This window comes from Streptomyces sp. NRRL WC-3605, assembly GCF_001509795.1.
GTDB classification, from domain to species: domain Bacteria; phylum Actinomycetota; class Actinomycetes; order Streptomycetales; family Streptomycetaceae; genus Streptomyces; species Streptomyces viridochromogenes.
In genome coordinates this window covers 56084-112542 of record NZ_LLZN01000048.1, presented here as the reverse complement: position 1 = coordinate 112542, position 56459 = coordinate 56084, and the positions used below count along the sequence as shown (strand labels likewise).

General features: G+C 71.4%; 48 protein-coding genes and 1 pseudogene (1 of these 49 cut by a window edge). 20 read left to right on the top strand and 29 right to left on the bottom strand.

Features of this window, described 5'->3' with window-relative positions:
* From ADL34_RS13140 to glgB, 3 genes and pseudogenes are all read left to right on the top strand, one after another.
* Positions 1-751, top strand: a 751-nt coding sequence (locus ADL34_RS13140; protein WP_199835564.1) for an alpha-glucosidase C-terminal domain-containing protein, incomplete at its 5' end; no start/stop codon positions are given.
* Positions 752-834: 83 nt separating this feature from the next.
* A complete protein-coding gene (locus ADL34_RS13135; protein WP_062667802.1) occupies positions 835-2283 on the top strand; it encodes a maltokinase N-terminal cap-like domain-containing protein in 1449 nt (482 codons plus the stop codon).
* 185 nt (positions 2284-2468) lie between these two features.
* Positions 2469-5341: pseudogene (gene glgB, locus ADL34_RS13130) on the top strand (1,4-alpha-glucan branching enzyme).
* 160 nt (positions 5342-5501) lie between these two features.
* Here glgB and ADL34_RS13125 read toward each other — a convergent pair.
* From ADL34_RS13125 to ADL34_RS13105, 5 genes are all read right to left on the bottom strand, one after another.
* Positions 5502-7697, bottom strand: a complete 2196-nt coding sequence (locus ADL34_RS13125) for a HelD family protein (RefSeq protein WP_234375004.1) — start codon at positions 7695-7697, stop codon at positions 5502-5504.
* Between the two features lie 202 nt (positions 7698-7899).
* Entirely contained in the window at positions 7900-8214 is a 315-nt protein-coding gene (locus tag ADL34_RS13120; protein WP_062667810.1) for a thioredoxin family protein, read from the bottom strand.
* A gap of 14 nt (positions 8215-8228) precedes the next feature.
* Entirely contained in the window at positions 8229-8615 is a 387-nt protein-coding gene (locus ADL34_RS13115; RefSeq protein WP_062667800.1) for a MerR family transcriptional regulator, read from the bottom strand.
* A gap of 29 nt (positions 8616-8644) precedes the next feature.
* Entirely contained in the window at positions 8645-11797 is a 3153-nt protein-coding gene (locus tag ADL34_RS13110; RefSeq protein WP_159038919.1) for a tetratricopeptide repeat protein, read from the bottom strand.
* A gap of 111 nt (positions 11798-11908) precedes the next feature.
* Positions 11909-13306, bottom strand: coding sequence for a cation:dicarboxylate symporter family transporter (locus ADL34_RS13105; protein ID WP_062667797.1), 1398 nt, complete (start codon positions 13304-13306; stop codon positions 11909-11911).
* Positions 13307-13502: 196 nt separating this feature from the next.
* Here ADL34_RS13105 and ADL34_RS13100 point away from each other — a divergent pair, with 196 nt between their 5' ends.
* The 6 genes from ADL34_RS13100 (at position 13503) to ADL34_RS13075 (ending at position 20253) form a co-directional block, all read left to right on the top strand.
* Entirely contained in the window at positions 13503-15176 is a 1674-nt protein-coding gene (locus ADL34_RS13100) for a sensor histidine kinase (protein ID WP_062667796.1), read from the top strand.
* Positions 15173-15874 carry a response regulator gene (locus ADL34_RS13095; protein ID WP_062667795.1) on the top strand — a complete coding sequence of 234 codons (702 nt, stop codon included), beginning with the start codon at positions 15173-15175 and terminating at the stop codon, positions 15872-15874. Before ADL34_RS13100 ends, ADL34_RS13095 begins: the two co-directional genes overlap by 4 nt.
* Before the next feature lie 124 nt (positions 15875-15998).
* Positions 15999-17372, top strand: coding sequence for an extracellular solute-binding protein (locus ADL34_RS13090; RefSeq protein WP_107115615.1), 1374 nt, complete (start codon positions 15999-16001; stop codon positions 17370-17372).
* A gap of 10 nt (positions 17373-17382) precedes the next feature.
* Entirely contained in the window at positions 17383-18318 is a 936-nt protein-coding gene (locus tag ADL34_RS13085; protein ID WP_199835563.1) for a carbohydrate ABC transporter permease, read from the top strand.
* A gap of 3 nt (positions 18319-18321) precedes the next feature.
* Positions 18322-19161, top strand: coding sequence for a carbohydrate ABC transporter permease (locus tag ADL34_RS13080; RefSeq protein ID WP_062667793.1), 840 nt, complete (start codon positions 18322-18324; stop codon positions 19159-19161).
* Between the two features lie 354 nt (positions 19162-19515).
* Entirely contained in the window at positions 19516-20253 is a 738-nt protein-coding gene (locus ADL34_RS13075; protein WP_062667806.1) for a helix-turn-helix domain-containing protein, read from the top strand.
* A 16-nt stretch (positions 20254-20269) separates the two neighbouring features.
* On the opposite strand, the gene ADL34_RS13070 is transcribed toward ADL34_RS13075, so the two are convergent.
* Entirely contained in the window at positions 20270-21295 is a 1026-nt protein-coding gene (locus tag ADL34_RS13070) for an ATP-dependent 6-phosphofructokinase (RefSeq protein ID WP_062667791.1), read from the bottom strand.
* Positions 21296-21594: 299 nt separating this feature from the next.
* On the opposite strand from ADL34_RS13070, the gene pta reads away from it, so the two are divergent.
* The 3 genes from pta (at position 21595) to pyk (ending at position 26469) form a co-directional block, all read left to right on the top strand.
* The gene (gene pta, locus ADL34_RS13065) at positions 21595-23697 is read left to right on the top strand and encodes a phosphate acetyltransferase (protein WP_062667789.1); all 2103 of its coding nucleotides are present in this window, start codon (positions 21595-21597) and stop codon (positions 23695-23697) included.
* The gene (locus tag ADL34_RS13060) at positions 23694-24908 is read left to right on the top strand and encodes an acetate kinase (RefSeq protein ID WP_062667787.1); all 1215 of its coding nucleotides are present in this window, start codon (positions 23694-23696) and stop codon (positions 24906-24908) included. Before pta ends, ADL34_RS13060 begins: the two co-directional genes overlap by 4 nt.
* A 130-nt stretch (positions 24909-25038) precedes the next feature.
* Positions 25039-26469, top strand: a complete 1431-nt coding sequence (gene pyk / locus ADL34_RS13055; protein WP_062667785.1) for a pyruvate kinase — start codon at positions 25039-25041, stop codon at positions 26467-26469.
* Between the two features lie 60 nt (positions 26470-26529).
* Here pyk and ADL34_RS13050 read toward each other — a convergent pair whose 3' ends face one another.
* From ADL34_RS13050 to ADL34_RS13020, 7 genes are all read right to left on the bottom strand, one after another.
* Positions 26530-26919, bottom strand: a complete 390-nt coding sequence (locus ADL34_RS13050; RefSeq protein WP_159038918.1) for a hypothetical protein — start codon at positions 26917-26919, stop codon at positions 26530-26532.
* Between the two features lie 287 nt (positions 26920-27206).
* Positions 27207-27614, bottom strand: a complete 408-nt coding sequence (locus ADL34_RS13045; protein ID WP_062667781.1) for a hypothetical protein — start codon at positions 27612-27614, stop codon at positions 27207-27209.
* Complete coding sequence (locus ADL34_RS13040; protein ID WP_079034125.1) at positions 27611-32227, bottom strand: ricin-type beta-trefoil lectin domain protein; 4617 nt, start codon at positions 32225-32227, stop codon at positions 27611-27613. The genes ADL34_RS13045 and ADL34_RS13040 overlap by 4 nt, the downstream gene beginning before the upstream one ends.
* 402 nt (positions 32228-32629) lie before the next feature.
* Entirely contained in the window at positions 32630-34000 is a 1371-nt protein-coding gene (locus tag ADL34_RS13035) for a hypothetical protein (RefSeq protein WP_062667779.1), read from the bottom strand.
* On the bottom strand, positions 33990-34562 hold the full coding sequence (locus tag ADL34_RS13030) for a DUF6114 domain-containing protein (RefSeq protein WP_062667777.1): 573 nt from the start codon (positions 34560-34562) through the stop codon (positions 33990-33992). Before ADL34_RS13030 ends, ADL34_RS13035 begins: the two co-directional genes overlap by 11 nt.
* Positions 34563-34698: 136 nt before the next feature.
* On the bottom strand, positions 34699-35337 hold the full coding sequence (locus ADL34_RS13025; protein ID WP_062667775.1) for a DUF6230 family protein: 639 nt from the start codon (positions 35335-35337) through the stop codon (positions 34699-34701).
* Positions 35338-36004: 667 nt separating this feature from the next.
* Positions 36005-36979 carry a tetratricopeptide repeat protein gene (locus tag ADL34_RS13020; RefSeq protein WP_062667773.1) on the bottom strand — a complete coding sequence of 325 codons (975 nt, stop codon included), beginning with the start codon at positions 36977-36979 and terminating at the stop codon, positions 36005-36007.
* A gap of 224 nt (positions 36980-37203) precedes the next feature.
* Here ADL34_RS13020 and ADL34_RS13015 point away from each other — a divergent pair, with 224 nt between their 5' ends.
* Positions 37204-37836 carry a TetR/AcrR family transcriptional regulator gene (locus ADL34_RS13015; protein ID WP_062667771.1) on the top strand — a complete coding sequence of 211 codons (633 nt, stop codon included), beginning with the start codon at positions 37204-37206 and terminating at the stop codon, positions 37834-37836.
* Positions 37837-37913: 77 nt separating this feature from the next.
* On the opposite strand, the gene ADL34_RS13010 is transcribed toward ADL34_RS13015, so the two are convergent.
* From ADL34_RS13010 to ADL34_RS12990, 5 genes are all read right to left on the bottom strand, one after another.
* Positions 37914-39614 carry an acyl-CoA mutase large subunit family protein gene (locus tag ADL34_RS13010; RefSeq protein ID WP_062667769.1) on the bottom strand — a complete coding sequence of 567 codons (1701 nt, stop codon included), beginning with the start codon at positions 39612-39614 and terminating at the stop codon, positions 37914-37916.
* A 73-nt stretch (positions 39615-39687) separates the two neighbouring features.
* Positions 39688-40020, bottom strand: a complete 333-nt coding sequence (locus ADL34_RS13005) for a DUF3817 domain-containing protein (protein WP_055624985.1) — start codon at positions 40018-40020, stop codon at positions 39688-39690.
* A 43-nt stretch (positions 40021-40063) separates the two neighbouring features.
* On the bottom strand, positions 40064-40573 hold the full coding sequence (locus ADL34_RS13000) for a MarR family winged helix-turn-helix transcriptional regulator (RefSeq protein WP_062667767.1): 510 nt from the start codon (positions 40571-40573) through the stop codon (positions 40064-40066).
* 83 nt (positions 40574-40656) lie between these two features.
* On the bottom strand, positions 40657-40977 hold the full coding sequence (locus ADL34_RS12995) for an antibiotic biosynthesis monooxygenase family protein (protein WP_062667765.1): 321 nt from the start codon (positions 40975-40977) through the stop codon (positions 40657-40659).
* Complete coding sequence (locus ADL34_RS12990) at positions 40974-42242, bottom strand: cytochrome P450 family protein (protein ID WP_062667762.1); 1269 nt, start codon at positions 42240-42242, stop codon at positions 40974-40976. Before ADL34_RS12990 ends, ADL34_RS12995 begins: the two co-directional genes overlap by 4 nt.
* Before the next feature lie 146 nt (positions 42243-42388).
* On the opposite strand from ADL34_RS12990, the gene ADL34_RS12985 reads away from it, so the two are divergent.
* Both ADL34_RS12985 and ADL34_RS12980 read left to right on the top strand, forming a co-directional pair.
* Positions 42389-44020 carry an FAD-dependent oxidoreductase gene (locus ADL34_RS12985; RefSeq protein ID WP_062667760.1) on the top strand — a complete coding sequence of 544 codons (1632 nt, stop codon included), beginning with the start codon at positions 42389-42391 and terminating at the stop codon, positions 44018-44020.
* Positions 44021-44062: 42 nt separating this feature from the next.
* On the top strand, positions 44063-45031 hold the full coding sequence (locus tag ADL34_RS12980) for an amidohydrolase family protein (RefSeq protein WP_062667759.1): 969 nt from the start codon (positions 44063-44065) through the stop codon (positions 45029-45031).
* Positions 45032-45110: 79 nt separating this feature from the next.
* Here ADL34_RS12980 and ADL34_RS12975 read toward each other — a convergent pair whose 3' ends face one another.
* From ADL34_RS12975 to ADL34_RS12935, 9 genes are all read right to left on the bottom strand, one after another.
* Positions 45111-45434 (bottom strand): TcmI family type II polyketide cyclase, encoded by a 324-nt coding sequence (locus tag ADL34_RS12975; protein ID WP_055624991.1) that lies wholly within the window; start codon positions 45432-45434, stop codon positions 45111-45113.
* Positions 45419-45874, bottom strand: a complete 456-nt coding sequence (locus ADL34_RS12970; RefSeq protein WP_062667756.1) for an SRPBCC family protein — start codon at positions 45872-45874, stop codon at positions 45419-45421. Before ADL34_RS12970 ends, ADL34_RS12975 begins: the two co-directional genes overlap by 16 nt.
* Position 45875: 1 nt before the next feature.
* On the bottom strand, positions 45876-46142 hold the full coding sequence (locus ADL34_RS12965; protein WP_062667754.1) for an acyl carrier protein: 267 nt from the start codon (positions 46140-46142) through the stop codon (positions 45876-45878).
* A gap of 19 nt (positions 46143-46161) precedes the next feature.
* Entirely contained in the window at positions 46162-47412 is a 1251-nt protein-coding gene (locus ADL34_RS12960) for a beta-ketoacyl synthase N-terminal-like domain-containing protein (protein ID WP_062667752.1), read from the bottom strand.
* Positions 47409-48680, bottom strand: coding sequence for a beta-ketoacyl-[acyl-carrier-protein] synthase family protein (locus tag ADL34_RS12955; protein WP_062667750.1), 1272 nt, complete (start codon positions 48678-48680; stop codon positions 47409-47411). The genes ADL34_RS12960 and ADL34_RS12955 overlap by 4 nt, the downstream gene beginning before the upstream one ends.
* Complete coding sequence (locus ADL34_RS12950) at positions 48677-49141, bottom strand: cupin domain-containing protein (protein WP_062667748.1); 465 nt, start codon at positions 49139-49141, stop codon at positions 48677-48679. Before ADL34_RS12950 ends, ADL34_RS12955 begins: the two co-directional genes overlap by 4 nt.
* 44 nt (positions 49142-49185) lie before the next feature.
* On the bottom strand, positions 49186-50295 hold the full coding sequence (locus tag ADL34_RS12945) for a SchA/CurD-like domain-containing protein (protein ID WP_062667747.1): 1110 nt from the start codon (positions 50293-50295) through the stop codon (positions 49186-49188).
* A gap of 242 nt (positions 50296-50537) precedes the next feature.
* Positions 50538-50834, bottom strand: a complete 297-nt coding sequence (locus tag ADL34_RS12940; protein WP_062667745.1) for an MTH1187 family thiamine-binding protein — start codon at positions 50832-50834, stop codon at positions 50538-50540.
* The gene (locus ADL34_RS12935) at positions 50831-51175 is read right to left on the bottom strand and encodes a DUF3817 domain-containing protein (protein WP_062667743.1); all 345 of its coding nucleotides are present in this window, start codon (positions 51173-51175) and stop codon (positions 50831-50833) included. Before ADL34_RS12935 ends, ADL34_RS12940 begins: the two co-directional genes overlap by 4 nt.
* Before the next feature lie 237 nt (positions 51176-51412).
* Between ADL34_RS12935 and ADL34_RS12930 the strand changes: the two genes are divergently transcribed.
* The 4 genes from ADL34_RS12930 (at position 51413) to ADL34_RS12915 (ending at position 54073) form a co-directional block, all read left to right on the top strand.
* Complete coding sequence (locus ADL34_RS12930) at positions 51413-52045, top strand: AIM24 family protein (RefSeq protein ID WP_062667805.1); 633 nt, start codon at positions 51413-51415, stop codon at positions 52043-52045.
* A 1-nt stretch (position 52046) separates the two neighbouring features.
* The gene (locus ADL34_RS12925; RefSeq protein ID WP_062667741.1) at positions 52047-52697 is read left to right on the top strand and encodes an AIM24 family protein; all 651 of its coding nucleotides are present in this window, start codon (positions 52047-52049) and stop codon (positions 52695-52697) included.
* Entirely contained in the window at positions 52694-53491 is a 798-nt protein-coding gene (locus ADL34_RS12920) for an AIM24 family protein (protein WP_062667740.1), read from the top strand. Before ADL34_RS12925 ends, ADL34_RS12920 begins: the two co-directional genes overlap by 4 nt.
* 105 nt (positions 53492-53596) lie before the next feature.
* Positions 53597-54073 (top strand): MarR family winged helix-turn-helix transcriptional regulator, encoded by a 477-nt coding sequence (locus ADL34_RS12915; RefSeq protein ID WP_055625003.1) that lies wholly within the window; start codon positions 53597-53599, stop codon positions 54071-54073.
* A 40-nt stretch (positions 54074-54113) separates the two neighbouring features.
* On the opposite strand, the gene ADL34_RS12910 is transcribed toward ADL34_RS12915, so the two are convergent.
* Both ADL34_RS12910 and ADL34_RS12905 read right to left on the bottom strand, forming a co-directional pair.
* Positions 54114-55598, bottom strand: a complete 1485-nt coding sequence (locus ADL34_RS12910) for a sensor histidine kinase (protein WP_062667738.1) — start codon at positions 55596-55598, stop codon at positions 54114-54116.
* Positions 55595-56272: a response regulator transcription factor gene (locus ADL34_RS12905; protein WP_062667736.1), complete on the bottom strand. Its 678-nt coding sequence runs from the start codon at positions 56270-56272 to the stop codon at positions 55595-55597. Before ADL34_RS12905 ends, ADL34_RS12910 begins: the two co-directional genes overlap by 4 nt.
* A 132-nt stretch (positions 56273-56404) precedes the next feature.
* Between ADL34_RS12905 and ADL34_RS12900 the strand changes: the two genes are divergently transcribed.
* Positions 56405-56459, top strand: the beginning of a protein-coding gene (locus ADL34_RS12900; protein WP_062667734.1) for a PepSY domain-containing protein. It continues 644 nt past the right edge of the window; 55 of the gene's 699 nt are visible here — the first part of the coding sequence; the start codon lies at positions 56405-56407; its stop codon lies off the right edge, out of view.

The window sequence follows — 56459 nt, the reverse complement described above, 5'->3', positions numbered from 1 at the left end:
GTCGGGCTGCCAGTGGGGCATCTTCCTGCGCAACCACGACGAGCTGACCCTGGAGATGGTCACCGACGAGGAACGCGACTACATGTGGGCCGAGTACGCGAAGGACCCGCGTATGCGCGCCAACATCGGCATCCGTCGCAGGCTGGCGCCCCTGCTGGACAACGACCGCAACCAGATCGAGCTGTTCACGGCTCTGCTGCTGTCCCTTCCGGGCTCGCCGATCCTCTACTACGGCGACGAGATCGGCATGGGCGACAACATCTGGCTCGGTGACCGGGACGCCGTGCGCACGCCGATGCAGTGGACGCCGGACCGCAACGCGGGCTTCTCGTCGAGCGACCCGGGACGGCTGTTCCTGCCGACGATCATGGACCCGGTCTACGGCTACCAGGTCACCAATGTCGAGGCGTCGATGTCCTCGCCGTCGTCGCTGCTGCACTGGACCCGGCGCATGATCGAGATCCGCAAGCAGAACCTCGCCTTCGGACTCGGCTCGTACACCGAACTCCAGTCGTCGAACCCGGCGGTGATCGCCTTCCTGCGCGAGTACGAGGACGACCTCGTGCTCTGCGTGAACAACTTCTCGCGGTTCGCGCAGCCCACGGAACTCGATCTCAGCCCGTTCACCGGCCGCCATCCGGTCGAGCTGTTCGGCGGGGTGCGATTCCCGGCCATCGGTGATCTGCCGTACTTGCTGACGCTCGGGGGCCACGGCTTCTACTGGTTCCGGCTGCGCAAGGACGCGGCCTGAGAGACCGGCGGGGCGGTTTCCACCGCCCCGCCCGGGGCACGCAGAAGTATCACCCCGACCGTCCGGGGAAAGGACGCGACGTCATGTCGGAAGCCGTCACCCGAAGCACCCTCAGCACTCCGCCCGGCCTCCTCGCGTCACTGGACCCCCTGCTCCGGGACTGGCTGCCACGGCAGCGCTGGTTCGCCGGCAAGGGGCGTCCAGTCACGGGCTTCTCGCTGGTCGCGGCGACGGAACTGCTGCCGCCCGGAGGCAAGCGCGGCCTGTACCACCTGCTGGTCCGCGCCCATCAGCCGCTCACACCGGCACCGGGCGCACCCGAACAGCCCGCCGACTGCTACCAGTTGCTCGTCGGGGACCGCGAGGCGCTGCCGCCGCGGCTGGCACCCGCCCTGATCGGGCATGTCACCGAGGGCCCCCTCGCGGGGCGCACCGTGTACGACGCGCTGTACGACCCGCGCCCCTGCGAACTGCTGCTGGAGGCCCTGCGCACCGGGGCACGCGTCGGCGCCCTGCGCTTCGAACGGGACGCCGGCACCGAGATCCGCTCGGGCCTGGTGCCCCGCCTGGTCACCTCGGAGCAGTCCAACTCTTCCGTCGTGTACGGCGATACGTTCATCCTGAAGCTGCTGCGCCGGGTCGTGCCGGGCGTCAACCCCGACCTGGAGCTGCCGCTGGCGCTGGCCCGCGAGGGCTGCGACCGGGTGCCCGCGCCCTCGGCGTGGATGCGGGCGGAGCTGTCGGGCGAGCCGTATGTTCTGGGGGTGCTCCAGCCGTTCGTGCAGGGCGCGGCGGACGGCTGGGACCTGGCGCTGCGCGGGCTCGCCAAGGGCGAGGAGTTCGCCTCGGCGGCCCGGGCGCTCGGGCGCGCGACCGCCGAGGTGCACATGGCGCTGGCACGGGCCCTGCCGACGGTCACGCTCGGGCACACCCAGGTGCGGCAGCAGGTCGAGGGCATGGCCGCACGGCTCGACGCGGCCGCCCAGGCGGTGCCCGCGTTACGGCCGTACGCGCCCGCCCTGCGATCGGCCTTCGACGCGCTGGCCGATCTCGCAGCCGAGGGGCGCACCTGGACGGCCCAGCGCGTCCACGGCGACCTGCACCTCGGGCAGTGCCTGCGCTCGCCCTCCGGGCAGTGGTGGCTGATCGACTTCGAGGGCGAGCCGTCGAAACCGCTCGCCGAACGGCGGATGCCGCAGCCGCCGGCGCGGGACGTGGCGGGCATGCTGCGCTCCTTCGACTACGCCGCCCACTCCGCCGAGCACCCGGCGCCCGGCTGGGCGAACGCCTGCCGGGCCGCCTACTGCTCCGGGTACGCCGAGGCCGGCGGCGCCGACCCGCGGACCGATCCGGTGCTGCTGCGGGCGTACGAGACCGACAAGGCGATCTACGAGGTCGTCTACGAGGCACGGCACCGGCCCGACTGGCTGCCGGTGCCGATGACGGCGATACGCCGCCTTGCCGCCGACGCCCCGCCCGCACCGCCCTCCACCCCCGTTTCACCCCCTTCGCCGAGGAGGCCCCGCCCGTGACCCCCCGCACCACTCCCTCCAGCGACCCGGACCCGCAGACACCGGCCGGGACGACGGCCGAGCCCACGCCGGCGGATTCCACGCCGGCGGCGAAGAAGGCGACGGCGAAGAGGACGGCGGCGAAGAAGGCCGCACCGGCCGGGAAGGCCAAGCCCGCGAACGCCGTCGAGAAGGCCGTGGAGTCGATGCGGAGGGGGGCGGCCAGGAAGGCCGCACCGGCTGCGGCGGCGGTGAAGAAGACGGCGGCGAAGAAGACCCCGGCCCAGAAGGCGGTGGCGAAGAAGGCCCCCGCCACCAAGACCGCCGCGAAGAAGACCCCGGCCGAGAAGGCCGTCGCGAAGAGGACCGTCACCAAGGAGGCCGCAGCCAAGAAGGCCCCCGCCAAGGCTGCCGCGAGGAAGGTCCCGGCCGCGAAGAGCGTGACCGCCGAGACCCCCGCCAGGAGGGCCCCCGCCACCAAGACCGCCGCGAAGAAGACCTCGGCCGAGAAGGCCGTCGCGAAGAAGGCCGTCGCGAAGAAGGCCGTCGCGAAGAAGGCCGTCGCGAAGAAGGCCGCGGTCAAGAAGACGGCCGGCACCGAGGCCGCGGCCAAGGAGACCGTCGCGAAGAAGACCGTGGCCCGGCAGGCCGGTGCGCGGACGCCCGCCAAGGCCGCCGCGGGCAAGGGCTCCGCCGGACCGGTCCCGTCGGCCGGGGGCGCCACCGGGAAGGCCGGGAGCCGGAAGATCCCCGCCCAGCAGGCCGCGCAGAAGAAGATCCCGGCCCAGCAGGCGGCCGAGGGCAAGCCCGGTCCCGGCACCCCCGCCGGGCCCCCGGCCCAGGTGGCGGTCGCGGGCTCCGCCGCGCTGGACCCCGCCGACCGCGACCGGCTGCTCTCCGGGACGCACCACGACCCGCACTCCGTGCTCGGGGCCCATCCCGTCCCCGGCGGGGTCGCCTTCCGCGCCTTCCGGCCGTTCGCCCTGTCGGTGACGGTCGTCGCCGGCGCCGTGCGGGCCGAACTCCACGACGACGGCGACGGGTTCTTCACGGGACTCCTGCCCCTGCGGGACGCACCGCCGGACTACCGGCTCCACGTGGCGTACGAGGAGACGGTGCACGAGACCGAGGACGCCTACCGCTTCCTGCCCGCGCTCGGCGAGCTCGACCTGCATCTGATCGGTGAGGGCCGGCACGAGGAGCTGTGGAAGGCGCTCGGCGCCCAGCCGATGACCCACCAGGGCGTGACCGGCACCCGCTTCACCGTGTGGGCGCCGAACGCGCGCGGCGTCGCGCTCGCCGGCACCTTCAACTACTGGGACGGCACCGGCTTCCCGCTGCGCTCGCTCGGCGGCACCGGCGTGTGGGAGCTGTTCGTGCCCGGCATCGGCGAGGGCGAGCTGTACAAGTTCGAGATCACCCGGGCCGACGGTTCGAAGACGCTGCGCGCGGACCCGATGGCCCGCCGCACGGAGGCGCCGCCGGACACGTCGTCCATCGTGTGCGCCTCGGCGTACGAGTGGGGCGACGCGGAGTGGCTGGAGCGGCGCGGCACGCCGGCCCCGCACGAGGCGCCGTTCTCGGTGTACGAGGTGCACCTGGCGTCCTGGCGGCCGGGGCTGACGTACCGGCAGCTCGCCGAGCAGCTGCCCGCCTACGTCAAGGACCTCGGCTTCACCCATGTGGAGCTGATGCCGGTCGCCGAGCACCCGTTCGGGGGCTCGTGGGGCTACCAGGTCACCGGGTTCTACGCGCCCACGGCCCGGCTCGGCACGCCCGACGACTTCAAGTACCTCGTGGACCGGCTGCACCAGGCCGGCATCGGGGTGCTGATGGACTGGGTGCCGGCGCACTTCCCGCGCGACGACTGGGCGCTGGCCGAGTTCGACGGGCGCCCGCTGTACGAGCACGAGGACCCGCTGCGCTCCGCCCACCCCGACTGGGGGACGCTGGAGTTCGACTTCGGGCGGACCGAGGTGCGCAACTTCCTGGTCGCGAACGGCGGACCGAGGTGCGCAACTTCCTGGTCGCGAACGCCACGTACTGGTGCGAGGAGTTCCACATCGACGGGCTGCGGGTCGACGCGGTCGCCTCGATGCTGTACCTGGACTACTCGCGCGAGCCCGGCCAGTGGGTGCCGAACGAGCACGGTGGCCGGGAGAACCTGGACGCGGTGGCGTTCCTGCAGGAGATGAACGCGACCGTGTACCGGCGCAACCCGGGGATCGTCACCATCGCGGAGGAGTCGACCGCCTGGGACGGGGTGACCCGTCCGACGCATGTGACCGGGCCGGGCGGCTTCGGCGGGCTGGGCTTCGGGCTGAAGTGGAACATGGGCTGGATGCACGACTCGCTGGAGTACATGACGAAGGAGCCCGTGCACCGCAGGTACCACCACGACGAGATGACGTTCTCGATGGTGTACGCGTACAGCGAGAACTACGTCCTGCCGATCTCGCACGACGAGGTCGTCCACGGCAAGCGGTCCCTGGTGTCGAAGATGCCGGGCGACTGGTGGCAGCAGCGGGCCAACCTGCGGGCCTACCTGGGCTTCATGTGGGCGCACCCCGGCAAGCAACTGCTGTTCATGGGGCAGGAGTTCGCGCAGGGAGCCGAGTGGTCGGAGGCGCACGGCCCGGACTGGTGGCTGCTGGACCCGGCGTACGGGGCGGAGGCGGACCACCGGGGGGTGCGTGACCTGGTGCGCGACCTGAACACGGTGTACCGGCACACGCCGGCGCTGTGGCAGCGGGACACCGACCCGTCCGGCTTCCGGTGGGTGGTGGGGGACGCGGCCGACGACAACGTGTTCGCGTTCCTGCGCTACGACGCCGAGGGTGTGCCGCTGCTGGCGGTGTCGAACATGTCGCCGGTCGTGCGGGACGGGTACCGGTTGGGGGTGCCGGAGGACGTGCCGGCGTGGCATGAGGTGGTGAACACGGATGCGGCCCGGTACGGGGGTGGTGGCGTGGTCAACCCCGACCCGGTGAAGCCGGAGCCGCAGAGCTGGCACGGACGCCCGGCGAGCATCCAGCTGACGCTGCCGCCGCTCGCGACGGTCTGGCTGCGCCCGGCCTAGTCCCCGGGGGCTGCCGCCCCCGGACCCCCGCTTCGGCCCTGGACGGGCCTCGTCCTCAGACGCCGGACGGGCTGACTCACAGCCCGTCCGGCGTTTGAGCGGGGTCTGGGGCGGAGCCCCGGAAGGATGGGACGGGTAGGGGCGGCGGGGGCGAGAAAGATCAGGCCGTCGCCAGTGCCCTCGGCAGGCGACCCGTGTGCAGCACGCCCAGCCGCTGGGTCGCACGCGTCAGCGCCACGTACAGGTCGCTCGTGCCGTACAGCGCCGGCTCGACGACCAGCACCGAGTCGAACTCCAGGCCCTTGGCCTGGCGCGGGTCGAGCAGGACGACGGTACGCGTGAGGTCGGGCTGCTCGCCCGCCGTCACCCCGTCCAGCCGCGCCGTGAGCCTGCGGTGCAGATGGCGGGGCGCGATGACGGCGAGGCGCCCCTCGGCGGGGGTCAGTTCCTTCACCGCGGAGGCCACGGCCCCGGGCAGGTCGTCGGTGGCCCTGATCCAGGGACGCACCCCCGTGGACCGTACGGAGCTCGGCGGTTCGAAGTCCGGGTTCTCCGCCCTGACGACGGCCGCCGCCAGCTCCATGATCTCGGCGGGCGTGCGGTAGTTGACGCCCAGCCGGGTGTGCTCCCAGCGGTCCTCGACGTACGGCTGGAGGATCTGCTCCCAGGAGCCGACGCCCGCCGGTTCCGCGGTCTGCGCCGGGTCCCCGACCAGGGTCATCGACCGCGTGGGGATGCGCCGCATGAGCAGCCGCCAGGCCATCGGGGACAGTTCCTGCGCCTCGTCGACGATGATGTGCCCGAACGCCCAGGTGCGGTCGGCCGCCGCGCGCTCGGCGGCGCTGCGGTGGTCGTCCTCCTCGTGGCGCTCGGCGAACCGCTCGGCGTCGATGATGTCGTGCGCGGAGAGGACCTCGCTGTCCTCCTCGTCCTTGTCCTCGAACTCGTATGTCCGGGACGCGTACGACACGTCCAGCACGCCCTGCGCGTAGGCGATCTGCGTCGCCCGTTCGTGCTCGGCCCGCGCCCGGGCGAGACGGCCGTCCTCGCCGAGCAGTTCGGCGGCCTCGTCGAGCAGCGGTACGTCCGACACGGTCCACGACCGGGTCACGGGCCGCCGGATGGCGGCCGCGTCCTCGTCGGGGAGGTAGCCGACGGGGTCGGCGAGGAAGTCGGCGACCAGGCGCTGCGGGGTGAGCCGCGGCCAGAGCTGGTCGATGGCCGCCCACACCTCCGGGTTCTCGGCGATCTCGTCGCGGATCTGGGTGATGTCGCTGGGGTCGAGGAGGCTGGTGCCGTCGAAGGGGTCGGTGCCGACCCGCTCGGCGTACAGCTCGGTGAGGGTGTTGAGGATGTGCCCCTCGAAGTGCTCGCGGGCCGCGTTGTGCGGCAGCCGGGCGGCGCGGGTCTTCTCGCGGGCGACCTTGACCAGTCCGTCGTCGAGCATGAGGACCTCGCGGTCGTGCTCGATGGCGATGACCGGGTCGGGCAGCGCCTGCCAGTCGCGGACGACCTCGGCGAGGACGTCGGCCATGTCGGCGCGGCCCTTCACGGCCGCCGCCTCCCGGGTGTCGGCCGCGGTGGCCTTCACGCCGGGGAACAGTTCGCCGACGGTGGCCAGCAGCACCCCGGTCTCGCCGAGGGAGGGCAGCACCTCGCCGATGTAGCCGAGGAAGGCGGGGTTGGGGCCGACGATCAGGACGGCCCGCTTGGCGAGGAGCTCGCGGTGCTCGTAGAGGAGGTAGGCGGCGCGGTGCAGGGCGACGGCGGTCTTGCCGGTGCCGGGGCCGCCCTCGACGACGAGGACGCCGCGGTGCGGTGCCCGGATGATCTCGTCCTGCTCGGCCTGGATGGTCTGCACGATGTCGTGCATGCGGCCGGTGCGGGCGGCGTCGAGCGCGGCGAGCAGGACGGCGTCGCCGGTGGGGTCCTCGTGGCCGGTGCGCTCGCGGTCGCCGAGGTCGAGGATCTCGTCGTGCAGGGCGGTGACGGTCCGCCCCTCGGTGGTGATGTGCCGACGGCGCCGCAGCCCCATCGGTGTGTGGCCGGTGGCCAGGTAGAAGGGGCGGGCGACGTCGGCCCGCCAGTCGATCAGGATCGGCGTGCGCTCGGTGTCGTCGGCGCGCAGGCCGATCCGGCCGATGTGGTGGGCCGCGCCCGAGGAGAGGTCGATCCGGCCGAAGCACAGGGAGCCGTCCACCGCGTTCAGCGCGGCGAGCAGCCCCGAGCGTTCGGCGACGAGGATGTCCCGCTCCAGGCGGGCCTGCATGGGCTTGTCGCCCTGGGCGAGCGCGTCCGAGACTCCGGCCTCGGTGTCGCCGCGCAGGGCGTCGACGCGTGCGTACAGGCCGTCCATGAATTCCTGCTCGCGCCGCAATTCACCGTCTTGGAATTCGGTGTTTGACAATTCCGCTCCCGCCCGGATATACTGTGCTCACTGAACTTCTCCGCGCCTTCCTGATTCGAAGTCGCGAACCATTGAATATACGCAGAGAAATCCCCCGAGCGCAATTGCCCGGGGGATTTCTGCTGTACGTGGCGCGGTGGACGCGGTGCGCTCAGAGCACGTCGGCCAGCTCCTGCAGGAGCCGCCGCTTGGCCCGCGCCCCGACCATCGCCTTCACCGGCTCGCCGTCCCGGAACACGATGAAGGTCGGCATGGACAGCACCTTGTAGGCGTTGGTCGTCTCCGGATTGGTGTCCACGTCGAGCTGGACCACCTTCAGCCGCTCCCCCTCCTCCGCGGCCAGCGCGCCGAGCACCGGCCCCATCTGCCGGCACGGCGGGCACCAGTCGGCGGTGAACTCCACCAGCACCGGCAGCTCCGCCCCGATCACCTCCGCCGCGAAGTCCGCGTCCGTCACCTCGGTCACGCCTGCCGCCTTGATCACAGGTCCCGCCCTCCCAGTTCGCACATCGGTGGTTCGCCCTCGGCCAGCGCCAGCCGCAGCCCGATCTTGGTGCGGACGGCCCGCAGCTCGCCGATCAGCGCGTCCAGCTCGTCCAGCTTGCGCCGGTACACCGCGAGCGAAGCCGGACAGGTGTCGCCCTCCGGATGCCCGGCCCGCAGGCACTCCACGAACGGCCTTGTCTCCTCCAGGCCGAACCCGAAGTCCTGCAGCGTCCTGATCTGCCGCAGCAAGCGGAGATCACCCTCGTCGTACACCCGGTGCCCGTTGGGTCCGCGCCGTGCGGACAGCAGCCCGCGCGACTCGTAGTAGCGCAGGGTGCGCGTCGTGGTCCCGGCCCGTGCGGCCAGCTCGCCGATTCGCATGAGGTCGAACGTAGTCCTTGACGCCGACGTCAGGGCAAGGGCACGGTTCTCAGCCTGTGCAGAGCGTGCCGGGTGAGCAGCGTGTCGTAGGCGTGTGGCCCCAGGGCCCGGGTCTGGTCCGCGAGGAGGGCGACGAGGTCTCGTTCGGCACCGGCCGCGTCGCCGGTGCGGCTGCGCCATCGGGCGAGGTCGCGTCGCACTGCGAGCGTGGGTGGAGCGCCGGGTCCCAGGTGGGACGTCAGAAAGGCGATGTACTCCCGGTAGGCCCCGTCGGCCTCCGGGTACACGGCCAGTGCGTCGCGGAGCTCGCGGGCGGCGGCCCGCCGGCCCGCCAGGTCGAGGTCCTGCGCCACGTCGATCGTCCGGAGGAGCCAGTGCCGCAGCCCCTTGCGGGCTCTGTCGACAATGTACTCCTCCACGTGCCCGGCCCCCTGGAGCAGACGCAGGTTCTCCCGCGCCGCCTCCACCGCGCCGATCAGGTCGCCCGCCTCCCCTCGCCAGCGGGCGAGGTGGCTCACCACACTGCTCACCCCCTGCCCTTCAGGGCCCACGATCCTCCGGGTGTCCTCCAGCAGTTCGGTCAGCATGGTGACGGCGACGTCGGCACTCTCGTGCCGCCCTCGCATCCCGGCCAGCTCGAGGCGGACCGTCAGGCATTCGAGGTCGTCCTCGCCCAGCACCTCCGTCATGACCGGGAGCAGGTGCCGCAGCTCCGCGATCGCCCCGGCTGTGTCCCCTGTCGCGTCCCGGGTGCCGGCCGCTCCCCGGCGCGCGGCAAGGGTCTGGGGATGCTTCGCCCCCAGAACCCGCTCCATGTCGGCCAGCAGCGCCCGGTAGAGGGTCAGGGCCTCGTCCGGGTCATCGGCGCGTTCGTATGCCAGGGCGAGACCTTCCCGGGCCGTGAACGTCCTGGGGTGGTCGGGGCCGTGCTTCTGCCGGGCACGATCGACGCGCTGCTGATAACCCGTGAGGTCCTGCCCCGTCGGGTGGGGTGAGTGCCACTGCCAGTGGGCGGCGGCCTGTTCGAGACTGAGGGTGGCCTGGTGGTCCTCACCCAGGACGCGTCGCATCTCGGGCAGCAGCTCCAGGCACTCGGCGACGGCGGCCTGGTAGGCGCCGGTCCTTCCCAGCCACCAGGCCCGATGGGACCGCAGCTCCAGCAGGAACGCCTCGTCCACGGCCAGCCGTCGCGTGTCGGCGATCAGGGCGTCGTACGCGGCGAGCGCGCCCGCGTTGTCACCCGCCTGTCCGGTCCAGTGGGCGAGGCCGTTACGGAGGTTCCAGAGGTCGGGGTGTTCGGGGCCGAGCGATCGCGTGGCCGCCTCGAGCAGGTCGTGGAAGTACTGCCGAGCGGCGACGGCCTGGCCGGCGTGGCCGAGGCTGTGGCCGAACAGATCCAGCACGGGGTAGACCCGCTCGCGGTGCAGCAGATCGCCGGACAGACCGGTCAGCACCGTGGCGTTGGCACGGAGCACCTGTGCGAGCACCGGGTCGGCGTCCATGTCGGGCCAGACCTCGGCCAGCGCGCCGGCCAGACAACGCACCAGGCCGTCCCGCCGTCCCACCGGCAGATCGTCGCGCGTGGCGCGCTGCACCAGCTGGTGGGCGCGGACGCCCAGGTGAGACTCATCGGGCTCGTGGGTGATGAGACTGAGGCGCCGCAGCGCTCGTAAGGTCTGGCGGGCTTCGTGCTCCGTGACCTCCTGGGGCGGCGGGACTGTGCCGGGTGTGACGGCCACGCGGGCGGCGGTCAGGTATGCCAGAGCGGAGGCTGAGGTCAGCACGGCCTCGGGGATGCCGTCCGGCGACAGCAGGGAGACGAGCTGGAGCATGGGTCGGGCGAGTCCGGGCGGCCGGAGTCGGTCGGCACGCTCCACGGACAGGGCCCACACCTTGGCCATCGGGAGGTGGTACGCGTCGGGCAGGGCGTCGTCCTCGGGTGCCAGCTCGGCAAGGGGGACGGTCTGGTCGGCCAGCAGCCGTCGGTACTCGGCGACAGGTATCGAGGCATCGGCCACGTACGCGCCCGCCTGTGCGAGGGCGACCGGCAGATGTCCGAGGTCGGCAGCGAGCCCGGCCAGTTCCTCGTCGGATTCCGCGCGCCTTCTGCCGGCGAGCGAGCGCCGCAGGTAGGCAAGAGCCTCCGGCTCCGTGAACAGCCCCACGGTGACGCGGTGGCGATCCTCGGTGAACAGGGCGGCGTCGGGACGCCGGGTGGTGAGGAGCGTCCGGCCCAGGGCGGTGACCGGTGGCCACAGGCCGTCGAGCGTGGCCGGGTCGGGGACGTCGTCCAGGACGACGAGCCAGCGGCAGGGCGGGGCGGGTGCCGCGGCGAGCCACTCCAGGAAGGCCCGCGCGGCGGCTTCGGGGCCTTCGGTCAGCGCGGACTCGGGGAGCACCGCGCGGGCCGCGCGCGCGTAGCCGGAGATCACGGCGTCACGGCTTGTGGCACCGACCCAGACCAGGAGGTCGAGCGAGCCGGCCTCGAAACGCTGTTGCGCGTAGCGGGCTGCCAACTGGCTCTTGCCCACCCCACCCATACCGTCGAGGATCTGGCAGACGACCGTCGTGCCGTTCTCCTGCACCGTTTCGCGCAGGGCTGCCATGACCTCCCGTTCCTGGAACCAGGCGGCGGTGGGCGGCAGCTCTCCGATCCGCAGCCGCGGTCGGCCGGTCTCACGCGGCGCCACTCCTGCTTCCGTGGGGTGCAGGCCGGTTCGAAGGCGACGGGTCAGCTCGCTCACCCCTTGCGGGGTAAGGGCCGGGACCTCGTAGCGATGCCTTGAGTTCGGCAGCAGGATCGTGGGAATGTCCTCGACGCTTCCACCGGGGAGAACCACGTTGAGGACCCGGTCGGTCCAGTCCTGCTCATGAGTGAAGGCGAACTCGACGATGTGCCGGGCCTCCCACCTCACGCCTCTCCCCTGGCCGGGCTCCTCGGCACCCTCCATTCGCCGCTTGTAGGCAGGCGAGGCGATCACCAGGACGAAGTCCGCGTCAGCGATCTCGCGGGCCGTCTCCGCGGCCCATTCGGGTCCCCGCTCCACGGCCATGGCGTCGAGCCAGACGTCGGCACCGGCGTTCAGAAGCAGTCTGGCCAGTAGGAGCACCGCGCTCTTGTGCTTCTCGTCCTCCCAGGCATAGGAGACGAACACCTGAGGCCGCATTCCGGCGTCGGACACCACCGCACCCCCATCGACCGGTTCCTGGGGAAAGCGTAAGCGTACGGCCGGACGCCCGGCCCCGGTTCAGGCGGGGCCGGGCGTCCGGTGCGAAGGGGCCGGTCAGGGCGGTCACGCCTTCGCGAGCTCCTTCTCGCCGTCCTGTCCCGGCACGCCGGCCGTCGCGGGCTCGCCCTCGGCGCCGTGGTCGTCGAGCAGGGTCGCCTCGTCGAAGGGGATCTCACCGGCGAGGACCTGGTCGACCCGCTCGCGGTCGATCTCCTTCGTCCAGGTGCCGATGAGCACGGTGGCGACGGCGTTGCCCGCGAAGTTCGTCAGGGCGCGGGCCTCGCTCATGAAGCGGTCGATGCCGACGATCAGGCCGATGCCGTCCACCAGGGCCGGCTTGTGCGACTGCAGACCGCCCGCCAGGGTGGCGAGCCCGGCGCCGGTGACACCGGCGGCGCCCTTCGAGGCGACCAGCAGGAACAGCAGCAGCGGGATCTGCTCGCCGATCGACATCGGGGTGCCCATCGCGTCGGCGATGAACAGGGACGCCATGGTCATGTAGATCATGGTGCCGTCGAGGTTGAAGGAGTAGCCGGTCGGGACGGTGATGCCGACGACGGGCTTGCTGACGCCGAGGTGCTCCATCTTCGCGATGAGGCGCGGCAGCGCCGACTCCGAGGACGACGTCGACAGGATCAGCAGGAACTCGCGGCCCAGGTACTTGCAGAGCGTGAAGATGTTGAGTCCGGCGACGATCCGCAGCAGCGCGCCGAGCACGATGAAGACGAACAGGAAGCAGGTGACGTAGAAGCCGAGCATCAGCACGGCGAGGCTCTTGAGCGCGTCCAGTCCGGCGGAGCCCGTGACGGCGGCGATGGCGCCGAAGGCACCGATCGGCGCGGCCCACATCACCATGGCGAGGATGCGGAAGACGAGCCGCTGGATGTGCTGCACCCCGCGCAGGACCGGCTCCCCGGCGGAGCCCATGGCCTGGAGGGCGAAGCCGGCGAGCAGTGCGATCAGCAGGGTCTGCAGGACCGACTCGGAGGTGAAGGCGGAGACGATCGTGGTGGGGATGATGCCGAGCAGGAACTCGGTGGTGTCCTTCGCCTCGGCGTCCACCTGCGCCTGGCCGACGTCCTTGACGGCGTCGGTGACGGCGAGCCCGGAGCCGGGCTCCAGGATGTTGCCGACGACGAGCCCGATGGCGAGGGCCACGAGCGACATCGCCAGGAAGTAGCCCAGCGCGATACCGCCGACCGCGCCGACCTTGGCGGCCTTCCGCACGGAGCCGATGCCCAGCACGATCGTGCAGAAGATGATCGGCGAGATCATCATCTTGATCAGCGCGACGAAGCCCGTCCCGATGGGCTTCAGCTCCACGGCGAAGTCGGGCGCGGCCAGACCCACGGCGATGCCGAGGGCCACCGCGATGATCACCGCGATGTAGAGGTAGTGCGTGCGGTCCCGCTTGGCGACGGGTGCGGCAGGTGCCGTATCGGGGGAACTGGCGGCGGCCACGGCTGCCCTCCTTGACGTCTTCGTCGGTTGACACCGGCGTGCGGCTCACGTCCGGGGTGGGGGTTCGCTGGTGGACGGGCGCGCCCCTGGGGACGGGGGTCGTGTGCAGCGATGCGGCGACTATCTCCCGCCGTGTGAGGGCGGTCACCCTTCCGTTCATTTAGTTCACCGGGAAACGTGCGGGCAGACTGGCGGCATGCGTATCCCCGTCCCGAGACCGCGCAGCCTGGCCGGGCAGCTGTTCGCCATGCAGGCCGTGCTGATCGCGGTGCTGTTCTCCGGGTACGCGGTCTTCACCTACCTCAGCGACCGCGGCCAGGCCGAGGACGCGGCGGGCCGGCAGGCCGCGGCGGTCGCGCAGTCCATCGCCGACGCCCCGTCGACGCGGGACGCCATCCGCACCGAGGACCCGACGTCCGCGCTCCAGCCGTACGCGCTGCGGGTGCAGCGGGACGCCGAGGTCGACTTCGTCACGATCATGAATCCGCGCGGGATCCGCTGGACCCACCCCGACGACCGGCAGATAGGGCAGCACTTCCGCGGGCACACCGAGCGCGCGCTGCGCGGGGAGCCGTTCACGGAGACCTACACCGGGACGCTCGGCCCGTCGGTGCGGGCGGTCGTGCCGATCTACGACCGCGGCACGGGCCGGGAGCACATCGTGGGCCTGGTCAGCGCGGGCATCCGGGTGGAGGAGATCAGCAAGCGGGTGCAGGAGCAGCTGACCGCCCTGATCGGCGGGGCGGCGGGCGCGCTGACGCTGGGCGCGGTCGGCACGTACGTGATCAACGCCCGGCTGCGCCGGCACACCCACGGGATGAACGCCGCCGAGCTGAGCCGGATGCACGACTATCATCAGGCCGCCCTGCACGCGGTGCGGGAGGGGCTGCTGATGCTGGACGGGCAGTTCCGGGTGGCGCTGATCAACGACGGGGGCCGGGAGCTGCTCGGGGTGGGTGACGTGGTGGGCCGGTCCGTCGCGGAGCTGGGGCTGCCGGCGCCGCTGACGGGGGCGCTGCTGGCGTCCGAGCCCCGGGTGGACGAGGTGCACCTGACGGCGGAGCGGGTGCTGGTGGTGAACACCTCCCCGGTCTCCGGCGGCGAGCGGCGCGGCACGGTGGTGACCCTGCGCGACGTGACCGAGCTGCAGTCGCTGATGGGCGAGCTGGACTCGGAGCGGGGCTTCACGCAGGCGCTGCGCTCGCAGGCGCACGAGGCGGCGAACCGGCTGCACACGGTGGTGTCGCTGATCGAGCTGGGGCGGGCCGAGGAGGCGGTGGAGTTCGCCACCGCCGAGCTGGAGCTGGCGCAGGCGCTGACGGACCAGGTGGTGGCGGCGGTGAGCGAGCCGGTGCTGGCGGCCCTGCTGCTCGGCAAGACGGCGCAGGCCAACGAGCGGGGCGTGGAGCTCGTCGTGTCGGAGGACAGCCGGCTCGACGACGGGCTGCTGAGCGACGCGCTGCCCGCCCGGGACCTGGTGACGGTGCTGGGCAATCTGATCGACAACGCCGTGGACGCGGCGCAGGGAAGTGTGGGGGCGCGGGTGACGGTGACGGCGTACGCCGAGGGCGGCGAGCTGGTGCTGCGGGTGACGGACACCGGCACCGGGGTGGACCCCGCCCACGCCGAGGCGGTGTTCCGGCGCGGCTTCTCCACGAAACCGGCGGGTCCGGGCGGGCGGGGCCTGGGCCTCGCGCTGGTCCGGCAGGTCGTGACCCGGCACCAGGGGGAGCTGTCGGTGACGCGGGCCGAGGGCGGCGGGGCGGTGTTCGAGGTGCGGCTGCGCCTGGCGGACGACGGCATCGGGGCGGCCGTACCCGCGCAGCGCGGGTCCCCCGAGGACGCCGTGGCCCTGAGAGGTGACGCATGACGGCGGATGCCGCGCAGCCGATCCGGGTGCTGGTCGTGGAGGACGACCCGGTCGCGGCGGACGCGCACGTGATGTACGTCGGCCGGGTGCCGGGGTTCGTCGCGGTCGGCAAGGCGCACACGGGTGCGGAGGCACGCCGGGCGCTGGAGCGCACGCCGGTCGATCTGCTGCTGCTCGATCTGCATCTGCCGGATGTGCACGGGTTGCAGCTGGCCCGGTCGCTGCGGGCCGCCGGGCATCACGCGGACGTGATCGCGGTGACGTCGGCCCGGGATCTGGCGGTGGTCCGCGAGGGCGTGTCGCTGGGTGTCGTGCAGTACGTGCTGAAGCCGTTCACCTTCGCGACGCTGCGCGACCGGCTGGTGCGGTACGCGGAGTTCCACGCGGCTGTGGGCGAGGCGAGCGGCCAGGACGAGGTGGACCGGGCGCTCGGCGCCCTGCGGGCTCCGGGCCCGGCCGCGCTCCCGAAGGGCCTGAGCGGTCCGACGCTGGAGCGGGTGACCGGCGCGGTGCGGGACGCGGGCGGGGGGCTGACGGCGGCCGGGGTCGCCGAGGCCGTCGGGATCTCCCGGATCACGGCCCGCCGGTATCTGGAGCACCTGGTGGACGCGGGACGGGCCGCACGCGAGCCGGTGTACGGGCAGGTGGGGCGGCCGGAGCTGGTGTACCGGTGGGTCCCGGGTCCCAAGGGCCGTTGAGGGCGTCCCCTCACGATCTCCTCAAGCGCTTTCCCCCGCACATGCATTGACCTGACTAGACCATTCCTCTTAGGTTCACCGGGCAGCCGTCCAGCGCCACAACGTCGTGCGCCCGCAGGAGGTCATGCCCGTGCGCCCCACCGCCGCCCTCCCCCCGCTCCTCGCCGCAGCCCTCGCCGCCGTCACGCTCACCGCGTGCGGCGGCGGTTCCGGCAGCGACCCGGACACCGTGAAGGTCTCCTTCAAGCAGTCCACGGACAACTCCGTGAAGGTGATGGACACCTATCTCGCGGACATCAAGAAGCAGTTCGAGAAGGCGAACCCCGGCAAGAAGGTCGAGTTCGTCCCCATCAAGGCCCCGGACTCGGAGTACTACACCAAGCTCCAGCAGATGCTCCGCTCCCCCAAGACCGCGCCCGACCTGGTCTACGAGGACACCTTCCTCATCAACTCGGACATCACCAGCGGGTACTTGAAGCCGCTCGACCCGTATCTCGCGAAGTGGCGGGACTGGGACCAGTTCATCGACACCGCGAAGGCCGCCGCCAAGGGCGAGGACGGCAGGACGTACGGCGTCCCGGACGGCACCGACACCCGGGGCCTGTGGTTCGACAAGGGCGTCTTCGCCAAGGCGGGCCTCCCGTCCGACTGGCAGCCGAAGACCTGGGACGACGTGCTCGACGCGGCCCGCACCATCAAGAAGAAGGTTCCCGGCGTCACACCCCTCAACGTCTACACCGGCAAGCCCGCCGGCGAGGCCGCCACCATGCAGGGGTTCGAGATGCTGCTGTACGGCACGGGCGACGGCACCGCGGACCCCCTCTACGACAAGGCGTCCAGGAAGTGGATCGCCGGCGGAAAGGGCTTCCGTGACGCCCTCGCGTTCGTGGAGACGGTCTACAAGGAGAAGCTGGGACCGGACGTCTCGGACGCCCTCGACCCCAACTTCGGCACCCGGGTGCGCGGTGAGCTGCTGCCCGAGGGCAAGCTCGGCATCGACCTCGACGGCTCCTGGCTGCCGCAGGACTGGCTGGAGGGCAGCGGGCACGAGTGGCCGGAGTGGTCCGAGAAGCTGGGCCTCGCCCACATGCCCACGCAGAACGGGCAGGCGCCGGGCAAGGTGAGCATGTCCGGCGGCTGGACGTGGGCGATCCCCGCCAAGGCGGGCAACCCCGACCTCGCCTTCGAGTTCGTGAAGACCATGCAGACCAAGGCGAACGCGCAGAAGTGGTACATCGCCAACTCGGGCATCTCGGTGCGCGAGGACGTCGCCGCCGACCCGGCGTACGTCGACGCCCAGCCGGGCATCAAGTTCTTCACCGACCTGGTGGCCTCGACCCACTACCGGCCCGCCTACCCGGCGTACCCGAAGGTCTCCACCGCGATCCAGGAGGCGATGGAGGGCGTGACGACGGGTGACGTGTCGGTGGAGGACGCGGCGAAGGCGTACGACGAGGAGCTGAAGTCGGCGACGGACGGCCAGGTGATCGAGAAGTGAGCCGGCGCCCATGAAGACCGCCACCGACCCCGGCCTCGCGAAGGGGCCGGGTCCGGCCGCCGTGCCGCCCGCGCGGAGCACCCGGCCGCGCCGCGTCCCGCTGCTGCGGGTGCTGCCGCTGACCCCGGCGGTCGTCCTGCTGCTGCTCTTCCTGGCCGGACCGATCGCGTACTGCGCCTACATCGCCTTCACCGACCTCCAGCTCACCGGGCAGGCCGAGGACTCGTTCGTCGGCTTCGAGAACTTCACCACCGCCTTCGGCGACGACGCGTTCCTGAACGCCGTGTGGCTCACCCTCGTCTTCACGGTGATCTCGGCGCTGGTCGGCCAGAACACCCTGGGGCTGGCGCTGGCGGCGCTGATGCAGCGCGCCTCGAAGCCGGTGCGCACGCTGGTCGGCGGCATCGTCATCACGGCATGGGTGCTGCCGGAGGTCGTCGCCGGCTTCCTGCTGTACGCCTTCTTCCGCCGCGAGGGCACCCTGAACGCGGTCCTGGACTGGCTGCATCTGCCCACCCAGAACTGGCTGTTCACCCTGCCGATCCTGGCGGTGTCCTTCGCGAACGTCTGGCGGGGCACGGCCTTCTCGATGCTGGTGTACTCGGCGGCCCTCAACGAGATCCCGAAGGAGATCACCGAGGCCGCGGAGGTCGACGGCGCCGGCGGATGGCGCCGGCTGTGGCACATCACCCTGCCGATGATCCGGCGTTCCATCGGCACGAACCTGATGCTGATCACGTTGCAGACGCTGTCCGTGTTCGGGCTGATCTGGGTGATGACCCGGGGCGGTCCGGGCGGCCGCAGCCAGACGCTGCCACTGTTCATGTACGAGGAGGCGTTCCAGAAGAGCATGATCGGCTACGGCACCGCGGTCGCCCTGCTGCTGCTCGTGGTGGGCTCGCTGTTCTCGGTGGTCTATCTGCGTCTGCTGCGAACGGAGGTCTGAGCCATGCCGCGCACGCTCTCGTCCCGCAGGTCCTCGCACCGGCTCGCCGCGGACGCCGGACTGCTGGTGGTGGCCGCCGCGTTCGTGCTTCCGCTGGCCTGGGTGGTGCTGTCCGCCCTGGACCCGCACGCCGACCTGCGGGTGAAGCTCCCCGACGGCCTCACCCTGGACAACTTCGACGCCGTCATGACCCCGGACATCACCTTCACCCCGCTGCTGAACAGCCTGCTGCTGTGCGGCGGCGGGACACTGCTGACGGTGGCGTGCGCGGCGCTGGCCGCCTATCCGCTGTCGCGGTTCCGGTCCCGTCTCAACCGGCCGTTCCTGCTGACGGTCCTGTTCGCGACGAGCCTGCCGATCACCGCGATCATGGTGCCGGTGTACGCGCTGTTCGTGCAGGTGAACCTGATCGACACCATGGAAGGCACGATCTTCTTCTTCGCCGCGTCCCAACTGCCCTTCGCCATCTGGCTGATGAAGAACTTCATGGACGGGGTGCCGAAGGAGCTGGAGGAGGCGGCCTGGACGGACGGCGCGTCGTCGCTCCAGTCCCTCGTGCGGATCGTGCTGCCGCTGATGGGGCCGGGCGTGGCGGTGGTGACCGTGTTCTCGTTCGTCATGATGTGGGGGAACTTCTTCGTCCCGTTCATGCTGCTGCTCACCCCGGACCAGATGCCGGCGGCGGTGAGCATCAACGAGTTCTTCGGCAACCGGGGCACGGTGGTCTACGGACAGCTGGCCGCGTTCTCGATCCTCTATTCGACCCCGGTGATCCTGCTGTACGTGCTGGTGGCGCGCCGGCTGGGCGGCGGGTTCGCGCTGGGCGGGGCGGTCAAGGGGTAGCGGGCGGGGCGGGCGTCGGATTCGAGCCGCCGCCCCGGGCGGTGCGGGCGGCCCGCCGTACGGGGGCGGGCCGTACTCCTCTTCGAGTGCCGGGCGTGCGCGCGGGCACGGCGGACGCGCGCCACCACCGGGACCGGGGGCGCTCAGGGGGGCGAATATGCCGCCTGAGCTTGCCGTTCATCGGGCCGGAGGACCCGGCGGGCCGAGCGGGGCCCCGCCGCACGGGGTGCCACCGGGGGCGGCACCGTCACCCTCCAGAGAACGAACCCGCCGGTAGCCGTATCTTCGTACGATCCGTGATCCTGGCTGAACAGACCGTAGTCACCGCATACCGGCCGTCCTACGGTGTGGGCCGTGCGCCGACCGCAAGCTCAGCCGAACCAGCCGCCCCGCCGTTCCAGCCTCCGCAATCCCCCCACCCCGCCCTTCGACGCCCCGGCCGCCCGCCGCCTCAGAGCCGGCCTGAACATGGGGCCCGAGCACGTCGCCTACGGGATACGGGTCTCCTACGGCCTCCCCCATGTCTCCGGGGACCTCGTCCTCGCGTGGGAACGTGAACTCGTCGCCCCGGACAACGCCGAACTCACCGCCCTCGCGGGCGTCCTGTGGTGCTCGCCGGGCGAACTGCTCGGCAAGCCGCGGACCTTGCGCGAGCACCGCGTCGCCCGGGGCCTCGCGCCCGAGGACGTGGCCCGTGCCGTCGGACACGACCTGCGCGCGTATCTGCGGATGGAGGAGCACGACGACTGGCGGGGCACCGACCGCCAGTCCGCCGCCCTCGCCGAGATGCTCGGGCTGACGCTCCCGGACTTCATCACCGTCACGGGCCGCGACGGACGCCTGGCCGACCTGCTGCGCAGCGCCGTGACGACACGCTGGCAGGCGTACGTCCGCCCCGTGGCCGCGATGGCGCCGCTGGACCGGCGGCTGATCCAGGACGCGCTGCGCGAGCTGCACCAGGAGTACCAGGGGCAGATGACCGCCACCCTCAGCTGGGGCGCGGGCAGCGGGGACCACAGCGCGACGGGCCGCGCGTTCCTGGACGGGATCGTGGAGCGCTTCTGGGACGCGGTGCGGGGCGGTACCCCCTGACGCCGGGCCACGTCTTCTAGAAGACGGACTCCGCCTCGTCCATGCGGTCCTTGGGGACCGTCTTCAGCTCGGTGACGGCCTCCGCGAGCGGGACCATCACGATGTCCGTGCCCCGCAGGGCCGTCATCCTGCCGAACTCGCCGCGGTGCGCGGCCTCCACGGCGTGCCAGCCGAAGCGGGTGGCGAGGACGCGGTCGTACGCGGTGGGCACGCCGCCGCGCTGGACGTGGCCGAGGATGACCGGCTTGGCCTCCTTGCCGAGGCGGCGCTCCAGCTCGAAGGCGAGGGCGGTGCCGATGCCCTGGAAGCGCTCGTGGCCGAACTGGTCGATCTCGCCCTTGCCGTAGTCCATGCTGCCGTCGGCGGGGTGGGCACCCTCGGCGACGCAGATCACGGCGAACTTCTTGCCGCGGGCGAAGCGCTCCTCGACCATCTTGACGAGGTCGGCGGGGTCGAACGGGCGCTCCGGGAGGCAGATGCCGTGCGCGCCGGCGGCCATGCCGGACTCCAGGGCGATCCAGCCCGCGTGCCGGCCCATGACCTCGACGACCATGACGCGCTGGTGGGACTCGGCCGTGGTCTTCAGGCGGTCCATGGCCTCGGTGGCGACGCCGACGGCGGTGTCGAAGCCGAAGGTGCGGTCCGTCGAGGAGATGTCGTTGTCGATCGTCTTGGGGACGCCGACCACCGGCAGTCCCGCGTCCGACAGCATGCGGGCGGCCGTCAGGGTGCCCTCGCCGCCGATCGGGATGAGCGCGTCGATGCCGAAGTCACGGGCGATGTCCGGGGCGTTCTCGCACGCCTCCCGGAGCCGGGTGCGCTCCAGCCGGGAGGAGCCCAGGATGGTGCCGCCGCGGGCGAGGATGCCGCTGACCGCGTCCAGGTCGAGGCTGCGGTAGTGGCCGTCGAGCAGGCCCGCGAAGCCGTCCTCGAAGCCGATCACCTCGTCGCCGTACTGGGTCACGGCCCGGTGCACGACCGACCGGATCACGGCGTTCAGGCCGGGGCAGTCGCCGCCTGCGGTGAGAACTCCGATGCGCATCGTGCTGTGTCTCCTGCTCGCTGTCGTGATACCGGTGAGCCGGTCCGATTGTTTCATGCCCCCGAGGGCCGTGTCGCTTGCGTCCGGTCCGTCCCGTTCTGCCCTGTTCCAGGGCGTGCCGGCGGCTTCCTCGCCCCGCTCCTGCCCCCTGCCGGACCCCTCCTCCTGGCGGGCGCCTTAACGACGGCCAAGGGTAGTGTCAAGAGGGTTTCACTCCTCTCACCGGGTGATGTCGCGGCCCCCTGTGGGACCCGGGGAGGGCGACGGACGAGACGGCGACAGAGGAACGGAGATCACGCGTGACCCGCAGCGTGTACGTGACCGGCATCGACCGCGGCGACGGCCGCCAGGTCGTCGAGCTGGGGGTGATGGAGCTCCTGACCCGCCAGGTCGACCGGGTCGGGGTGTTCCGGCCGCTGGTCCACCACTCGCCCGACCGGCTCTTCGAGCTGCTGCGCGCCCGGTACCGCCTCTCCCAGGACCCCGCGACGGTCTACGGCATGGACTACCACGAGGCGTCCGCCCTGCAGGCCGAGCGCGGCACCGACGAGCTGGTGTCCACGCTGGTCGACCGCTTCCACGCGGTCACCCGCGACTACGACGTCGTCCTGGTGCTCGGCACCGACTTCGCCGACACCCAGCTCCCGGACGAGCTGGCCCTCAACGCCCGCCTCGCCAACGAGTTCGCGGCCTCCGTCCTCCCCGTCGTGGGCGGACGCGGGCAGAACACCGAGTCGGTGCTCGCCGAGACGCGCAACGCCTACCGGGCGTACGAGAACCTGGGCTGCGACGTGCTCGCCATGGTGACCAACCGGGTGGCCCGCGAGGACCGGGACGAGATCGCCGAGCGGCTCGGCGCCCGGCTGCCCGTGCCCTGTTACGTCGTCCCCGACGAACCCGCCCTGTCCGCGCCCACGGTCGCGCAGATCGTCCAGGCCCTGGACGCGAAGGTGCTGCTCGGCGACGACTCGGGGCTCGCGCGCGACGCCCTGGACTTCGTGTTCGGCGGCGCGATGCTGCCGAACTTCCTGACCGCCCTGACACCGGGCTGCCTGGTCGTCACCCCGGGCGACCGCGCCGACCTGGTCGTCGGCTCGCTGGCCGCGCACAACGCGGGCACCCCGCCGATCGCCGGCGTGCTGCTCACCCTCGACGAGCGGCCCGGCGACGAGATCCTCACCCTGGCCGCGCGCCTCGCCCCCGGCACCCCCGTGCTCTCCGTGCCCGGCTACAGCTTCTCCACCGCCGAGCGGCTGTCGTCGCTGGAGGGCAAGCTGAGCGCGGCCACCCCGCGCAAGGCGGAGACCGCGCTCGGCCTGTTCGAGCGGTACGTCGACACCGGGGACCTGATCGGGCGGGTCTCGGCGCCGAGCTCCGACCGTGTGACGCCGATGATGTTCGAGCACAAGCTGCTGGAGCAGGCCCGCGCGGACGTCCGGCGCATCGTGCTGCCCGAGGGCACCGAGCCGCGCGTCCTGCAGGCCGCCGAGGTGCTGCTGCGCCGCGGCGTCTGCGACCTCACCCTCCTCGGCCCGGCCGACCGGATCCGCAAGACCGCCGCCGACCTCGGCATCGACCTCGGCGACACCCAGCTGATCGACCCGGCCACCAGCGAGCTGCGCGACTCCTTCGCCGAGAAGTACGCCCGGCTGCGCGCCCACAAGGGGGTCACCGTCGAGCTGGCGTACGACGTGGTGAGCGACGTCAACTACTTCGGCACGCTGATGGTGCAGGAGGGCCTCGCCGACGGCATGGTGTCGGGGTCGGTGCACTCCACGGCCGCGACCATCCGGCCCGCCTTCGAGATCATCAAGACGCGGGCGGACGCCTCCATCGTCTCCTCGGTGTTCTTCATGTGCCTCGCCGACAAGGTCCTCGTCTACGGGGACTGCGCGGTGAACCCGGACCCGGACGCCGAGCAGCTGGCCGACATCGCCGTGCAGTCGGCGGCCACGGCCGCGCGGTTCGGGGTCGAGCCGCGGATCGCGATGCTGTCGTACTCGACGGGCACCTCGGGCTCGGGCGCCGACGTCGACAAGGTGCGCACGGCGACCGAGCTGGTGCGCTCGCGCCGCCCCGACCTGCGGATCGAGGGCCCCATCCAGTACGACGCCGCCGTGGAGCCGTCGGTCGCCGCGACCAAGCTGCCGGAGTCCGACGTGGCCGGGCAGGCGACCGTGCTGATCTTCCCGGACCTCAACACGGGCAACAACACCTACAAGGCCGTGCAGCGCTCGGCCGGCGCGATCGCCGTCGGCCCGGTCCTGCAGGGCCTGCGCAAGCCGGTCAACGACCTGTCCCGGGGCGCCCTCGTCTCGGACATCGTCAACACCGTCGCCATCACGGCGATCCAGTCCCAGTCCCCCGCCCCGTCCTCCGAGCGGAAGGCCGCCGCCCCGTGACCGCCACCCGCGTCCTCGTCCTCAACTCCGGCTCCTCGTCGCTGAAGTACCAGCTGCTCGACATGCGCGAGCGCGCCCGGCTCGCCACGGGCCTCGTCGAGCGCATCGGCGAGCGGACCTCCCGGCTGAAGCACACCCCGCTCACCGGAGGCGGCGAGAGCCGTGAGCGCGGCGGTCCCATCGCCGACCACGACGCGGCCCTGAAGGCGGTGGCGGCGGAGCTCGCCCAGGACGGCCTCGGGCTCGACTCGCCGGAGTTGGCCGCGATCGGCCACCGTGTGGTGCACGGCGGCAAGCGGTTCACCGAGCCGACCGTCGTGGACGACGCCGTGCTCGCCGAGATCGAGCGGCTCATCCCGGTGGCGCCCCTGCACAACCCGGCCAACCTCACCGGCATCCGCACGGCCCGCTCGCTGCGCCCGGACCTGCCGCAGGTCGCCGTCTTCGACACGGCCTTCCACACCACGATGCCGGAGTCCGCCGCGCGCTACGCCATCGACGTCGAGACCGCCGACCGGCACCGCGTCCGCCGCTACGGCTTCCACGGCACCTCGCACGCGTACGTCTCCCGGGCCACCGCCGAGTTGCTGGGCAAGGCACCCGAAGAGGTGAACGTCATCGTGCTGCACCTCGGCAACGGCGCCTCGGCGTCCGCGGTGCGGGGCGGCAGGTGCGTGGACACCTCCATGGGGCTGACGCCCCTGGAGGGACTCGTGATGGGTACGCGATCGGGTGACATCGATCCCGCCGTCATCTTCCATTTGGCGCGGGTCGCCGAAATGTCCATCGCGGAAATCGACGACCTGCTCAACAAGAAGAGCGGATTGGTCGGGCTCTGCGGCGACAACGACATGCGGGAGATCCGGCGCATGATCGACGAGGGCGACGAGCGCGCGCAATTGGCCTTCGACATCTACATTCACCGGTTGAAGAAGTACATAGGCGCCTATTACGCGGTGCTCGGCCGGGTCGACGCCGTCGTGTTCACCGCCGGGGTCGGGGAGAACGCGGCGCCGGTCCGCGAGGCCGCCGTGGCGGGCCTGGAGCAGCTGGGCCTCGCCGTGGACCCGGAGCTGAACGCCGCGCGCGGCGGCGGGGCGCGCCTGATCTCACCGGCGGGCTCGCGGGTCGCGGTGGCGGTGGTGCCGACGGACGAGGAACTGGAGATCGCGACGCAGACGTACGCTCTGGTCGGCGGGGGCGGCGACTGAGCGGGTACGACGGGTGAGCGACGGCAACGGAGGTAAACGGCCCGGTAACACGGCTGAGCAAAGCACAGCTCATTTGTACTTTCCACCAGACGGAATATTCCGCGGCGAAACAAACCGATAGGATCGTCCCATGCGCCGTTCGAAAATCGTTTGTACTCTCGGCCCCGCGGTCGACTCCCATGAACAGCTCGTGTCGCTGATCGAAGCCGGCATGAACGTGGCCCGCTTCAACTTCAGCCACGGCACCCACGAGGACCACCAGGGGCGGTACGAGCGCCTGCGGGCCGCCGCCGAGGAGACAGGCCGCGCCATCGGTGTGCTGGCCGACCTCCAGGGACCGAAGATCCGTCTGGAGACCTTCGCCGAGGGCCCGGTCGAGCTGGAGCGCGGTGACGAGTTCGTCATCACCACCGAGGACGTCCCGGGCGACAAGTCCATCTGCGGGACGACCTACAAGGGCCTGCCCGGTGACGTCTCCAAGGGCGACCAGATCCTGATCAACGACGGCAACGTCGAGCTGAAGGTCACCGAGGTCGAGGGCCCGCGGGTGCGGACGATCGTCATCGAGGGCGGCGTCGTCTCCGACCACAAGGGCATCAACCTCCCGGGCGCTGCCGTGAACGTGCCGGCGCTGTCCGAGAAGGACGTCGAGGACCTGCGCTTCGCGCTGCGCATGGGCTGCGACCTGGTCGCCCTGTCCTTCGTGCGGGACGCCAACGACGTGCAGGACGTGCACAAGGTCATGGACGAGGTCGGCCGCCGCGTCCCGGTCATCGCCAAGGTGGAGAAGCCGCAGGCGGTCGCCAACATGGAGGACGTCGTGATGGCGTTCGACGGCGTGATGGTCGCGCGCGGCGACCTGGCCGTCGAGTACCCGCTCGAGAAGGTCCCGATGGTGCAGAAGCGCCTCATCGAGCTGTGCCGGCGCAACGCCAAGCCGGTGATCGTGGCGACCCAGATGATGGAGTCGATGATCACCAACTCCCGTCCGACCCGCGCCGAGGCCTCCGACGTCGCCAACGCGATCTTGGACGGCGCGGACGCGGTCATGCTGTCGGCGGAGTCCTCGGTCGGCGCCTACCCGATCGAGACGGTCCGGACGATGTCGAAGATCGTCACGGCCGCCGAGCAGGAGCTGCTCTCCAAGGGCCTCCAGCCGCTGGTGCCGGGCAAGAAGCCCCGCACCCAGGGCGGTTCGGTCGCCCGCGCGGCCTGCGAGATCGCCGACTTCCTCGGCGGCAGGGGCCTGGTCGCCTTCACGCAGTCCGGCGACACCGCCCGCCGCCTGAGCCGCTACCGGGCCGCGCAGCAGATCATCGCGTTCACGACGGACGAGTCCACGCGCAACCAGATGACCCTCAGCTGGGGCGTCGAGCCGCACGTGGTGCCGTTCGTGAACAGCACCGACGAGATGGTCGACCTGGTCGACCAGGAGATCGTCAAGCTGGGCCTGTTCCACGAGGGCGACATCGTGATCATCACGGCGGGCTCCCCGCCCGGAGTGCCGGGCACGACGAACATGGTCCGGGTACACCACCTGGGCGGCCGGGGCCGGGACTGACGGCCGCACGTGCTTGGAGGGCGCCCCTCGCCTCGCGGCGGGGGGCGCCCTCTGCGTGGGTCACGCCTGACGGACCGCCTGTACGAGGGCGGACGCCAGGGCGTCGAAGTTCTCCCGGTAGAAGCCCGTACGGATGTGGAAGGGCTCCTGCGCGAAGAGCCCGCCCCGCTCGACGAACCGCGTCGGCACCGCGGTCAGCGCGCTGTGCACCATGTGGAGTTCCCCGACGGTGAGGCGGAAGTCCCGGGACTCCGCATGCGGTCCGGCCAGCCGCTCCACGAGCGCGTCGACCGCCTCCCGGCCGGCGCCGGTCAGCAGGGTCAGCTCCGTGTCACCGTAGTCGTGCTCGCGCAGATGACTCAGCGCCTCGTACATCGCGGACACCTGACTGGGCACGAGCCGGGCGATGAAGGCGTCGCCGTCGCGGGTCATCTTCACTTGAATTCTCATCTCAGTTCTCCACTCGCTGCCAGAGCGTGTCGGTGACCAGGTGCTCGTGGTGCCCGAACTGGGCCGCGAGACACTGGTAGCGGGCGTACTGCCCCTCGGTGAGCGGCACCGACAGGACGTCCCGGCGCCTGGGCCCGGGCGGCGAAGATCCGCGCGGCCAGGTCGCTCATCCCGAAGTCGCCCTCGTTGAGCACGCCGTAAGCCGGACGCGGCCTGACCGCGCGTTGCTCCTCATCTCTTCGGACGAGGGCGCCCCCGAGAGGCGGGGGCGCCCTCGCTCTGATCAGCTACGGTGCCGAGACGCGGACCGACAGAGGCCGGAGATCGCCGTCGAAAGCGGCTGCTTCATCGGCCTGGAGACCAGCGGACCTGAGGATTCCGATGATCGCCTGCTGCATATGGGCGCGCACGGCCCCGTTGTAAGCGATCTCGGACGCCTGATACCGGCCCTTCTGCATAAGGTCGACGGCAGCCCGGGTGAGGACGGGGTCGGGCCTCCAGTCCACGAACACACCCCCCTCCGCGTCGTCGCCGACGTCCACCTCCACCAGCGCACCGGCCTGGTCGTCCTGGTCCGCCCGCAAGGCGGGCAGCCCGGCCAGTGCCAGTTCCCGGCGTACCCGTTCGGCCAGCGCGACGCGCTCGGTGACGACAGCCTCGGACGCGTCGCGGTGATCGAAGCCGTGGTCGGTCAACTCACCCTCCTCTCTGTGCGTCGATCCGTCTCCGTACCAACGGCGCTGTCGAACCCGGCTGCCGTGTCGGCAAGTGCCGAACGCGCGAGACGATGACCGCCGGCGGTCTTGATCGCCTGCTTCAGCATCTCGTCGGCGGCGCTGTTCAGCAGCCCGTCAGATCCCCAGGGAACCGACCAACTGATCGGCGTCCCCGGCTTGAGCACATCCTCCAGCAGCGGCCCGCACACAGGACACGGCTGTCGCTCACTGTAGAGAGCCGTGATCTGGGTGGGCTTGAATTCGCGTGCGGCCAACTGATCCAGGATGTGGTTCTCCGAGTGGTACCCGCCTCCCTGGCTGTACCCGTACACGTAGTCACCGGTCTTCGGGTCGTTCCAGCCCGGCACCTTGGCGACGGCGACATTCCGCCGGTACTTGAACTCGTATCCGCCCGCGATCCTCGCCTTCCAGGCGACGGTGCCCAGTTCCGTGGCGTTGTAGGCCACCATGCCCACAGGGCAGGAGGGCACACTGGCTGCGGACGCCCGCGACGCGAGGGGGCGAGAACCCTTGACGCATGTCTTGAGAAGGTCGTCGAGGGACTTGATGCCGATGCTGAGGGCGACCTCGTCGGCCACCTTCAGGGCACGGAGCCCCTTCCACGCGTTCTCGAAGCCGATACCGGTCCTCGCGGCGGCATCCAGGGCCTTGATGGCGTCAGAGAGTGCTGCCAGCGGCTTGCCGAGCGGGATGAACATCGCCGCCGTCCACGCGCAGGCGGTCTTGCTGCCGTGGAAGCACTTGACGGCGTCGCCGAGGATGATCTCGTAGAGGATGCCGCCGAGCGTGTCGCCGAAGAGGTTCTGCCAGCCGATCTTGATGATCTCGGTGCCGGAGAAGAAGTGCGACCAGTCGACGTCGGCGAACGGAATGGTCTTCTTGTCGAGCCACTTCCACGCCGTCTTCGGGCACTTCTTCGCGTCGGCGAGGGCGTCGCCGTCGGTGCAGAGGTAGAAGTCCGCCTCGACGGTTCCGGTGACCTTGTACGACGCCGTGCATCCGACCAGTGGCGAGTTCGCGGGGCACTCGCCGATCTGCCGGGCTTTGTCGATCTTGGTCGTGTCTTCGTCGATCACGTAGAAGACGCCCGCGACACCCGTTCCGCCACCGGCCGCCACCTGCTCGTTGGCCTGCTTGGCGTCGGCCCGTTCAGCCGCCTCCTGGGCCTCCTTGGCGTACTTCTCGGCGTCCTTCGCCGCCTCCTCGGCCTCTGTGGCCGCCTTGTCGGCTCGGTCGGCTGCCGCTCGGGCCTCCTTGGCGTCCGCCTCTGCCGCCGAGGCGGCCTTGCGGGCCGCTTCCGCGTCGAGTGCCGCCTCGTCGGCCGAGTCTCGGGCCGCCTTGGCATGGCTCTCGGCACGGCCCGCCGCCTTGTCGGCTGCCGCCGCGTCCTCCGCCGCCTGGCGGTCGTACTCCTTGGTGCGGGCCAGTGACGCGACCGCCTTCGACGCGGCCTTCGCAGCGTCGGCGGCGTATCCCAGGGCCTCCTTGGCGTAACCACGGGCGTCCGACGCGTGCTTGGCCGCGTTCGCCGCGTGCTGGTAGGCGGCCTTGGCGTCGCCCTTCGCCTGGTCGGCGAGCGCCTGCGAGGAGGCGGCCTCCTCCTTGGCGTTCTCGGCGTGCGTCTCCGCGACGGCCTGCTGCTGCTCCGCGATCGTCTTGGAGCCCTGCCCCGTCAGCACCACCAGACCGGCGGCCGAGTCGGTGTCGACGTACGGCGAGCCGAGCTGGATGGCGTCGTTCGCCGGCTTCGCCACCTGCGCGGCAGCCTTTCCGGCGTCCACGGCGGCTTGCGCGGTGACGTAGGCGAAGCCCGCCGCCTTCGCGGACGCCGCCAGCGCCTTGCCGGCCTCCTTGTTGGCCTCGTCCGCCTCGGACTTGGCCGTCTTGGCCTTCGCCTCCGCCTCGTCGGCCAGCTTCACCGCCGTCTTCGCCTCGGCAGAGGCGTGCTGCGACGCCTTGATCGCGTCGGCCGCTGCACTCGTCGCGGTCTTCACCGCGGCGTCCGCCTTCAGCTTCGCGGCCTGCGCGGCGTCGGCGTTCGCGCGCGCCCGCTTGGCCGCGGACTCCGCACGGGTGGCCGCCGCGTCCGCGTCCGCCGCCGCCTGGGTCGCCGCGTCGGCCGCGGAGCGGGCCCGGCCCGCGGCGGCTTCGGCGTCGTCGGCGTGCTTGTCGGCCTCGTTGGCCGCGGCACGCGCGGCGTCGGCCGCGCTCCCCGCCTCCAGCGAGTCGGCGTAGGCGGCCTTCGCGTCGGCCTTCGCCCGGGCGGCGTCCGCCTTCTGCTCGGCGTCCCACGCGTCGTCGCGCATGCTCTTGGCGTGGTCGCGGGCCTTGACGGCCGTGTTGCGCTTCTCGACCGCCGTTCCTTCCGAGGCCTCGGCCTTCTCCCGCGCCTCCTTGGCGTTCGCCGCCTCCGCCTGGGCCGTCTTCTTGTGCTGCTCGGCCTCCGCCTGCTTCGCGGCCGCCTTCTCCTTCTCCGCCTTGGCCGTCTTCTCCTCGGCCTCGGCGGCCAGCCGCTTGGCGTGGGCGGTCGTGGCGGCCGACTTGGCCTCGCCCTCCGCCTTCAGGGCCACGGCGAGCTTGGCCTCCGCGGTCTCCTTGTCCTTCTTGGCGTTGTCGCGGTGCACCTTGGCGGCGTCCGCGGCGGCCTTCGCCTGCAGTTCGGCCGTCTCGGCGGCCTTCTTGCGGAACTCGGCCTTCGCCTGCGCCGCCTGGGCGAGCGCGCGCTGCGCGATGGTGTCGCTGTCGCTCGCGGAGGCGCGGGTCGCCGCCTCGGCGGTCTCACCGGCCTTCACCATCGCTTCCAGCGCGGCCACCGCGCCCTTGGTGACCTGGGCCTTCTGCTGGCCCACGAGCAGCCCGCGGCCCCGCGGGGCGCCCTGCTCGTCGGCGATCGTGTACGCCGCCTGCTCGGCGGTGTCGGAGGCGGTCGCCGCCTTGTTCGCGGCGGCCAGCTGCGCCTTCAGCGCCGCCAGCTGGTTCGCCGCACCGGTGCGCGCGGCCGCCAGGCCCGCCTTCGCCTTGTCGAACTGGGCCTTCGGCGGGACGGTCCCCTTCTGGCCGGACGGTTTGATGGTGACCTTCTGCGCGGTGGCACCCGAGCACGTCCACAGCCGGGAGTCCTGCCCGTTGTCGTACGTCTTCAGGTCCAGGCACTTGTCCGTGCCGACGTTCTTCAACGGCGTGGCGGCCCGGACGTTGTACTCCCAGGTCTGCGCCGGGGTGCTCTTGCACGTCGCGAGCTGGATCTTCGTGCCGTCGGCGGAGTTGTTCCCGGCGACCTCGACGCACTTGAGCGCTTTGACGTTGCGCAGGTGCAGACCCTTGTCGTCGCCCTCGACGGTCCACTGCTGGGCGGCGGAGCCGTTGCAGGTGTAGATCTGCACGGCGGTGCCGTCGGTCGTGCCCCCGCCCGCGGCGTCCAGGCACAGGCCCTTCTTGCCGGTGACCTCGATGGTGGTGGGCGCGTTCCCGATGGCCCCGACGCCACCGGCGGACCAGTAGTCCTGCCAGCGGGTCAGGTGGTCGGCCGTCCAGGACTGCCCGACCAGGTCGCCGAGTGCCTTGGCGCCGGCGGCGAGTGCCTTCGTGGCGTCCTTGTTGGCGGTCAGGATCTGGTTGCGCTGGGTGGACTGGGAGGCGATCTCCTGCTGCCACTCGGCCGCCGCGGTGGCCGTGGCGTCGCTCAGGGCGTTGCCCGGGTCCAGCGGGTCACGCCAGGCGCACGTGGAGAAGCGGGACTTCAGGTCCTCGACGGCGACGCGGTACTCCGGGGAGCCCGGCTCCGGGGCCGTACGGGGGAAGCCTCCGGAGGTCAGGAAGACCCGGGCGTCGTCGGCGCCCGTCGCCTGGCTCGAGGTGTCCGTGAGCCACTGGAAGGCGTCGCGCTCGGCGAGGGCCCGGTTCCACTCGTCGCTCGGCAGGCTGGGGTCCGGGTCCTTGCCGTACAGGGGGGTACCCAGGTCGGTGACGGCCTTGCGCGTCGCGGCGTCGGCGGCGGGGGTGGAGTCCTTGTAGAAGGTCTCCTCGTCCTGCCAGAAGCGGTCCGCGGTCCACCGGTCCAGGCCGGTCTGGGTGTAGAAGCCGGGCTTGCCGCCGCTGCCGTCGGGCGGCCAGTGGAAGCCGGTGTCGGTGAAGCCGGCGGGGTTGGTCAGGCCCTCTAGGGGCTTCTTCCAGGCGTCGCGCTGGGCGGAGAGGTCCTGCAGCGCCTTGTCGGCGGTGGTCCGGTCGCTCTTGAACGCCGTGGCCAGCGGGGTGTCTTCCCAGTACTTGCGGTCGGCGAGGGCGTGCAGTTCGGCGGCGGGCCGGTTGAGGGCGTCCTGGGCCGTGGTGGCCATCGCGGGACCGCCCAGGCGCAGGACGTCGGCCATCAGGCACTGGTCCTGGCGCAGTTGCTCCGTGGCCGTGTCCTCGAACCACGGGCTCGAACCGGCCACGGGGGCGGCGTCGTCGAGGCGGTCCGTGGGGCGCGTGAGCAGGTCTGGGCTCACGGCGAGGCCGGTGAGGAGGGCGGCGGCCAGCGGGAGCGGCACCAGCCGGGTGAGACGGGTCCGTACCCGTCTCGACGGAGCCATGAAGGACCCGGGGGGTCTGGAACGCAAGGGGGCATCCCTTCCTGGGTGCGGAGGGCAACCAGGGGCGGGCGTTCACTGATGGGCGCGCGAAGGCAGTGCGGGGCCGTACGGGCGCGGCTGACGCACCCTCCCCCGTTCCCCCCGTCGACGACGCAGTTCCCCCGGTCGCAGTCGGTCGTACACGGTCCGAATTGGTCATGTTCGGAACACGTGCGGCACAACTCTACCCACAAGTAGTCGAGTTGAGGGAGGGAGAGCGGAGGAAGAGTGAAGGAAGGGTGACATGGGCCGGACGCAGCTGTGGGCCGGACACAGCTGTGGCCCGGCCCTCGGACGAGGACCGGGCCACAGCCGGTGTGCGGCTCCCGAACGGGCTCGTGTCGGCGTCTGACGACGCCCGGCTCAGTCGGTGATGTAGTTGTGCAGCCCCGGCACGTGCAGGGTGCCGCCGAACTGGGCGGCCTGCGTGACCTTGACCTTGGTGAAGTAGATCAGCGGGATGTTCAGCGGCGGCGGGTTGTCCGGGTCGAAGGTGACCGGTATCAGCCCGAGCAGGTTGCCGGAGATGCTCTCCGTGTACATCACCGTCTTGCCGTCGCGGATCGTGGACGTCGAGCCCTTGGCAGCCTGCACGTGGTAGGTCTTGCCGGACTGCTTGTCGTTCACCGTCTGGTGCAGGTCACCGATGTCGGTGCCGTCGGATATGACGTACTTCAGCACCTTCTTCTTCTTGCCGCTGGCCGTCTTCACCTCGACGACGCCCTGGTAGTCGGCGCCCTTCAGCAGCAGCGAGCTGGCGTTCAGGTACCACGGGTCGTCCGGCAGCGGGACGGTGTTGTCGACGCCGCCCTCGTCGTCGGTGGCGACCGGGCAGTCGTCCAGGTCGGCACCGGCGCTCTCGGACGGGCTCGGCGTGGCCGTGGCCTCGTCGGCCGCGTCCCGCACCGCGTCGGAGGCGTCCTCGGCCGCGTCGGACGCCTTGTCGCCGGCGTCCTCGACGGTCTTCTTCACCGTGTCGGTGACCTTGTCGGTCGTGTCCTTCACGGTGCCGGACGCCGCGGGCGTCTCCTTCGCGGAGGGCTCCTCACTGCCGGAGGACGCCTCCTCGGTGGCACTCGCCGACGGCGTCGGCGTGGGGCTCGTGCTCTCCTCGGCCTTCGAACCGCCGGTGAAGATGCCCTCGATGGCGTCGCCGATGCCCTCGAGCAGGTTGCCGCTGCTCTCGGACGGCGACGGGGACGGTGTGGCCGCCTGGCCGGACGGAGCCTCCCCGGTCTTGCTCTCGGACGGCTTCGGCGCGGGCTCGGCGTCGTCGTCGGAACCTGAATCCGACGAGGACGAACCGCCCGCGGACTGCGAGGAGTCGGAGGAGTCCGAGGAGCCCGAGGAGTCCGACGGCTTCGAGGGGTCGGCGGAGTCCGAGGGGTCCGGCTTCGCCGTCTCCTCCTCGCCGTCCGACGCGCCGGCGCTCGCGGAGGGGGAAGGGGACGCCGAGGCGTCGTCCTCCAGAGCGGCCACGCAGTCCTTGTACTCGTCGGCCGTCAGGCTGTTGGCCGTGGGCTTGGTGGCGTTGTCGCTGTCGGCCTGCGCGAGCGTGGGCGTGAAGCCCATGCCCATCAGGACCGCCGTCGGCATCGCCGCCAGGGCTATCGCCTTGCCCGCGGGCATCTGGAATCTGGTGAACAGCGGCTTCTTGGGCGCCGCGTGTCGCGGCCCGGTTCTCACACGGGACGTGTCCACCTCAGTCCCGTGGGTCACCTCGTCAGCCGGCACTGTGCCTCCCGTTCGCCCCGTTCGCCGGGCTCGTTCCTGACAGATCGTTCGGCTCGCCCACCACGGGCTTGAGGAGGGTGGTGTCGGAGTCCGCGGCACCTTCGGGCGCGGACCCCTCACTCGTCGTGTCCGGCTGCGCGGGCTGCGCGTCCCCCTCGTTGCCGGGCACCCAGGACACGGCCATCGCACCGCCGATGAGGGCGAAGAGGAAGCCGATGAGGAAGCCGCCGAGGTTGGACACGGGGATGGAGACCAGACCCAGCAGGATCGCCGCGATGCCCGCGAAGACGCGGACGTGCTTCTGGAACCAGAGGCTGATTCCCAGTACGACGAGGAGAACACCGATGATGAGCGACCCGGCGCCCGCCGTCGTGGACATCGCCAGGGTCAGGTGACCGATCTGCAGGTGCGCATAAGGGAAGTAGGCGATCGGGAGACCGCCGAAGATGACGAACAGACCTGCCCAGAACGGCCTGGTGCCCCGCCAGGCGCGGAACTTCCGCCTGGCGACCCGGAGGTAGTGCTCATCGGTGCCGGGTACGGCAGGAGTCTCGGCGCTCATGGAAAACAGCTCCCTGGTGCGGCGTTGCTGTGGTGGTGATGCGAGGGTGCGTCGTTCGCTTGCCCGCCTGCGGAGCAGGCGGGTGGAGAGTGCACGGGCGGGGGTGCCACCGGCTCCCCCGCCCGTCAGAGAGTGCTCAGTAGCACTCCGCGCCGTCCGTCGACAGCGACATCTTCAGCCCGCTGAGCTTGAAGGTTCCGGCGGTGGTCGCCCACGCCGTCTGCTTCACGCCCGTCAGGACGGCCTTGTCGGCCTGCTGGGCGAACCCGTACGGGTTGGCCTGCTCGCCGCCGCCCTTCATGCCCGGACCCTTCTTGGCATCCTTGGCGGCCACACCGATGTCGATGTTCGTGAACGTCGCGTCGGCCTCGAGGTCGGCGACGTCGATGTAGAGGTTCTTCGCCTCGACCGGCTTCTTCGCGTCGGTACCGGCCCGCAGGACCAGGCTCACGTCGCCGACGAACGGCAGGTCCGGCGTGACGACCGACTGGCACAGGTTGTTGATCTTGGCGCTCGTGAACGCCGAGACGGCGACGGGGTGAACCGTCTTCTTGCCGGTGAGCGTGTAGCCCTCGTCAAGAGCGCCGTACTGCGAGAAACCTTCGCCTTCGAGCTTGTCCGTCGTCACCTTGAACGACTGACCCGAGACGCTGAACGACGCGGCCAGAGCGCCCTGCGCGAGGGCGACACCTATCGCTGCCGTGGCGGCGACGCTGGGCACCATGACCACAGCGAACCGCTTCCATCTGGTCCCGCCACGCACCTGGGACTCCATATTTCCTCCTTCTCGGACGTACATCTCCGGCCCTGGCTGCCACTGTCGGCTCGACGGCTCAGCCGGGCAGGGATGGGAGAAGTGCTACGTCCTCGGGAAGGAGAGCGCCCGCGCTCGGTGGCGCGAGAACCGCGCCCGAATCACCGGCGATCACCCCCGAGCGACAACCACTGGTCGCGCCTGACACGCATCACGCACAACCCTGCTGGACAGGCTTCACCGGACGGGCGAAGACCCCCCTGTCCAAGAGCCGGCACCACTGCCGCCGGCTCTGCTCGGTGGGGACCCAGGAACTCCCGCGACCCGACTGGCTGTCGGGCGGAGGGAACAGGACCGAGCGTGGCCGATCGTGGTGCATTCTCGCCGCCCGCACAAGGGGCCTCGTTACTCGGTAGTAACGGCGGGATAACCGAACAACGACCCGCCGGTCTCGGTTCGCGACGCAGGGTGGCGTCAAGCGACCGGATTTGTCCAGGAATGAACAGACGAAATCCGACAGAACGGCGCCTGCGACTTACCCGCAGTAACGGCGGCCGCGATTACCAAGATTTGGTAAAGCGCGGCCGCCTTGATGCTCTGTCGGCCAATCCCTTCACTGCCGCAACACAGGGCGGGCGGTCCGAACCGGCCCCTCACCCCGCTCGCGGGATGCCCCGGACGGGACCCCTCAGAACAGGGCGCGCGCCAGCGCCCTGCGAGCCGCCGCGACGCGCGGGTCGTCGGCGCCCACGACCTCGAACAGCTCCAGCAGCCGCAGCCGTACGGCGTCCCGGTCGTCGCCCGCCGTGCGGCCCACCGTCTCGATGAGCCGGCCGAAGGCGTCCTCGACGTGCCCGCCCACCAGGTCGAGGTCGGCGGCGACGATCTGCGCCTGCACATCGGCGGGCTTGTCCGCGGCGTCCTTGCGCACCTGCTGCGGGTCGAGGCCCTGCACGCGCTGGAGCAACTCGGCCTGCGCGAGGCCCAGCTTGGCCTCGCTGTTCGCCGGGTCCTCGGCCAGCACGCTCCGGTAGGCCTGGACGGCACCGGCCAGATCGCCCGCGTCCAGCGCCTGCACGGCGGCCTCCAGCAGGGCGTCGTACGGGCCGGCGGGCACCGCGGGAGCGGTCTCGGCACCGCCGGGCTCGGCGTCGGGGTCGACCGCGAGGCCGGTGAGCCCGAAACGCTGCTCGGCCACCGCGACGAGCTGGTCCAGCGTCTGGCGGATCTGCGCCTCGCCGGCCGCGCCCTGGAAGAGGGGGAGCGCCTGGCCGGCGACGACCGCGAAGACGGCCGGGATGCCCTGCACGCCGAACTGCTGCATCAGCATCTGGTTGGCGTCGACATCGATCTTGGCGAGGAGGAGACGGCCGTTGTACTCGACGGTGAGGCGCTCCAGCAGCGGGCTCAGCTGCTTGCACGGCTCGCACCACTCGGCCCAGAAGTCGATGACGACCGGTACCTCGGCGGAGCGCTGGAGGACGTCGCGCTCGAAGCCCGCCTCGTCCACGTCGATGACGAGGTCGGCGGGTGACACGGCTCCCGGCCCGCCCTGCCGGGCGGACTCGGCTCGCGCCTGCTCCGCCTTCGCCTTGGCCTCCTGGGCCGCCTTCACCGCGGCGAGGTCGACGACCCCGCTCATGGACATGTTCCGTGGCTGCATGCGTCTATCCTCCCCCGTTCGGCGCGCGCTGTGAAAAGCGGTACGAAAACCGGCTGAAGCCGGTGTGGTTGCGACGCCGGGTCCCCACCCGCGTCAGCGTGGTCAAGCGTGGTCATCGCTTTCGCTACGAGTCGTAGCGTAATGGCAACGGGCACCGCCAGGACACCCCGCGCCCGTGATCTCCCTCACCAGCCGCCCGACATCCGCGCGGATATGGTCGAACCATGCAGAGCCACCCCGTTCCCGCCCGCCCCGGACGCCCCCGCAGCGCCGCCGCGGACGCCGCGATCCTGGCGGCCACCCGGGAGGCACTGGTCGAGCTGGGCTGGTCGAAGCTCACGCTGGGGGACGTGGCGACGCGGGCCGGGGTCGCGAAGACGACGCTCTACCGCCGCTGGGCCGGAAAGCACGAACTGGTGGTGGACGCGGTCGCCGAGCTGTTCGACGCGCTGCGCCTGCCCGACCGGGGCAGCCTGGCCGCCGACATCGAGGGCGTCGTGCTCCAGTTCGCGGCGATCCTGGCCCGGCCGGAGGCGAAGAGCGGCCTGATGGCGGTCGTGGCGGAGTCCACCCGGGACGAGGCGCTGCGCGACCGTATCCGCACGTCGATCGTCGACCGGCAGAAGCGGCTCGTGCTGGAGGGCCGGGCCCGCGCCCAGGGCCGCGGGGAGCTGCCGCAGTCCGACCCGGCGGAGTCGGAGCGCACGGCCGACCTGATCTTCGACATGGTGGCGGGAGCCGTGGTGCACCGGACGCTGGTCAGCGGACATCCGGCGGACGAGGAGTGGGTGCGCGGCTTCACCCAGGTGCTGCTGCTGGGGCTGGCGGGGGCCGGAGCGGCCGCGGCCGGTGACTGAGCGGCGGGGAGGACGGACCCGGTCCGCCCAGCCCTGTAGGAACCCGGTCCGCCCTCCCCCGCACAGGCTCGCGGGGCTCAGAAGCCCGGCGGCTCCGTGTACACGCCCCACTCGTCGCGCAGGGCGTCGCAGATCTCGCCCAGGGTCGCCTCGGCGCGCACGGCGTCCAGCATCGGCTCGATCATGTTGGCGCCGCTGCGGGCGGCGTCCAGCATCGCGTCCAGCGCGGTGCGCACGGCGGCGTCGTCGCGGGCGGCCTTGCGGGCGGCCAGCACCCGCACCTGCTCGCGCTCCACCTCGTGGCTGACCCGGAGGATCTCCAGGTCACCGGTGACCGAGCCGGTGTGGACGTTGACGCCGACGACCTTCTTGTCGCCCTTCTCCAGGGAGCGCTGGTACTGGAAGGCCGACTCGGCGATCTCGCCGGTGAACCAGCCGTCCTCGATCCCGCGCAGGATGCCGGAGGTGATCGGGCCGATGGGGTGCCTGCCGTCCGGGTGGGCGCGCAGGCCCCGCTCCTTGATCTGCTCGAAGATCTTCTCGGCGTCGGCCTCGATCCGGTCGGTGAGCTGCTCGACGTACCAGGAGCCGCCCAGCGGGTCGGCGACGTTGCCGACGCCGGTCTCCTCCATGAGGACCTGCTGGGTGCGCAGCGCGATCTCCGCGGCCTGCTCGGAGGGCAGGGCGAGGGTCTCGTCGAGGGCGTTGGTGTGCAGCGAGTTGGTCCCGCCGAGCACGGCGGCCAGCGCCTCCACGGCGGTGCGCACCACGTTGTTGTACGGCTGCTGCGCGGTCAGCGAGACACCGGCGGTCTGGGTGTGGAAGCGCAGCCACTGGGCCTTGTCGGTCTGCGCGCCGTACACGTCCCGCATCCAGCGCGCCCAGATCCGGCGGGCGGCGCGGAACTTGGCGATCTCCTCGAAGAAGTCGACGTGCGCGTCGAAGAAGAAGGACAGGCCCGGCGCGAAGACGTCCACGTCCAGGCCGCGGCTGAGGCCCAGCTCGACGTAGCCGAAGCCGTCGGCGAGGGTGTACGCCAGTTCCTGCGCGGCCGTCGCCCCCGCCTCGCGGATGTGGTAACCGGAGACGGACAGCGGCTTGTAGGCGGGGATGCCGGCGGCGCAGTGCTCCATCAGGTCGCCGATGAGGCGCAGGTGCGGCTCGGGCTGGAAGAGCCACTCCTTCTGCGCGATGTACTCCTTGAAGATGTCGGTCTGGAGGGTGCCGTTGAGCACGGCGGGGTCGACGCCCTGACGCTCGGCGGCCACCAGGTACATGCAGAAGACGGGCACGGCGGGCCCGCTGATGGTCATCGAGGTGGTGACGTCGCCGAGGGGGATGTCCTTGAACAGGACCTCCATGTCGGCGGCCGAGTCGATCGCGACGCCGCAGTGCCCGACCTCGCCGAGCGAGCGCGGGTCGTCGGAGTCGCGGCCCATGAGGGTCGGCATGTCGAAGGCGACGGAGAGGCCGCCTCCGCCGTTGCCGAGGATCATCTTGTAGCGCTCGTTGGTCTGCTCGGCGTTGCCGAACCCGGCGAACTGCCGGATGGTCCACGTCCGCCCTCGGTAGCCGGTCGGGTACAGCCCGCGGGTGAAGGGGTACTCCCCGGGCCAGCCGATCCGCTCGAAGCCCTCGTACCTGTCTCCCGGCCGGGGCCCGTACACCGGCTCCACGGGGTCCCCGGAGAGCGTGGTGAAGTCTGCGTCGCGCTTGCGCGCGGCGTCGTACCGGGCCTGCCAGCGTCGGCGGCCCTCCTCGATGGCGTCAGCGTCCATACCCCCGAATTTACTAGGACGTCCAAGTAAATGTCGATGGGAGAACCGCCGCACCCGGGGCGCGGCGGTCGTGTCAGGCCTTGGCGACAGCCGGCTCCACGCCGCTGACCAGCGGTTCCACGTCGCGTGTGACCTTGCGCTCGACGAAGAAGGCGGCGAGGGGGATCGTGCCGGAGAGGAGCACCCAGAGCAGCTTGCCGAACGGCCACTTCGCCTTGGACCCGAGGTCGAACGCGAAGATCAGGTACACGATGTAGAGGAAGCCGTGGACCTGGGAGACGGCGAAGGTGACGTCCTCGCCCATGTCGAAGCCGTACTTGAACACCATGCAGGTGCACAGCACGAGCAGCATGACGGCGGTGACGTAGGCCATCACCCGGTAGCGGGTCAGGACGCTCTTCTTCATGGGGAAGAGCGTAACCACCCGTTCCGGGAGATCTTGGCGGGGGTCAGCTGTCCTCGAAGTCGTGTGCCGCGACCCGCAGCGGGCGCAGCATCGCGAAGATCTCGGCGCACTCCTCGGCGTCGTACACGCCGAGACCGAAGTCCATCGCCATCAGGTCGCGGGTGGCCGCGTCGACGACCTCGCGGCCCTTGTCGGTGATGGAGGCGAGGGTGCCGCGCCCGTCGTTGGGGTTGGGGCGCTTGGCCACCAGGCCGGACCGGACCAGCCGGTCGACGGTGTTCGTCACCGACGTGGGGTGCACCATCAGCCGCTCGCCGATCTTGGACATCGGCAGTTCGCCGGCCTTGGAGAAGTTCAGCAGGACCAGGGCCTCGTAGCGGGCGAACGTCAGCCCGTAGGGCTTGACCACCGAGTCGACCTCGGCGAGCAGGATCTGCTGGGCGCGCATGATCGAGGTGATCGCGGCCATGGACGGCACGCTTCCCCAGCGCTGCTTCCAGAGTTCGTCGGCGCGGGCGATGGGGTCGAAGGCAAGGCTGAGCGGCTTCGGCACGCGCACGACCTTACCGGCCGGTTACATGCTGGTCAGCCCTGTCTCGCCCTTCGGTCGCACTCCCCGGCACCCGCGCCGGCCGCTCACGCGGACGTGGTCTGCCTGACCTCGAACACCGCCGTCCAGCGGTCGTCGTGCAGACAGGCGTTCATCGGCTCGACCAGGGCCCGGTGCGTGGAGCCGGTCCGCCAGCGCCGTACCGCCTCGAAGCTCTCCCACTCGCTGGTGAGCAGCCACTGGGCGGGGTCGTCCAGGGAGCGGCACAGCTGTTCCCCGAGATGCCCGGGGACGGCCGTCGAGCCCCGGCGGACCTCGTCGTACGACGTGACGAAGTCCGCCTCCATCCCCTCGCGCACGCGCAGCAGCCGCACCACGCGCACGCGCCCCGGGGCACCGTCGGTCATGACGGGTCGAGGACGACGGGGAGTTCGGCCAGGCCGCGGAAGGCGGGGAACGGCACGGTCATCCAGCGCGCGTCCTCGGGCTTCTGGGCGAGGGTCAGCTTCGGGTGCCGGGCGAAGAGGGTGCCCAGCGCGATCTGCATCTCCAGCCGGGCGAGCGGGGCGCCGACGCAGTAGTGCGGGCCGTAGCCGAAGGCGAGGTGCGACGCCTGGACGTTCGGGCGCCGGACGTCCATCTCGTCGGGGGCGGTGAACATCTCCGGGTCGCGGTGGGCGCCGGTGATGGAGATCTGGACCAGGGCGCCCTTGGGGATGAGGGTGTCCCGGATGACCACGTCCTCCTTGGCGTAGCGGAACGTGGAGTTCTCCACGGAGGTCTCGAAGCGGAAGATCTCCTCGATGGCCCCGGCCAGCGTGCTCGCGTCCTTCAGCGCCAGTTCCTTCTGGTCCGGACGGCTGAGCAGGTGGTAGACCGCGTTCCCGATCTGGTACGCCGTCGACTTGTGCCCGGCGAAGAGCAGCACCCAGGCGGTGGAGACGAGTTCGCCGTCGGTGAGGGCGCCCTCCTGGTCCTGGGCGGTGACGAGGGCGCTGAGCAGACCGCCGTCCGGCTCCCTGCGCTTGCGCGCGCACAGGTCCACGAGATAGTCGCGGAGATTTCCCTCGGCGATCTCCAGTTTCGCCCGCGCCTCCGGACCGAATCCGGTCTGGGCGACGGTGGCGGACCATTCCTGTGCCTGTTTCCGCTCGTTCTCCGGAACGCCGAGGAGTTCACAGATGACGTGCAGCGGAAGGGGGAAACAGAATTCCGGGAGGAGATTCACCGTCTCGGTCTTCGGGCAGGCGTCGAGCAGTTCGTCGGTGATCTGCTGGACCCGCGCCCGCAGGGATTCCACGCGCTTCGGGGTGAAGGTGCTGCCGACGATGCGCCGCAGCCGGGTGTGCTTCGGCGGGTCGGAGAAGAGCATGTTGTCGTCGAGGGCGATCGACGAGTCGCCGAAGATGCGGTGGTAGGCGTCGATGGCGCCGTACATGTCCTTGCTCAGCCGGGGGTCGGCGAGGGCGGCGCGGGCGTCGTCGTAACGCGTGATGAGGTACGTCTCCACGCCGTGCGGCGGGGACAGGGGGCAGACCGGCGCCGACTCCCTGAGGGCGGCGTAGACGGGGTGCGGGTCGGCGCGGAACTCCCGGCTGCACGACGACGCCGCGGCCGCCGCCTCCTGTGCCGACAGTGCCTCGGATTCCTCGGATGCGAACGCTTGCGTCATGCTGATTCCCCGGGGTTGGCGTGAATGTCCGTGGTGTGAAGCCACAGTTCCCCGGGGCGCGGGAGCCCGCAAACGGCGCTGCGCCATACGGGTTCGCTCAAGGAAGCACGTGTGGCTCGCAGGCCGCCCTGGTAAACATCGACGACGTGAGCGGACACGAAGCGGAATCTGTACCAGTTCTCGTCGTCGGCGGTTCCCTGGTGGGTCTTTCCACTTCGGTCTTCCTGGGACGCCTCGGAATCCAGCACCTCCTCGTGGAACGGCATACGGGGACGTCCACGCACCCGCGTGGCCGCGGCAACAACGTGCGCACGATGGAGATCTACCGGACCGCCGGCCTGGAGCCGCGGATCCGAGCGGCGGCGCGCGTGCTGTCCGGCAACGACGGCATCCTCCAGGTGGACACCCTCACCGGGACGCGGCGCCGCTGGATCATCGGGGACATCTCCGGCGGCATGGACATCTCCCGGGTGAGCTCGTCGGACTGGTGCCTGTGCAGCCAGAACGACCTGGAGCCCGTCCTGCTGGAGTACGCGCGGGAGTTGGGCGCCGACGTCCGCTTCGGCTCCGAGGTGCTCTCCTTCACCCAGGACGGGGACGGGGTGCGGGCCGAGATCCTGGACCGGGCGTCCGGCGCGACCCGGGTGGTGCACGCCGACTACCTGGTGGCGGCCGACGGCCCGCGCAGCCCGGCGCGCACCCGCCTGGAGATCGGCCAGTCCGGTCCGGGCGAGCTGTTCCACAACGTCAGCGTCACCTTCCGCAGCCGGAAGCTGAAGGACCACGTCGGCGAGAAACGATTCGTCGTCTGCTACGTCACGACCCCTGACGGCGAGGGCGCCCTGCTCCCGGTCGACAACGAGGAACGCTGGGTCATCCACGTCCCCTGGTACCCGGCCCGCGGCGAGACCCTGGAGGACTTCACCGACGAGCGGCTCGCCGCGCACATCCGCGCCGCGGTCGGCGTCACGGACATCGACGTCGAGATCACCGGCCGGGCGCCCTGGCACGCCTCGAAGCGCGTCGCGGACGCCTACGGCCAGGGCCGCGTCCTCCTCGCCGGCGACTCCGCCCACGAGATGCCGCCCACCGGCGCGTTCGGCTCCAACACCGGCATCCAGGACGCCCACAACCTCGCCTGGAAGCTGGCGGCCGTGCTGCGCGGCTGGGCGGGACCGGCGCTTCTGGACACCTACGAGCTCGAACGGCGCCCGGTCGCCCTGGCCACCGCCACCCGCGCCTGCCTCCAGGCCGCCGACGAGCAGCACCCCGGCTTCAGCCCCGCCACGGGACGCAACAACGATCCGGCGGACATGATGACCGTCGCCCTGTGCTACCGCTACGCCTCCCGGGCCGTCGTGGACGCCCCCGCGCAGCGCCCGGTCGTGCCCGAGGCCTTCGAGCTCGGCGGTGAGCCGGGAAGCCGCGCGCCCCACCTGTGGGTCACCCGCGACGGCGTCCGGATCTCCACCCTGGACCTGTACGAGCGCTCCTTCGTGCTGCTCGCCGGGTCGGGCGGGCAGAAGTGGCGGGCCGCGGTGGAGAAGGCGTCGGCGAACCTGGGCGTGCCCGTCGAGGCGTACCTCGTGGGCACCGGACCCGACCACGACCTGGCCCCGGAGGCGGGCGCCGACTGGGCCGAGCTGCACGGCACGGCCGAGGACGGGGCGGTGCTGGTGCGCCCCGACGGCTTCGTCGCCTGGCGGGCGGACGCGGCCATGCCGGACGCCGACCGCGTCCTGACGAACGTGCTGCAGAGCGTGCTCTGCCGCGACTGACCCGCGCAGTTTCCCCTCATCGAGCACCGAGGACGGTGTGCCATGCCCCCTCTCGCCGGACGCATCGACGTCCACCACCACTTCACCGCCCCGGCCTGGCTGGACTGGGCGGAGCAGCACGGCGTCGTCGACCGGGAGAGGCTTCCCTGGTGGACCCGCTGGGACCGCGACGCGGCGCTGGAGATCATGGACAAGACGGGCATCGGCACCGCCGTGATGACCGTGGCCATGCTCGGCCGGTTCCAGGACCGGACCGCCCGTCAGGAGAGCGCCCGGGTCGCGCTGCGCGCGGCCGCCGACGTCGTCGAGGCCGACCCGGAGCGCTTCGCCTTCTTCACCCCGGTCTTCCTGGACGACCTGGAGCTTTCGTCCTGGAGCGTGCGGCACGGCCTCGACGAGCTCGGCGCGGTCGGGGTGAGCACCCGGACCAGCATGGGCGGCGTCTTCCTCGGTGACCCGGCGCACGACCGGCTGCTGCGGGAGCTGGACGAGCGGTCCGCGGTCGTCAGCACGCACCCCATGGAGGTGCCGGCCGGCAAGGACGGCGCGGGCGGCCTGCCCGGGATGCCGCCCTTCGTGTGCGACTTCCTGATGGACACGACCCGCGCGGCCGTGAACCTCATCCGCAACGGCACGCTGGACCGCTACCCGAACCTGAGCTTCATCCTGCCGCACGGCGGCGGCTTCCTCCCCTACATGGCCACCCGCCTGGAGCTGTTCGGCGGTTCCGTGGAGCCGGGCATCGAGCCCGAGCGCGTCCGCGACTACCTGCACCGCTTCTACTTCGACACGGCCGGGCCGATGTCGCCGTCTGCGACACCGACGCTGATGGCCACGGTGGATCCGGACCGCATCCTCTTCGGCACCGACTGGCCGCCGACGCCCGCGCACGTCATCGCCGACCGGGTGACCCCGGCCCTGGACAGCGACCCGTTCCTGTCCGAGGAGCAGCTCCAGCGCATCAACCGGGACAACGCGCTGCGCCTGATGCCGGCGCTCGACCGGTCGTAGCGCCGACTCCACGGCGGCGACGAAAGGCCGCCGCCCGCACCGGGTGGGTGCGGGCGGCGGCCTTCGTCGTACGGGTCCGTCAGTCCTTGCGCCACTGGTAGAAGCAGCGGGCCATGGCGTCCTTCGGGCTCCGCCAGGTCTGCGGGTCGTAGGGGCTGACGAACGCCTCGAGGCGGCGGCTGATGCCGACGAACTCGGGGTGCCCGGCCACCTTCGCGATGGCGGGGCCCGGGTCCTGCTCGGCCTCGATGAAGTGCATGTAGACGTCGCCGAACTGGAACAGCGAGCGCTGGGTGACACCCACGAGGTGGGGCAGTTCACCGCGGTCGGAGTCGGCGAAGACCCCGGCGATGTCCTTGGCGGCGCCCGGCTCCATGCGGGCGACGATCAGTGCGTGGTGCATGCCGCCTCCACTCGGTCGCGGATGAGGCGCATCTGGATGGGCGAGTTGCGGTTGATGATCTCCGTCATCCCGGCGTCGTCCACGGGGGCGTCGGGCTTCATCTCGAAGTCCTGCGTCCAGTGCATCCGGGTGCCGTTCGGGGTCTCCTCGTACTCCCACACGATGTTCATGTAGGCGAAGGGGCCCGTCTCGATGCGGCGGGCGCGTACGACGAGCTTCTCGCGGTCGGCGACGCGCTCGGAGACCCAGCTCCAGACCTCGCCGTTCTCGTCGGGGTGCATGGTGAGGCGGAACGTCACCGTGTCGCCCTCGCGGGACAGCACCTCGCAGGAGGCGTACTCGCTGAACAGCTCGGGCCAGCGTTCCAGGTCGTTCGTCATGTCCCAGACGAGGTCGACGGGAGCGGCGATGGTGATCTCGTTCTCGGTGTGTCCGGCCATGTCAGACTCCCGTCGCGAGCGCGCCGTTGACCAGGTCGAGGAAGGCGCGCGGGCTCTTGCAGCGCTCCGCGTCGGTGGGCAGCGCCCGGCCGTGGCGGTTCTCGAGCTCGCCCACGATGCCGAGCAGGCCGAGCGAGTCGAGCCCGAACTCGGCGAACGGGGTGTCCGCCCGGCGCTCCAGGTCGTGCGGGTCGACGGTCACACCGGCGGCCTGCTTCATCAGCGTGGCCAGCTCCGTGACGGTCACCTGGGTCACTTGCGTGGTCATACACGTTCTCCTTGTCGGTCTAGACGGCGGACGCGTCGCCCCGGCGCAGGACGAGCGCCGCGTTGGAGCCCATGAGTCCCCGGCTGAGGACGAGGGCGGTGCGCAGGTCGGCCGGGCGGGCCGAGGACGTCACCAGGTCGATGTCGTGGCAGATGTCGAAGACGCCCGGCGTCGGCGGGATCAGCCCGTGCTCCATGGCCTGCACCGCGGCCACGATGTCGAGCATCGGCGCCCCGCAGTAGGAGCGCCCGATGCCGGCCTTGGGGGCGGTGACCGGCACACGGGTGCCGTGCGCGCCGAGGGCGTCGGCGAGGGCGAGCGCCTCGGCGCGGTCGGCCTCGGGGACGCCCAGCGCGTCGGCGAAGACCACGTCGATCTCCTCCGGAGCGCAGCCGGCCTCGTCGAGGGCGACCCGGACGGCCTGCGCGAGCCCTTCCCGGGAGCGGTCCCAGCGCGAGGCGCCGGTGAAGGTCGCGGCGTGCCCGGCGACGGTGGCCCGTACGTCCGCGTCCCGGCGCCGCGCCCGGTCCAGGCTCTCCACGACCAGCACGGCGCCGCCCTCGGCGGGCACGAAGCCGCAGGCCGCCGAGGTGAAGGGACGGTAGGCGCGGGCGGGGTCCGCCTCGGTGCTGAGCTCGGGGTAGCCGAGCTGGCAGACGCCCGAGTAGGGGGCGAGGGGTGCCTCGGCCGCCCCGACCACGATGACGTCGGTGCCGCGGTGGACGGCCCGGGCGGCGTGCGCGACGGCGTCGAGGCCGCCCGCCTCGTCGGCGGCCACCACCGAGCAGGGGCCCTTGAAGCCCTTGCGGATGGAGATCTGGCCGGTGCTGGCCGCGTAGAACCAGGCGATGGACTGGTAGGGCCCGACGAACCGGGAGCCCTTGCCCCACAGTTTCTGCAGTTCGCGCTGGCCGAACTCGCCGCCGCCCGATCCGGCGGCGGTGACGACGCCGACGGAGTACGGCGCCTCGGCCCAGGCGGCCTGGCTCAGCCCGGCGTCCTGGAGCGCGGCGTCGGCGGCCGCGAGCGCGAAGTGGGTGAACTTGTCGGTCTGGACGAGGAAGGTCTCCTCGATCAGCGCGGCGGCGTCGAAGCCGCGGACCTCTCCGGCGACCCGGAGCGGCAGGTGTTCGCAGCCCTCGCGGGTGACCCGGTCGAGGACGCTGGTGCCGTCCTTGACGTTCTTCCAGTACGTCTCGGCGTGCAGCCCGTTGGGCGCGACCACGCCGATGCCGGTGACGGCCGTCCGCCGGGTGGCTCGACCACTCATCGTCGTCTCCTCCCCTGGGGGCCCGTCAGGAGCACCGCGGACTGGAACCCGCCGAAGCCGCTGCCCACGGACAGGACGTTGTCCAGCCGGCGGGGGCGTGCGGTGCGCGGGACGTAGTCCAGGTCGCACTCGGGGTCCGGGGTCTCGTAGTTGGCCGTCGGCGGCACCACCTGGCGGGCCAGCGCGAGGACGCAGGCGACGACCTCGATCGCGCCGATCGCGCCGAGCGAGTGGCCCACCATGGACTTGATGGAGCTCATGGGGGTGTCGTAGGCGTGGGAGCCCAGCGACTTCTTGACGGCGGCGGTCTCGTGCCGGTCGTTCTGGCGGGTGCCGGAGCCGTGCGCGTTGACGTAGTCGATCTCCGTGGGGTTCACCCGCGCGTGGTCGAGCGTCTCGTCGATGGCGCGGGCCATCTCCAGGCCCTCACTGGTCAGACCGGTCATGTGGTAGGCGTTGCCGAAGGTGGCGTAGCCGCCGATCTCGCAGTAGACGTGCGCTCCGCGGGCCCGGGCGTGCTCCAGTTCCTCCAGGACGAGGACGGCGGCGCCCTCGCCCATGACGAAGCCGTCGCGGTGGGCGTCGAAAGGCCGTGAGGCGTGGGCCGGGTCGTCGTTGTTCGGCGAGGTGGCCTTGATGGCGTCGAAGCACGCCATGGTGATCGGGGAGATCGGGGAGTCCGAGGCCCCTGCGAGGCAGATGTCGGCGCGGCCCTCCTCGATGGTGTGGAAGGCGTAGCCGACGGCGTCGAGTCCGGAGGTGCAGCCGGTGGACACGGTCTGCACGGGCCCCTGGGCGCCGAAGCGTTCGGCGACGTCGGAGGCGAGCGTGCTGGGCGAGAACGCCCGGTGCAGCTCGGGTCCGGCGGCCCGGTGGTCGACGTCCCAGCGCTCGCCGTGCGCGCTGACGAGCACGTAGTCGCGCTCCAGGCGGGTGGTGCCGCCGACCGCGCTGCCGAGGGAGACGGCCACGCGCCAGGGGTTCTCGGCGGCGAGGTCGACCCCGCTGTCGGTCACGGCCTCCTGGGCGGCGACCAGGGCGAACTGGATGTAGCGGTCGGCGCGTTCGCCGATGGCGGGGTCGAGCCCGTGCTCGGCGGGGTCGAAGTCGCACTCGGCGGCTATGCGGGAGCGCAGCCCCTCGGGGTCGAAGAGGGTGATCCCGCGGGTCGCCGTGCGGCCGCTGGACAGCAGGTCCCAGAAGGCGGGGACGCCTATGCCGCCGGGGGCGACCACGCCTATGCCGGTCACCGCCACGCGCCGGGTCATGACAACACCCCGGGCCGGGCGGGGCTCGCTCCCTCTTCCTGGACGAGCGGGTAGGGCTTGATGTCGTCGCTGATCTCCGGGGCCTCGGTGTCGACGTGGCCGAGGCTCGGCTTGGGGGCGAGCGGGCCGAGGTGGAAGATCATCCGGGCCTCCTCGTCACCGACGTTGCGGAAGCGGTGCCGCATGTCGATGGGGATCATGAGGCCCTGGTCGGACTTGAGGGAAAACGTTTCTCCGTCCAGGTCGACCTCCAGCCGGCCCTCCACGACGTACACGAACTCCTCCGAGTACGGGTGGTAGTGCTCACTGATGCGTTCGCCGGGCCGCATGATGGCCAGGCCCATGAAACCGCTGGTGGAGCCCACTGTGACGGGGGTGAGCAGGGTGCGGATGTCGCCGCCGCGCTTGCGGTTCGGCTCGATCTCGTTGAGGTCCACGACGCGCGGGCGCATCTTGTCCATGGTCTGTCTCCAGGTCGTTCGGTGAGGTGTCGGTCCCCGCGCCGTCAGGACTGCGCGGCCCTGCGGTCGGTGATCAGCGCCATGCCGGCGTGGGCGAGGAGGCGGTGCGCCTCGCGCTCGCCCGGGAGCGGTCCCGGCACGCCGAGCGCCTCGCCGTCGAGCAGACGGGCGAGGACGGCGGCCTTGCGCGGGCCGTCGATGCCGAGCGTCCTGGCCGGGTCGGTCTCGGGGTCGCCCCGGACGTCGACCAGGCGGACGACGATGTCCTCGCGCTGGAATACGGTGCTGCGGTGGACGGGGGACGCCGGGTCGGCGGCGGCCGCCTCGTCCTGACGGGCCAGCAGTTCGGCGAGCGCCAGTCCGCAGCCCGGCCGCGCCGGGTAGTACAGGGCGTGCCGGGTGATGCCGTCGGGTTCCGGGCCGCCGCGCGCCACGTGGTGGACGGGCGGCATCGCGGCGCGGATGAAGAAGGTGCGGGCCGAGTCGGGGTCGGCGAGGTCCCGGTCCTGCTCCAGATGCGGGTTCAGAGCCTCTTCCACGGCCCGGATCTCGGGCTGGCGGGAGACGTGGCGGAGCGCCTTGGTCAGGTCGCCCTCCACCTCCACGGTGCGCACGACGCGGTTGCCGTGCATGAAGAGGGTGGTGCGGCGCAGCCGCGTCGTGTCGTCGACGCGGGCCTCCGGCGGCGTGTAACCGGCGAGGATCTCCGCGACCTTGGACTCGGAACCGGGCTTGACGGTGAAGGTGAGGGCGTGTCGGATCACGCCGTCGCCCGTCCTCGGGGCCGTCTGGAGCCCACCGGTGGGACGCTCGCGTCCGCCGGTCTCGCGGACCACGCCGAAGCGTGCCGAGCGGAGCTCACGGACGCAGTTCTGCAGCGGCCGGACCGTCTCGATGTGGTCCTCGCTGTTGACCCAGGCGAGGTAGGGCGGGGCCGTGGCCCACTCACTGGTGATGATCCACTGGGCGGGGTTGTCCACGGACTGGCAGAGCTGGTCACCGAGGTGACCGGGTATCGACGCGACGCGGTCGCGCATCTGCTCGTAGGCGTCCAGGAACTCCTGCTGCGCGCCTTCCTTGAGGTCGACGAACAGGAGGACGCGCATCCTGGAGCCGTCGAACGCCGACTGCGACGTACTGGGCGAAGTGGTCATCCGGCGGACCCTTCCTTCGCGGGAGCAAGCGGCGGCCGAACCCTCGTCCACCAGCGCGAACGTGGATCTCGGCCCTGAGCCTTCATCGTGGGTCAGGGCCTTTCGGACCGCGAGCCGCGCGGGCCATCTGAGGGATCCCCCCGCGTCCCGGAACGCCGCGAGGCGCCCCCGCGGCCGGGGGCGCCTCGAAGTCCCCCTGCCGGCAGGGGGGTTGTGCGATGCCGGAGCTCACCGGCGGCCGGTCATCCGGCCAGGTACCGCTCCACGGTCTCCACCTTGGAGGTGAGTCCGTCGGTCACGCCGGGCCGGATGTCCGCCTTCAGCACGAGCGACACGCGGGGCGCCCGCGCCTCGACGGCCGCGACGGCGCGCTTGACGACGTCCATGACCTCGTCCCAGCTCTCGCCCTCGACGGAGGTGAACATCGCGTCGGTGCGGTGCGGCAGCCCGGACTCGCGGACCACCCGGACGGCGTCGGCGACGTACTCCCCCACGTCCTCGCCGACACCGAGCGGGGTCACGGAGAACGCGACGATCATGCGTTCACGATCCCTTCCTGACGGGCGCGGGACGCGATCACCGCGTCCTCGGCCTCCCGCTTGAGGCGGCGGTCGGCGAAGAACCCGCCGGTCGGCAGGACGGAGAGGACGAGGTAGAGGGCGGCCGTGCCCAGCGGCCACTTGGCGCGGTTCCAGGCGTCCGCCCAGAAGACCAGGTACAGGACGAACAGCATTCCGTGGACCGCGCCCATCACGGGCACCGCGTTGAAGTCCGTGGTCCGCTTCAGCACCGAGCAGACGAGCAGGAGCAGGAACGAGACCGCCTCGGGGGTCGAGACGAGACGGAGGCGGCGCAGCGCGCCGGCGGTCTTGAGGTCCACGGTTCACCTTCGGAGTGGAGTGGGCGGGAGTGACGGCGAGCGGCCGTGATCAGCTTGTGAACGCAAGCACAATCGCCTCGGCCATTGTGGCAAACCCGGGAGGCGCCCGGGGCGCGGGGGTCGGCGGCCGCACGCGCGCCCGCCCGGCCCGGACCGGCCCAGGGTCCCGTCAGGGGTGAAGTCCGTCGCAGGTATCTGTCCGCCGGGGGCGCCTGCGGTTACCTTCGCTGCGTGGCGATGTTCCGACTCCAGGGCAGCAAGGTGCTCGCCGTCGACATGACCGGGGACGCCGTGAAGGCGAAGAACGGCTCGATGGTCGCGTACGACGGGCAGATGGCCTTCAAGAAGATGAGCGGCGGCGGTGAGGGCATCCGGGGCATGGTGACCCGGCGCCTCACCGGTGAGCAGATGACGGTGATGGAGGTGAAGGGGCACGGGACGTGCTGGTTCGCGGACCGGGCCTCAGAGATCAACCTGGTCGGCCTCCAGGGCGACAAGCTGTACGTCGAGTCGAGCAACCTGCTCGCGACGGACGCGGCGCTGCGGACCGGCACGTCCTTCACGGGCATGCGCGGCGCCTCCCAGGGCAACGGGCTGTTCACGACGACGGTCGAGGGGCACGGGCAGGCGGCGATCATGTCGGACGGCCCGGCGGTGGTGCTGCGGGTCAGCGCGCAGTACCCGCTGACCGTGGACCCGGGTGCCTACGTGGCGCACCAGGGGAACCTGCGGCAGTCCTTCCAGTCCGGTGTGACGTTCCGCACGCTCATGGGCGAGGGCGGCGGGGAGGCCTTCCAGATCCGCTTCGAGGGGGACGGGCTGGTGTACGTGCAGCCGAGCGAGCGCAACACGATCGCGGGGGACCTCTGAGATGGCCTTCCGTGAGATCAACTCCAAGATGATCGAGGCGACCGTCGTCCCGGGGCAGCGGCTGTTCAGTCAGCGCGGCGCGATGCTCGCCTACAAGGGCGACGTCTCCTTCACCCCGAACATGGCCGGCGGCCAGGGCGGGATCATGTCGATGATCGGACGCCGGGTGGCGAACGAGGACACCCCGCTGATGACCGTCGAGGGCAGCGGCACGGTGCTGTTCGGGCACGGCGGCCACCACATCCAGGTGATCGGTCTCGCCGGGGACACCCTGTGCGTCGAGGCGGACCGGCTGCTCGCCTTCGAGGGCACCCTCCAGCAGGGCACGATGTTCCTCGGCTCGCAGGGCGGCGTGATGGGCATGGTGCGCGGGCAGATCAGCGGCCAGGGCCTGTTCACGACGACCCTCAAGGGGCACGGGTCGGTGGCGGTCATGGCGCACGGCGGGGTCTTCGAGGTCCCGATCACCCCGCAGCGCCCCGTCCACGTCGACCCGCAGGCGTACGTCGCCCACCACGGCGACGTACGCAACAAGCTGTCGACGGCGCTGGGCTGGCGGGACATGGTGGGCCGGGGCTCCGGCGAGGCGTTCCAGCTGGAGCTCAGCGGCAGTGGTGCGGTGTACGTGCAGGCCTCGGAGGAGAAGCTGTGAGCCACTACCCGGGCGCGGGTCCCACCGTGTACGACCCCATGACGCTGCCCAGCGACGACAACGTGAACTCGTACACCTTCTGCGTGGAGCTCAAGGGGAGCCAGTGGTTCCTGCAGAAGGGCAAGATGATCGCCTACTACGGCTCGATGGAGTTCAACGGCATCGGGCACGGCCGTCTCGACCGCCTCGTCCGTACGTCCTTCCATTCGCCACTGCACGCGAGCGACTGGGTCGTGGCGGAGGGCTCGGGCAAGATGCTGCTGGCCGACCGGGCTTTCGACGTCAATTCGTACGACCTCGACGACGGCAACCTGACCATTCGCTCGGGCAACCTGCTCGCTTTTCAGCCAAGTCTTACCCTCAAGCAATCGATCGTGCCGGGTTTTCTGACACTGATCGGAACCGGAAAGTTCGTGGCCGCATCTAACGGGCCGGTGGTGTTCATGGAACCCCCGATCCGGGTGGACCCGCAGGCGCTCGTCGGCTGGGCCGACTGCCCGTCGCCGTGCCACCACTACGACCATGGCTACATGACCGGCGTGATGGGCGGTCTACGTGCACTGACGGGCCTCGGAGGGGCGTCCGGGGAGGAGCATCAGTTCGAGTTCGTCGGGGCCGGCACGGTGCTGCTCCAGTCGAGCGAGACCCTCATGGCGGAGCAGGCCACGGGGGTGCTGCCGCCGGACGCCGGAGTCCCTGGTTCCGGTGGGGCGCACACAGGCCCTTCACAAGCGGGCGGGGCACCGCGCCTTCCCGGACAGCTGGGAGACCTCCAGCGTCGCTTCGGGCTGTGAGCGGTAGTCTGCGGAGTGTGACATCGAACGTGTGCGCACACGGGTGACACGTCACACGCCACCCCTCACTAGTTCGCCTTTCAACATTTTAGGTAGACTTCATTCATGGAGACCGAGACGGCCACCCGCTGGCTGACCAATGCGGAGCAGTGCGCCTGGCGCACCCACCTGGAGGTCAACAGGCTGTTGACGTACCAGCTCGAGAAGGATCTCCAGCCGTTCGGCCTGACGATGAACGACTACGAGATCCTGGTGAACCTCTCCGAGTCGGAGGACGTACGGATGCGGATGAGCGACCTCGCGTCGGCCACCCTCCAGTCCAAGAGCCGGCTCTCCCACCAGATCACCCGGATGGAGAACGCCGACCTGGTCCGGCGCGAGAACTGCGAATCCGACCGGCGCGGCCTCTACGCGGTCCTCACCGAGCACGGCATGGAGACGATGAAGAAGGTCGCGCCGCATCACGTGGCGTCCGTGCGCAGGCACTTCATCGACCTCCTCTCCCCCGAGGCGCTGACCGAGCTCGACAAGGCCCTCAAGCCGATCGCCGAGCACCTGCGCAGCCAGCGCGGGCGCCCCTGATCCGGACGGCGCCCCGCGCCCAGAGGGTGTCAGACACCCCCTAGCGCGCCCGTGGCAGGCGGAGCTCGAACAGAGCTCCGCCCGCGGGCGCCCGGCCCACGGTCAGCGCGCCCCCGTGCCGTACGGCGACGTCACGGGCGATGGCCAGGCCGAGCCCGGCGCCTCCGTCGTCCCGGCTGCGCGCCTCGTCCAGCCGGACGAACCGTTCGAAGATCCGCTCCCGGTCGGCCTCCGGCACCCCGTCCCCGTCGTCGGCGACGGCCGCGACCGCCCACTCCCCCTCCGCCCGCACGCTCACGGTGACCGCCGAACGGGCGTGCCGCAGCGCGTTGTCCAGCAGGTTGGTGAGCACCCGCCCGACCTGCGCCCGTGACCCGGCCACCGGCACGGCGTCAGCCGTCACCGTCACCCCGGCCCTGCCCTCGGCGTGCTCGCGGGCCAGCGCGCCCAGGTCGAAGCGCGCGTCCCCCGGCCGCTCCCCCGCGTCCAGCCGGGCGAGCAGCAGCAGATCGGCGGCGAGCGTCTGCAGCCGTACGGTGTCCGCCACCGCCCCGTCCAGGTCGAGCAGGCCGGGGTGCGCGGCGCCGACCTCCAGCTGGGTGCGCAGCGAGGCGATGGGGCTGCGCAGCTCGTGCGAGGCGTCGGCGACGAAGCGGCGCTGGCGCTCCACGGAGCTCTCCAGCGCGGCCAGCGTCTCATTGGTCGTCAGGGCCAGCCGGGCCACCTCGTCGTGGGTGGCCGGGACCGGCACGCGGCGCGCCAGGTCCTCGCTGGCGGTGATGGCCGCCATCTCCCGCCGGATGCCCTCGACCGGGTTCAGCGCGCGCCGGGTGACCAGCCAGGTGGCGCCCGCGACGACCGCGAGCAGCAGCGGGAAGCCGATCAGCATGGCGGTGGTCGCGGTGCCGACGGCGCTGCGCTCCGCGGCGAGCGGGGCGCCGGCGTGCACGGTGAGCTTCCCCCGGTCCTCGAACTCGACCTCGACGGAGGCGAACCGGTAGTCCGCGGTGGTGCCGTCGATGGTCGCCGTGCCGGTGCTGTAGTCCGTGTCGGAGTCGACCTCGCCGGTGCGGGCCCCGCGGTCGTCGTCCGAGTCGCCGGAGCCGGAGCGGCCGGAGTCGCCGTCGTCGCCGTCGTTGCCGTCGTCGTCGCCGTCGTCGCCGTCGTCGCCGTCCTCGGCGCCCCGCCCGCCCGCGTCCCGGCCCGGCCGTACGGCGTCGGTGCCCGTGCCGCTGACGCGCTCAAGGTCCTCGCTCGCCGCGACCACCCGGCCTCGCTCGTCGACGATCTGGACGGGCCGGTCGTCCTCGTCGAGGCCGGTCAGCTTGTCGTAGGGCCGGCCGTCGGACAGTTCGACGGCGACGGCTCGGGCCGCGCTCGCCGCCTCGGTCTCCGCCTGTCCGGTCAGGTCGGACCGCAGCGACAGCAGGAGGGCCGCCCCGGTGGCGAGCAGGGCCACCGCGACCACGAGCGTGGCGGCGAGCGTCGCCCGGGACCGGACGGAGCCGAACAGGCGGCGCGTCACGGCGTCGGCTCCTGCCGCTCGAGCCGGTACCCGGCGCCCCGGACGGTCCGGATGAGCTCCGGCCGCAGTTTGCGCCGCAGCGCGCTGACGTAGACCTCGACGATGTTCGGGTCGCCGTCGTAGGCGAAGTCCCAGACGTGCTCCAGGATCTCGGACTTTGACACCACCTCGCCGGGCCGCGTCACGAGCGTCTCCAGCACCGAGAACTCCCGCGTGGTCAGCGGCACCTCGTCGGCGCCGAGGAAGACCCGGCGGGCGGCCGTGTCGACCCGGAGGTCGCCGAGGACGTGGACCGGCGAGGCGCCCGCGCCCTGCCGGACGCGCCGCAGCAGCGCCTTCACGCGGGCGACCAGGACGACGTACGAGAACGGCTTGGTGAGGTAGTCGTCGGCGCCGGTGTCCAGGCCCTCGGCCTCGTCGTACTCGCCGTCCTTGGCGGTGAGCATGAGGACGGGCACGTCGTGGCCGGCGGCGCGCAGGGCGGCGCAGACCCGGTAGCCGTTCATGCCGGGCAGCATGATGTCGAGGATCACCAGGTCGTACGTCCCCTCGCCGGCCAGGTGCAGCCCCTCCAGGCCGTCGTGGACGACGTCCACGGCGTAGCCCTCGGCGGTCAGGCCCTGGGCGAGGGACCGGGCCAGGCGTCTTTCGTCCTCCACGATCAGCAGGCGCATGCGTACAGCCTGGCAAAGCGCACCTGAAGACGTCTTCAGGGTCCTTCAGCTTCCTCTCAGCATCGGCCGGGCACATTGGGTCACGTCGAAAGGCACGAGCCGGAATGTTCGGCAGGAAACGGGAGGAACCCCATGAAGCGCAACCTCGTCCTCGCCACCGTCGCGGCCGCGGCCCTGATCGGCGGCG

Coding starts and splice junctions, on each gene's coding strand:
- ADL34_RS13135 (WP_062667802.1), top strand. CDS start 835: ATGTCGGAAGCCGTCACCCGAAGCACCCTCAGCACTCCGCCCGGCCTC.
- ADL34_RS13125 (WP_234375004.1), bottom strand. CDS start 7,697: ATGGACGGCCTGTACGCACGCGTCGACGCCCTGCGCGGCGACACCGAG.
- ADL34_RS13115 (WP_062667800.1), bottom strand. CDS start 8,615: ATGCGAATCGGCGAGCTGGCCGCACGGGCCGGGACCACGACGCGCACC.
- ADL34_RS13100 (WP_062667796.1), top strand. CDS start 13,503: ATGCGTATCCCCGTCCCGAGACCGCGCAGCCTGGCCGGGCAGCTGTTC.
- ADL34_RS13095 (WP_062667795.1), top strand. CDS start 15,173: ATGACGGCGGATGCCGCGCAGCCGATCCGGGTGCTGGTCGTGGAGGAC.
- ADL34_RS13090 (WP_107115615.1), top strand. CDS start 15,999: ATGCCCGTGCGCCCCACCGCCGCCCTCCCCCCGCTCCTCGCCGCAGCC.
- ADL34_RS13085 (WP_199835563.1), top strand. CDS start 17,383: ATGAAGACCGCCACCGACCCCGGCCTCGCGAAGGGGCCGGGTCCGGCC.
- ADL34_RS13080 (WP_062667793.1), top strand. CDS start 18,322: ATGCCGCGCACGCTCTCGTCCCGCAGGTCCTCGCACCGGCTCGCCGCG.
- ADL34_RS13070 (WP_062667791.1), bottom strand. CDS start 21,295: ATGCGCATCGGAGTTCTCACCGCAGGCGGCGACTGCCCCGGCCTGAAC.
- pyk (WP_062667785.1), top strand. CDS start 25,039: ATGCGCCGTTCGAAAATCGTTTGTACTCTCGGCCCCGCGGTCGACTCC.
- ADL34_RS13050 (WP_159038918.1), bottom strand. CDS start 26,919: ATGAGAATTCAAGTGAAGATGACCCGCGACGGCGACGCCTTCATCGCC.
- ADL34_RS13040 (WP_079034125.1), bottom strand. CDS start 32,227: ATGGCTCCGTCGAGACGGGTACGGACCCGTCTCACCCGGCTGGTGCCG.
- ADL34_RS13030 (WP_062667777.1), bottom strand. CDS start 34,562: ATGAGCGCCGAGACTCCTGCCGTACCCGGCACCGATGAGCACTACCTC.
- ADL34_RS13025 (WP_062667775.1), bottom strand. CDS start 35,337: ATGGAGTCCCAGGTGCGTGGCGGGACCAGATGGAAGCGGTTCGCTGTG.
- ADL34_RS13020 (WP_062667773.1), bottom strand. CDS start 36,979: ATGCAGCCACGGAACATGTCCATGAGCGGGGTCGTCGACCTCGCCGCG.
- ADL34_RS13015 (WP_062667771.1), top strand. CDS start 37,204: ATGCAGAGCCACCCCGTTCCCGCCCGCCCCGGACGCCCCCGCAGCGCC.
- ADL34_RS13010 (WP_062667769.1), bottom strand. CDS start 39,614: ATGGACGCTGACGCCATCGAGGAGGGCCGCCGACGCTGGCAGGCCCGG.
- ADL34_RS13005 (WP_055624985.1), bottom strand. CDS start 40,020: ATGAAGAAGAGCGTCCTGACCCGCTACCGGGTGATGGCCTACGTCACC.
- ADL34_RS12995 (WP_062667765.1), bottom strand. CDS start 40,977: ATGACCGACGGTGCCCCGGGGCGCGTGCGCGTGGTGCGGCTGCTGCGC.
- ADL34_RS12990 (WP_062667762.1), bottom strand. CDS start 42,242: ATGACGCAAGCGTTCGCATCCGAGGAATCCGAGGCACTGTCGGCACAG.
- ADL34_RS12980 (WP_062667759.1), top strand. CDS start 44,063: ATGCCCCCTCTCGCCGGACGCATCGACGTCCACCACCACTTCACCGCC.
- ADL34_RS12975 (WP_055624991.1), bottom strand. CDS start 45,434: ATGCACCACGCACTGATCGTCGCCCGCATGGAGCCGGGCGCCGCCAAG.
- ADL34_RS12970 (WP_062667756.1), bottom strand. CDS start 45,874: ATGGCCGGACACACCGAGAACGAGATCACCATCGCCGCTCCCGTCGAC.
- ADL34_RS12965 (WP_062667754.1), bottom strand. CDS start 46,142: ATGACCACGCAAGTGACCCAGGTGACCGTCACGGAGCTGGCCACGCTG.
- ADL34_RS12960 (WP_062667752.1), bottom strand. CDS start 47,412: ATGAGTGGTCGAGCCACCCGGCGGACGGCCGTCACCGGCATCGGCGTG.
- ADL34_RS12955 (WP_062667750.1), bottom strand. CDS start 48,680: ATGACCCGGCGCGTGGCGGTGACCGGCATAGGCGTGGTCGCCCCCGGC.
- ADL34_RS12950 (WP_062667748.1), bottom strand. CDS start 49,141: ATGGACAAGATGCGCCCGCGCGTCGTGGACCTCAACGAGATCGAGCCG.
- ADL34_RS12945 (WP_062667747.1), bottom strand. CDS start 50,295: ATGACCACTTCGCCCAGTACGTCGCAGTCGGCGTTCGACGGCTCCAGG.
- ADL34_RS12940 (WP_062667745.1), bottom strand. CDS start 50,834: ATGATCGTCGCGTTCTCCGTGACCCCGCTCGGTGTCGGCGAGGACGTG.
- ADL34_RS12930 (WP_062667805.1), top strand. CDS start 51,413: ATGTTCCGACTCCAGGGCAGCAAGGTGCTCGCCGTCGACATGACCGGG.
- ADL34_RS12925 (WP_062667741.1), top strand. CDS start 52,047: ATGGCCTTCCGTGAGATCAACTCCAAGATGATCGAGGCGACCGTCGTC.
- ADL34_RS12915 (WP_055625003.1), top strand. CDS start 53,597: ATGGAGACCGAGACGGCCACCCGCTGGCTGACCAATGCGGAGCAGTGC.
- ADL34_RS12905 (WP_062667736.1), bottom strand. CDS start 56,272: ATGCGCCTGCTGATCGTGGAGGACGAAAGACGCCTGGCCCGGTCCCTC.